This window comes from Pseudomonas sp. GW823-FHT06B06, assembly GCF_058795195.1.
In genome coordinates, this window is sequence record NZ_JBXAHO010000020.1 from 57,672 (window position 1) to 99,068 (window position 41,397).

Sequence of the window (41,397 nt, forward strand, 5' to 3'; positions counted from 1 at the left end):
TCCAGGGAAATGATGCCGAAGAATTGTTCAGCGAACAGCGCCACTTGTGGCAGTGCCTGTTCACTGATGTGCTGCGCCAGTGCCGCTTGCAGTTGGTGCTGGAAGTCGGCTTTGCTGGCTGCGGTGAAGAACGCCATCTGTGGTACTCCGCTTGGGCTTGTTATTGATGGAAGCGTCGCGTGCTATTCCCCTGTCAGGGGCTACCCGTCACCCTGTTCCTGATTCTCGGGCAGAGGAAACAGGGTGACAGGTGGGTGAAGCTAAACGAGACACTCGGGTCACATTCACCTTCCGTGAATGGGCATCTGCAAAAGCGACTGGGTTGCGGGCAACGCAATGCCTTTACGGGTGCTCATCCGTTGCGCAGCTTAACGAGTGCGGCAAGGCCCATGCTTGCGATGCTGCGACATATTCGGTCAACGGTACGCTGCTCTTTGCATGCGCATCGAACAACACTAGCAGTCGCAGAGGAAAATGGCGGGGTTGCGTGGGATTTTGCGGGACGTTCGTGCCAGAAACCTGGAGCGCTGGACCTGGCCGAGTAGAGAATGACGGGTAACCAAAACGAGCAGGCGGGTTACTTGCTCCCGAATACGCCCCGCCCGATTTGCGCAAGTACTATCGGCAAGCGACCCCTGGAAACCACTCCTTGCCATATTCAGCCGAGTTGATATCCGGCTGTTTGTTAACGTTGTAAAAATTCTGCTTGTACACTTTCCCCTTGTACGCCACCGATTCTCCATAGGTCTGATAAATCTTGCTGGCGTCCCATACCGGTACGTCGCCGCAACCACCTTCCTCGACAGGCGCCTTGACGAGCACACTATCTGTCAATGTGAGGGTATGACGACCATCGGAAACATCGACGGAAATGGCTTTTACGGTATCTTTTGTCACTGTCGGCGCGGTAAGTGACAACGACGCCGTATTACCCTTGGGCGGCGTGAATCCGCTTGCATTCCAATCATAAGTCAGTGGTTTTTGCGAGGGGGATTCGGCATAGACATGTGCACTGAAAACCTCACCGGATTTCACCTCCTCCGGCAGGCCAAGACGTCCCGTAGGTGGCTTGTCGGCGCCCTCGTCGAGGATTTTCCTGATGGCGGCGTCCAGGTCAGGCTGCACGCCGATTTCGGTGCTATTGCCATTGATTTGCGGGTAGCCCGTCTTGACCAGAATGTCACGCAGATCTTTGGGTGGAATATTTCCCAAGCCATTGGCACGAGCGACACCCTGCAAGGAAGCAACTACCCCGGCAAGTATCGGATTGGCAGAAGAAGTACCAGCGAAATCATGGGTATAGGCCGTTGTCGGGTTCTTGCGGCTCCAGGTGGTGGTGGTCACATTCCACCCCCAGCTGAATAAATCGACGCGACTGCCATATTCAGAATATCCAGCCCTGAGGCCGGAGTTGGGATCAACCGCACCGGCATAAATTGCGCCAGAGTCGAAAACTTCGCGATTAAAATAGCCTTCGAAGTAAGGATGATCCAAATTGATATTGCCATTGGCCGCCGCCAGCACGACATGCACGCCGTTTTCTTCTGTCAGATAAGAGATCGTATCGCGCACCATCTCGTTGGACTCCAGCGGCATGTAGCATTCCGTCGTGCAGCCTGCTTCTCTGAAAGGCGTGTAGTCGTATTGAACACCCAGCTGCATGACGGCGCCCACTGGCAGCTGATCTATCAGTTTAACCAACCTATCCGAACCCCACTGCAGATAACCCAGACTTGAATGCGACGCGATACCGGTGGTACCAAATTCGTTTTCTCGGGAAGCAATTACTCCTGCGCTCTCCGTGTCGTGGGAGCCGGTTACAGCCCCGTCAGTTAGCTCCAGATAAGGTTTTGGCAGATCGACATGGTCGTACGACCAATGATCGATTTCTGCAGAAATAACCTGCATGTCCTGACCTTTGCCACCGGCAATTTTCCAGGCTTGCACAGCATTCACCCCGCCGATCCTGTACGGGGATACTGGCTCCTTTCCTTGCAGATAATTTTGTCGCCCGGTGTGGTCCGGAATGTTGCCGGGCGCCACTTTCGCGACAGATTTGCCGTTATCGCCACGCATGCCATCTATTTTTGGTTCAAAATCAGCCTTCTCTACCAGAGGGTTTTGTTTCAGTTTCAGAATCAATGCTTGAGCCTGTTTTTTCGTCAGGAAACGAGTATCCACGATGAAATAACGGTTCAATCGATGTCTTTGCAGCGCCTGTAGCTCTTCCTTGGTTCGCACCCTGGAGGCCGGCACCAACGGCCTGATTTGGGGCACTAGCTTCTTCAGCTCATTAAACGAACGACTATCGATAGCATTTGGTTGAGCGCCAGAATCAGGTATTTGCTGTTTAACCCGAATTATCAGCTGCGAATAATCCGGCTCGGCTGCCTGTGCCAATAAAGGCGATAGAGCAGCCCAGAAAAATACAGAACCCAGCCATTTGCCTATCGACTTCATATGACGCTCTCCAGTTATCTGTCTTTGCTTCGATCACAGCTAAAGCTCAAAGACAAATACTGGCTACTGTCAGAAATTACAGTATCGACGACTGGTTAACGCCTTCCTGTCGTATGTCGACAGCCCATGGACGCTAACGAAGCTCATTGAAGGAATCTCGACCGATTCAGTCGATCAAGTACGTCGCGCAGGAGCCCGGCGTACGCAGGTTTTTCAAATTACAATGTCGCGTTTTAACGGCTTTCCAATACATCAAATTGATAATGGAGACCGGTTATTTTCCGACACACCTGCAACGTGGGGCAGCAGAAATCTCTGTGGGCTGGCAGAATTGCGTTTTTGTTATGTTCATCAGGAATCCCCCATGCAAATGACCACCGCCCTCTTGATCGTCAACCCTTGCGATGAAGAAGAAGACGACATGGCGATGCTGTGCTGCCACAGCGACAAGGGCGAAATGTTCCTTATGAGCCGTTACCCGGATGAAGACGAGCTGGAAATCACCCTCGACGGCGAACCTTCGACCCTCGACGGCGTGAAAGTCACCCTCAGCCCTACGCTGCTGAAGATCGAGATCGCCGCTGCGGATGCCGATGCGTTGAATGGGGATGATGTGCTGGAGATCACCTTCAACCCGGACATGGTGGACCTGGCTGAAGTGGAAGAAACTTTGCAGAACATCCTCAAGGGGACCGGGACCTATATCAGCGAACTGAGCTGATTCCTCCCTCCCGACACTGATCGTTCCCACGCGCAGCAAAGGAATGCCTCGAGGGACGCTCCGCGTTCCAATGGGACGCAGAGCGTCCCGGGCTGCGTTCCCACGCAGAGCGTGGGAACGATCTGTACAGTTTTGCCAGTCATTTCCCACTCTTTGCACAAAATGCCGTTAGTCGCCGCCCCCCGCGATGGATTAAAGTAACGCCCCCAGCCCTGGCGTTATATGAACGTCTTCGGTCACCCTTTCCAGGAACAGTCATCGATGGAACATCGTGAAGCGCTGCTCGCGCTGCGAACCTTTCTTTCAACGCAGATTCTCGGCCAGGAAAAACTCATCGAGCGCTTGCTCATCGCCCTGCTTGCCGACGGCCACATGCTGGTAGAGGGTGCTCCCGGCCTGGCCAAGACCAAGGCCATCAAGGAATTGGCAGAAGGCATCGAAGCGCAGTTCCATCGCATCCAGTTCACCCCCGACCTGTTGCCAGCCGACATCACCGGCACCGAGATCTACCGTCCTGAAACCGGCAGCTTCGTGTTCCAGCAAGGCCCGATCTTCCATAACCTGGTGCTGGCGGACGAAATCAACCGCGCCCCGGCCAAGGTTCAATCGGCCTTGCTCGAAGCCATGGCCGAGCGCCAGGTCAGCGTCGGACGCAGTACCTATGAGTTGTCGCCGCTGTTCCTGGTGATGGCCACGCAAAACCCCATCGAGCAGGAAGGCACCTACCCGCTGCCGGAAGCCCAGCTCGATCGTTTCCTGATGCACGTGAAAATCGGCTTTCCCGATGCCGCCGTCGAACGACGAATCCTGCAGCAGGCCCGCGGCGAAGCCCTCAATGGCGAAACCAAGCCTGAACGCCGGGTCAGCCAGCAGGCGATCTTCGCCGCGCGCAAGGAAATTCTCGGCCTGTACATGGCCGATGCCGTGGAGGAGTACCTGGTGCAACTGGTCATGGCCACCCGCACCCCGGGCAAGTTCGACCCGGAAATGGCCGAGTGGATTGCCTACGGCGCCAGTCCTCGCGGCTCGATTGCCCTGGACCGCTGCGCCCGGGCACACGCCTGGCTGGCCGGGCGCGACTTTGTCAGCCCGGAAGACATTCAGGCAGTGTTGTTCGATGTGCTGCGCCATCGCATCATCCTGTCGTTTGAAGCCGAGGCTGCCGGGATCGACCAGGATCGGGTGGTCCAGCGCATTCTCGACGTCGTTGCTGTCGCTTGAGTCCGATGAACGCCCTCCTGCCGCCCCAGCCGGGCATCCGCGTCACGCTCGCCGAGCTGATCGAGATGCGCCACCGCGTGCGCGAAGTGCAGCTGTTCTCCACGCCGAGCCAGCGCAGCCCGCTGATCGGCCTGCACCATTCCAAGCTGCGGGGCCGTGGGGTGGATTTCGATCAGGTGCGGGTTTACCAGGCCGGCGACGACGTGCGCACCATCGACTGGCGTGTGACGGCGCGCACCCAGGAACCCCACACCAAGCTGTTTCATGAAGAACGCGAGCGGCCGATCTTCATCATGGTCGAGCAAAGTCGGCGCTTGTTCTTCGGCTCGGGGCTGATGTTCAAGTCGGTGCTGGCCGCCCAGGCCGCGAGCCTGATTGGCTGGGCCGCGCTGGGGCATAACGACCGGGTCGGCGGCCTGGTGTTCGGCGACAACGAGCATTACGAAATCAAGCCAAGGCGAAGCAAACAGAGCCTGCTGCAGTTGCTCAACCGCCTGGTACGGGTCAATCAGTCGCTGCACACCGAAAGCGAGCCTGATCGCGATGCGTTTGGCATTGCCTTGCGCCGTGCGCGCGAAGTATTGCGTCCTGGCAGCCTGGTGATTGTGATCTGCGATGAGCGTGCCTTGTCCGGCAACGCCGAACAGCAGCTGAGCCTGCTGTCGCGCCATTGCGACCTGTTGCTGCTGCCAGTATCCGATCCGCTGGACCATGCCCTGCCCGCCGCCGGGCTGTTGCGCTTCGCCGAGCGTGGCGCACAACTGGAACTCGACACGCTCAACTTCGACCTGCGCCAAACGTACCGTGCCCAGGCCGAAGACCGCATCGCCCGCTGGGAGTTACTGGCGCAGAAGCTGCGGGTGTTGCTGATGCCGTTGAGCACGCAAAGTGAAATGGTCGAGCAATTGCGTGAGTACCTCAACCCACAGAAGCCGGGAAAAGGTCGATGAACGGTCTCGAGCAACTGCAGCCACTGATTTTCCCGCCCCCCGTGGACTTCTGGCCACCGGCCCCGGGCTGGTGGTTACTGCTGCTGTTGCTGCCGGCCATCGGTTTCGGCCTGTGGAAACTGCGGCACCTGTGGCCAGGCAAGCCGCCGGTCGCGCCCGTCGAACAACCCCTGGACCCGGTGCGCGTGGCCGCACTGGCGGAACTGGCGCGCATGCCCAAGCCTTACGACGGTGCGCCCGCCGGTGCCTGGCTGCAGCAGCTCAATGGCCTGCTCAAGCGCCTGTGCCGCAACCATTATCCCTACAGCCAGAGCCATACCCTCAATGGCCGCAAATGGCTGGCTTTTCTCGATAACCGCTGCCCCGCTGCCGGCCTGACCCGTTGGATGGTGCTGGTCGAAGGCGCCTACAAGCCCGAATGCAAGCTCGACGACAAGGCCATCGCCGGCTTGACCCAGGCAGTCGACACCTGGATTCGCAAACATGTTTGAGTTCGCCTGGCCGTGGATCTTCGCCCTGCTGCCGTTGCCCTGGCTGATGCGGGTGCTGTTGCCGGTAGCCGACAGTGGCGAACCGGCGCTCAAGGTCAGCTTTCTCAGCGACCTCGAAGGCCTCGCTCGCCGCCGGGCCCGCGCCAACCTGCCCGCCTGGCGCCAACAGGCACCGTTCCTGCTGCTCTGGTTGCTATTGCTGAGCGCCGCTGCGCGTCCGCAATGGCTCGGCGAACCACTACCGATTGCTGCCAGTGGGCGCGATCTGCTGGTGGCGGTGGATGTGTCCGGCTCGATGGACTTTCCCGATATGCAGTGGCAGGGCGATGAGGTCAGCCGCCTCACGCTGGTCCAGCATTTACTTGGCGATTTCCTCGAAAGTCGCGACGGCGACCGGGTCGGCCTGATTCTCTTTGGCAGCCGGGCGTACGTGCAGGCACCCCTGACATTTGACCGGCATACCGTGCGCGTCTGGCTCGACGAAGCGCGCATCGGCATCGCTGGCAAGAACACCGCCATCGGCGACGCCATCGGCCTGGCCGTCAAGCGCCTGCGGCAACGTCCGGCGCAAAGTCGCGTGCTGATCCTGGTGACCGATGGCGCCAACAACGCTGGCGAAATCGACCCGCTCACCGCCGCACGCCTGGCGGCCAGGGAAGGCGTGAAAATCTACCCGATCGGTATTGGCGCGGACCCGGAACAAAGTGGCACACCGGGTTTCCTGGGGATCAATCCGAGCCTGGATCTTGACGAACCCACCTTGAAAGCGATCGCCGATGCCACCGGCGGCCAGTACTTCCGCGCTCAAGATGGCAAGCAATTGCAATCGATCAAGGCCACCCTCGACCAACTCGAGCCTGTGACCCAGCAACCGACCCAGGCCCGCCCGGCCCAGGCGTTGTATCACTGGCCACTGGCGCTGGCGTTGTTGCTGAGCATGCTGCTGGTGGCTCGCGTGCTGTGGCCGGACAACCCGCTGCAACGACTGTTTACCAAGGATTTGTTCTTGCAAACGCAATTGCCTGACTGGCGCCAGCGCCTCAATCGGCTGCGCCTGCGGAGGCGCCGATGAGCGCACTCTGGCCGTACTGGTTCCGCCCGTGGTGGCTGCTGTTGCTGCCACTGCTTGGCTGGTTGCTCTGGCAACTGTGGCATCGGCAGAAGCGCGCCGGGCGCTGGCAGATGATCCTGCCACCGGCGTTCCATGCGGCGTTGCTCAGTGGCGGCAGCGGCCGCGAAAGCAAACTGCCGTGGGTTGCATTGGGCGTGGCGTGGTTGATCGCTGTCCTCGCATTGCTCGGGCCGAGCTTTGCCCGCGTCGAGCAGATAAGCCAGAAACCCGCCGATCCGTTGGTAGTGATCCTTGAGCTGACGCCGCAGATGCTCGCCACCGACGTTCAGCCAAACCGCCTGGAACAGGCCCGGCGCAAACTCTTCGACCTGCTGCAGAGCCGCAACGATGCACAGACGGCGATCGTCGTCTTCGCCGGCAGCGCCCACACCCTGGTGCCGCTGTCGGACGACCTGTCCACCAGCCGCAACCTGCTCGATGCACTCAAGCCGTCGTTGATGCCCGAAGCCGGACACCGTGCCGACCTGGCGGTGCTCAAGGCACTGGCACTGTTGGAACAGGCAGCACTGGGCGACGGCCGGATCCTGTTGATCGGCACCAGCCTGAGTGAACAGGAGCGCCTGGGCATCAGTCGCGCCTTGAGCGGCAAATCGACGCAATTGCTGATGCTCGGCATCGGTACCACAGAAGGTGCGCCCATTACCCAGGAAGATGGCAGTTTCCTCAAGGATGAACAGGGGGCGATTCTCGTGTCGCGCCTGGATGAACCCGGCTTGAAAGCCTTCCTCAATGACCTGGACGGACACTACCGCCACGCACGCCTGAGCGACGCTGACCTGCGCGCCCTCGGCCTGCTCGACGGTCCGCGCAACTTGCGCAACGACGGCCAGACACTGCGTCTCGATACCTGGGCCGACCAGGGCTACTGGTTGCTCTTGCCACTGCTGTTGCTGGCGGCCTGCGCCGGTCGTCGCGGCTGGTTGCTCTGCCTGCCGCTGTTGCTGATGCTGCCGCAACCGGGCTATGCGTTCGACTTTCAGGACCTGTGGTTGCGCCCCGACCAGCAGGGCTTGCACTTGCTCAAGCAGAAACGCCCGGCCGAGGCTGCCCGGCACTTCGAAGATCATCAGTGGCAAGGCGTTGCCCTCTACGAAGCCGGCGACTACAGTGGCGCCGCCCAGCGGTTCGCCGAAGGCAACGACGCCCATGCTCACTACAATCGTGGCAACGCCCTGGCCAGGAGTGGCGAGCTGGAAGCGGCACTGGATGCTTACGAGCAAGCCCTTGAACGCCAACCGGACCTGCGTCCGGCGCTGACCAACAAGGCCTTGGTGGAGAGCCTGCTCAAGCAGAAGGCCGCAACGCCACCCCCTGACAAAGCCGCCGATGAGGCGACCAGCGATCTCGAGCAGCAAGCACCACCCAGTGACGCTGCGCAACCGTCGAAAGCCGGTGAGCCCGAAACGGCTGGCGAACCAACGCAGGCAACCACCGAGCCCTCCGCCACCACGCCCCCGCGCCCTGGCACCAATGAGGTTCCGGGAAGCGAACTGGGAGACGAACAGCACACCGTTGCGCCCATGCGCCCGGCCAGCGACAGCATCGACGGCGAGCAGCAGCAGGCACTGGAGCAATGGCTAAGGCAAATTCCGGATGATCCGGGAGAATTGCTCCGGCGCAAATTCTGGTACGAACAGCAACAACATCAGGATCAGGGAAAAACTCGATGACCCGCTTCACCGCCTTCATGCTTGTGCCGCTGCCCGCCTTGCTACTCTGCGTCGTGCAGACCCAGGCCGCCGAGCTGGTTGCCAGTGTCGACCGGGCTCGACTGAATTCCGGCGAGACGGTCGAACTGACCCTGGAATCCAACGACGTGACCCAGTTCGGCAAGCCCGACCTCACATCACTTGAGCCACTGTTCGAAGTGCGTGGCACCCGCCAGGTCAACCAGCTGAATACGCTCAATGGCGACAACCAGGCCACCACCCGCTGGATCATCACCCTGCTGCCCTTGCAAAATGGCACCGTGGTGATCCCTGCGCTCAAGCTGGGCGACGTGCAGAGCCAGCCGATCACCGTGCAAGTGATCGAGAGCGACCCACAGGCGAACCCGGACAAACAGGCGCCGGTGTTCATCGACGCCAGCCTCGATCAAACCAGCGTGTATGTACAGGCCCAGGCCATCCTGACCTTGCGCATCTACCATTCGGTGTCTCTGTACGACGACAGCAGCCTGCCGCCCTTGCAAATTCCTGACGCCCGCATCGAGCAGTTGGGCGAGTCGCGCACCTACGAGAAAGACATCAACGGCATACGCCACGGCGTCATCGAGATGCGCTACGCGATCTACCCGCAACACAGCGGCGAGCTGATCATCCCGGCGCAGATATTCAATGCCGCGCTGGTAGACGCGCAACCCGTCCAGGACGCCAGCGCCCAGGCGCCGAAATCCGGCAAATTGATGCGCGTCAGTTCCGGCCAACTGCTGTTGACGGTCAAGGCGAAACCCGTCACCTACCCCGCCGACCTGCCCTGGCTGCCGGCTCGCAGCCTGACGCTCAGCGAAAGCTGGAACCCGGAACCGGAACACGTTCAGGTCGGTGACTCGCTCACCCGCAGTCTCACGGTGAAGGCCGAAGGCCTGGGCAGCTCGCAACTGCCGCCGCTGCCTGGCACCGAGGCCAGTGGCTTGCGACGCTATCCCGATCAACCGGTGCTGGGCAACCAGAACAGCGAGCGAGGCCTGGTCGGCAGCCGCGAAGACCGCGAAGCGCTGGTGCCTTCGCGCAGCGGCGCCATAGAGTTGCCTTCGGTCGAAGTGGTCTGGTGGAACACCTTCGAAGACCATCTGGAGCACACCAGCCTGCCCGCCCGGACCTTGCAGGTGGCCGCCAATCCAAGTTTGCTGGTCGACACCCCGGCCGGCACCTCGGCACTCGACAGCGGCGCCAGCAACGAAACCCTCTGGCGCTGGAAACTCAGCAGCCTGATCCTGGCCTGCACCACCCTGCTGGGATTCGGCCTCTGGTGGCGGGCGCGCTCGCAACCGGCCATCCAGCGTGCGGCGCAAACCGGCCCGAGCCCACGCACCGTGCTGGACGACCTCAAGCGTGCCTGCCAGGCCAACGACCCCCACGCCACCCGCCAGGCGCTCGACGCCTGGGCTCGCCAGCAGCCGGAAACCCTGGCCGACATGGCCGCCCGCTTCGTCCCTCTGTCCGACGCCCTCGACGGCCTGAACGGCGCGCTCTACAGCGAAACCGGCCAGCACTGGCAAGGGGAAGACCTGTGGCGGGCGATTCGTACGATCCCGATAGCCGAACGGGTTCAGGACCCGGTTGGGGACAGTGGGTTGCCGCCACTTTATCCGAAGTAACACCCCCTCTGTAGGAGCCGGCTTGCTGGCGATAGCGGTGTGTCAGGCACCATCGAAGTCCATTCGACCCACCGCTATCGCCAGCAAGCCGGCTCCTACAGGTCTACGCGCAGTGTCTGACCACACCCACCCCGTTTGCCAGTAAACTCTCCCCCTTTCGCCGTTGTCATTTTCCCCGCGGCCATCACCTTTTTTCCTACGGAGTTCGCCTTGCGTCTGTTCCACACCTCCGACTGGCACCTCGGGCAGAATCTGCACGGCCAGGATCGCGACTTTGAGCACGGCTGTTTTCTCGACTGGCTGCTGCGTCAGCTCAAGCTGGATCAGCCGGATGTGCTGCTGATCGCCGGCGATATCTTCGACACGGTCAACCCGCCGGTCAAAGCCCAGGAACGTCTTTACGACTTCATCGTCAGCGCCCATGAGCAGCAACCGTTGCTGACCATCGTGATGATCGCCGGCAACCACGATTCCGGTTCGCGGATCGAACTGCCCGCGCCCTTGATGCGCCGTTTGCGTACTCACGCCCTGGGGCGTGTGCTGTGGCTGGATGACGGGCAACTGGACGCCGAACGCCTGTTGCTGCCACTGCCCGATGCCCGGGGTGAAATTGCCGCCTGGTGCCTGGCGCTACCGTTCCTGCGCCCAGCCGAAGTGACGGGCGCGCATTTGGGCGATGACTACCTGCGCGGCATCGGCCAGGTTCATGAATGGCTGATCGAAGCGGCCAATGCCAAGCGCCAGCCCGGTCAAGCGCTGATCGCCATCAGCCATGCGCACATGGCCGGCGGTTCGGTGTCGGAGGATTCCGAGCGCAGCCTGATCATCGGCAACGCCGAAGCCCTGCCCGCCAGCCTGTTCGGGCCGACCATCAGCTACGTCGCCCTGGGGCATTTGCACAAGCCACAGAAGGTCAATGGCGAGGCGCGCATTCGCTACAGCGGCTCGCCGATACCCCTGTCATTCTCGGAGATCGGCTACCAGCACCAGATTCTCGACATCACACTCGATGGCGAAACGCTGGTCAGCGTCGAACCGAAACTGATCCCCCGCGCCGTCAACCTGCAGCGTATCGGCCCTGCGCCCCTGGCTGACATCCTGGTGCAACTGGCTGACCTGCCCATCATCGACCTGTTGGCCGACTACCAGCGCCAACCCTGGCTGGAAGTGCGAGTGCGCCTGGACGAGCCGCAACCGGATTTGCGTCATCAAGTGGAAAGCGCCCTGCAGGGCAAAGCCGTGCGCCTGGTACGCATCGCCGCCGAATACGCGGGCAATGGCAGCCGGGAAGGCGCCGATAACGGTGCCGGGTTGATTGAGCTGGACCAGCTCACGCCCCAGGAACTGTTCAGCCGCGCCTGGCAGGACAACTACGGCAGCGAGGTCGATGAGCAAACCCTCAAGGACTTTGCCGAGCTGCTGCAAGACGTGCAGATGGAGGACGAACAGCCATGAAGATCCTTGCCATCCGCCTGAAGAACCTCGCCTCACTGGCCGGTCCGTTTGAAATCGACTTCACCGCCGAGCCCCTTGCCAGTGCCGGACTGTTCGCCATTACCGGCCCGACCGGCGCGGGCAAGAGCACCCTGCTCGACGCGTTGTGCCTGGCGCTTTTCGGTGCCGTGCCGCGCCTGAACAATACCGGGCGCGACGCCAAGGTGCCGGACGTCGATGGTGAAATCGGCACCGGCGACCCACGCACCCTGCTACGTCGCGGCACTGGCGAAGGCTATGCGGAAGTGGATTTCGTCGGCATCGATGGCAGGCGTTATCGCGCGCGCTGGGAAGCCAATCGCGCCCGGGAAAAGGCCGGCGGCAAGCTGCAAGTCAGTCGCCAGAGCCTGCGCGACCTCGATCAGGATCAACTGCTGGCCAGCCAGAAAGGTGAATACAAGACCCAGCTCGAGGCCGCGCTGGGGCTGAATTTCGAGCAGTTCACCCGGGCCGTGCTGTTGGCGCAGAGCGAGTTCAGTGCCTTCCTCAAGGCCGATGACAACGACCGCAGCGAATTGTTGGAAAAACTCACCGACACCGCGCTCTACACTCGCTTGGGCCGTCGAGCGTTCGACAAGACCAAAGAAGCCCGCGAAGCGCACAAACTGCTGCAGGATCAGGCCAGCGGTGTCACGCCGCTGGCGCCTGAGGCGCGCGCCGAGCTCGATGAGCGCTTTCATGCCGCGCAACAGCAACTGAAATTGCAGCAGGCACAGCTCAAGCAGCTCGAGCTGCAAGACACCTGGCTCAAAGAACTGCGCCGTTTGCATGACGCGCAACTGGCCGCCGCCGAACAACTGCACACTGCCCAACACACTTGGGAAAGCCTGGCTGGCGAGCGCTTGAAGCTGACACGCCTCGAACAGCTGGCCCCGCAGCGGCACCAGTTCGCCCGCAAGGCCGAGGTCGATTCGCTACTCACGCCCTTGGCAGAGCAGATTGCCCAGCATACCCGGCAACATGGCGAACTCAGCGAGCGTCAGGCGCTACTGGAACAGCAACTGGGGGCAACGCGGATCGCCCTGGGCGAGGCACAGCAACGACAAACCGAATGTGCGCCGCTGTTGCGCCAGGCTTTCGAGGAACAAAGCACCCTCGCCCGCCTGGCCAAGGACGCGACCCTGAGCGCCGAAGCCAAGCAGGCCGCCGAACAGGCCTGCACCCAAGGGCAGCAAGCGATTCAAACCTTGCACGAGCAACAGGCCCGGGCGACCGAACACTTGCAACGCATGGCGGCCGAGCTGGCCCAAAGCGCTCATCTAGCGCCGTTGAGCGATGCCTGGAATGCCTACCGTGATCGCCTGCAACAGCTGATGTTGATCGGCAATCGATTGAACAAGGGCCAGGCGGAACTGGCGAACCTCGAACAAAATGCCGAACGCACCGCACAAGCCTTCGCAGCGCAGAAACAGCAACTGGAGGTGCTGTTCAAAGAGGCTGGCGCCGAGCCGGATTCCGTCGCCGAGCAGATCGGTATCCTTGGCAGCCTGTTGCAGGACAACCGCAAGCAACTGCGTGCCATCGAAGATCTGACCCGGCTGTGGGACAGCCAACAAGACCTGGACAAGCGCGGCGCCGAGTTGCAACAACGCCAGGTCGCCGCGCAACAGGAACGTGAGCGCCTGACCCAGGACGGGGTAAAGACCAAGGCTGAACTTACCGTCGCCGAGCAAACCCTGACGGTCACCCGCGACCTGCTGGAACGCCAGCGCCTGGCCCGCAGCGCCAGCGTCGAGGAACTGCGCGCGCAATTGCACGATGACCAACCCTGCCCGGTCTGCGGCAGCCATGAGCATCCCTATCATCAACCGGAAGCCCTGTTGCAAAGTTTGGGGCGCTTTGATGAAAGCGAACAGGCCACTGCGCAAAAAGCGGTCGACCTGCTCAAGGAAAAACTTGGCGAACTGCGCGCCGAAGTGGGCGGGTTGATCGCCCAGCAAAAAGAATTGCTGCAACAGCAGGAACAACTGGCGAGCGCGCAGCAAGCCCTGGCGCCCAGCCTTCAAGCGCATCCGTTGGCCACCACACTGCTCAATCAGGATGCCGACAAACGCGGCGCCTGGCTCAGCCAGCAAAACAGTCAGTTGAACCAGAGCATCACCCAGGACGAACAACGGCAAACCGCCCTGCTCACCTTGCAACAGGATGCTGCGCGTCTGACCCAGCAATTGCGCCACGCCGAAACCGCGCATCAGAGCGCGGCCCAGCACCTGGACAATCAACGGCGTGAACTGGGCAATGACCGTCAGCGCCTGGACGAAGAACTCAGCGCATTCGCCAGCCTGCTGCCAGCCGATACCCTGGAAGCACTTCGCACTGAACCCGCCGTGACCTTCATGCAACTTGATCGGCAGATCGCCGAGCGCCTGGCACAACTCGATCAGCAAAAGGAAGAGCTGGCCGAACAGCAACAACGTCAGCAACAGCTTGAGAAGGAACAGGATCGGCAGCAGACCCGCGTGCAGCAATTGCAAATCGCCGAGCAGCAGTTCAATACGCTGGCCGCACAACAACAGGCCAGCCAGCAGGCGCTTGGACAATTGCTCGGCTCGCACGGCAGCGCCGAGCAGTGGCAACAGCAGCTTGAGCAGGACGTTGAACAAGCGCGTAACGCCGAAACCACGACGGCCACGGAACTGCAAAACCTACTCACCCAACAGGTGCGAATCGCGGCCGAACTCAAGGCGCAGCAAGAGCGTTTGCACACACTGGAAAGCGAAAGCCACGAACTGAGCGGCAAAATCGCCGAATGGCGCGCCCGTCATCCAGAACTGGATGACGGTGGCCTTGAAGACCTGCTGCAGGTCGACGATGCCCATGTGAGCGAACTACGCCAACGCTTGCAGCACAACGAAAAAGCCATCGAGCAGGCCAATGTCCTGCTCCAGGAACGCGACAAGCGTTTGCTCGATCACAAGGCGCAGCACATCGGCGACCTGGATGACGAGCAACTCGCCAACGCGCTCACTGAGTTGCAGAACCAGTTCACCGTCAGCGAACAACGTTGCGCCGAACTGCGTGCCGAACAGGCCGAGGATCAACGCCGGCAGAATGCCAATCAGGCCCTGGCGCAACAGATCGCCGACGCGTACACCGAGTACCAGCGCTGGGCTCGCTTGAACGCGCTGATCGGTTCGGCCACCGGCGACACCTTCCGCAAGATCGCCCAGGCCTACAACCTCGACCTGCTGGTGCACCACGCCAACGTGCAATTGCGCCAACTGGTGCGGCGCTACCGCCTCAAGCGCGGCGGCAGCATGCTGGGCTTGCTGGTGATGGACACCGAGATGGGCGACGAACTGCGCTCGGTGCATTCATTGTCTGGCGGCGAAACCTTCCTGGTGTCGCTGGCCCTGGCGTTGGGCCTGGCATCGATGGCCTCGAGCACGCTGAAGATCGAATCGCTGTTCATCGACGAAGGTTTCGGCAGCCTCGATCCGGAGTCCCTGCAATTGGCCATGGACGCCCTCGACGGCTTGCAGGCCCAGGGGCGCAAGGTCGCGGTGATTTCCCATGTGCAGGAAATGCACGAGCGGATTCCGGTGCAGATCCAGGTCCGCCGCCAAGGCAATGGCTTGAGCACCCTGGAGGTGAAATGACCACCCTCTACTCGTTCCGTCGTTGCCCTTACGCCATGCGGGCACGCATGGCGCTACGCTACAGCGAAGTGGCCGTGGACATTGTCGAAGTCAGCCTGAAGGCCAAACCCGCCGAGATGCTCGCATTGTCGAGCAAAGGCACGGTTCCGGTATTGAACATAGACGGCCAGGTCATCGATGAAAGCCTGGAGATTATGCGCTGGGCCCTGTCACAGTATGATCCGCAGGATTGGCTGCTCAAGGATGATCCGCAAGGGCAGCTCGCCATCGAGGCGTTGATCGAGGAGAACGATCAGGTCTTCAAGGTGCATCTGAACCGCTACAAGTACGCTGAACGCTATCCGCAACAGCCGATGGCGTTTTACCGTGCAGAGGGTGAGGTGTTTTTGCGTAGGCTGGAGGAGTTGCTGGACGGTCGCGATTATCTGCTGGCCGACCACCCGACCCTGGCCGACGTGGCGCTGATGCCGTTCATACGGCAATTCGCCCATGTCGATCGCGAGTGGTTCGCGCAAACGCCCTATCGACGGCTGCAGGACTGGTTGCAGCGGTTTCTGGCGTCGGCGTTGTTTACATCGGTGATGGCGAAATAACCCGATCCTTGTAGGAGCGAGCATGCTCGCGATAAACCCGAGGGCGCCGCGGGGTATCAGGCACCCCACGTAATCGTTGACGACCATCGCGAGCGTGCTCGCCCCTACAGGAATCGGGGTTTCAGGCCAATACCTCGCACATGCCAATCACCGAGCAATCCACCTGGAACGGCCCGAAAAACCCGCTATCGGGCTCGTGTGGCGGGTTGCCCGCGAGCATCCCCATGGCCTTGGCTATCTCGATGTTGCGCGCGATGTTGTGGTTGGCCTCGATGGCCCGTGCCACCCCGCCTATTGACCCGTGCCCGATCCCCAGCAGGGAAAAGCCATTGGTTATGAATGCCAGGAAGGCGATAAGCAAAAGTTTGCAACGGTTCATGCTCCGGCCACTCCCGCCAGTTCGGCCGGATCGACCATCGCCTGTTGTGCGCGATGTTCAAACTGGATGCCAGGGTGCGCGACGTGAATCGGCGGCTCGACGGTTTGCCGCGACTGCGGCGAAAGACTGACAACCAGCACCATGACCAAATAGAGACCGATTGCTACGTAGGCGCCGTGTTTGGCAGAGGTGATGATGGTGCTGGCCATGATGAACTCCGTGGACATGTTTCAGAGTCCATAGAATCAATCAAAAAAGCAGCGGTAACCAACGAGTCTGATGCATAGCAAATATCAACTTCGTTGATCATTGAGCCAGTCTATCTCAGTCTTCAATAAAACTGATCATGCGCTCGCGCGCAGCGTCGGGTTCGCCGGGAATGGGGTCGGCAGCAGACAGGATCGGGGTCGAATAGAGGAACAACAGCACCACGGCAAGACGCATCGTCATTTTGGCAATCCTTTTCTTGAGAAGGAGGAGTCAAAAAATCAGCGTCAAATTTAGAGATATGGCCACCTGATATCAAGCATTACATCGATGGCTAAATGATATTGTCGCAAACGCGTTATGCAGGAGCGACATCACTTCAACGCCTTTCGCTGCCTGGGCTTCGATCGGCAAGTGACTTCGCTCCTGCATAAAAGGCTGCTGGTCGGGTCTTTCAGTGCTGGGTTTTGTGATCCAGGGCGGCGTAGAAGTTGGCGCTCTGTTGCAGGTATTTCTGGGTGTAACTCTGGGCGTGGGCTTTCTTGTCGCTGATTTCAACGTTGGCGCTGGCTGGCAGGGCCACGGTGGCGGAAATGGCGGAAGCGGCGATTACGGAGAAGAGATTGAAGTTCATGCGGATATTCCTCGAAGTCAGTTGGCTTGCTTGCCCGGTGGGGCCGTGAAGCAAACTTAACCCTCGAGGGTTATCAGCCTGAAATGCTTTGTGACACTTACAGATATCACCCTCATTGATAGAAGGATGCAGGCCCCATCAACCGGAGCCTGCGGCCTATTGACGCACCATGAATTTCAGGTCACTCGGTGCATCCATCGGCAGTTTTTGCACGGTTTTACCCAGCAAGCCGGTGATGGCATCGCGCTCGACGACGACAATCTGGTTACTTTTCTGATTGGCGATCAGCACGAATTTGCCGCTCGGATCGAGGCTGAACTCCCGTGGATGATCGCCCTCTACCGGGCGCCTTTGCAGTTCCTTGAGATGCCCCGTCGCCGGGTCGATGGCGAACACCAGCAGCTGGTTGGCCGTACCACGGTTGCTGACATACAGGAACTTGCCGTCCCTGGATGCGTGCAAGGCAGCGGCGGCCTTGTCCGAAACGGGCTGACCGGCAGCCAGATCGACCAACTGGGTTTGCTCAAGCTTGCCGTCGCGGTAATCGAACACCGCCACTTGCGCGCTCATTTCCATGGTCAGCCAGGCGTGCTTGCCATCGGCACTGAACAGCAGATGGCGCGGCCCGCTACCGGGCGGCAGCTGCACGAACGACGGTGTTGCCGGGGTCAACGGCAAGTCAGGATTGGCCTTTGGGTCGAAGCGGTAGGCAAAGACCTTGTCCGCCCCCAGGTCGTTGGAAAACACGTATTGGCCGTCTGGCGACGGTATCGTCGCGTGCACGTGCGCCGACATCTGCCGCTCGGGGTTGACCCGGCTGGCCGGATGGCTACTCATCTGCACCACCGGCTTCAACGAGCCGTCCGCCGCCACCGGCAACACCGCCAAGGTGCCGCCCGGATCTTCAGCCACCGAGTAGTTGCTGACAAACAAGTGGCTCGCTTCAAGGCTCAGGCTCGAATGCGTTGGCTCGTTGCCCAGGCTCTGTACCTGATTGATCAGGGTCAGTACCAGGGTCTTGGGGTCGATGGCATAACTGCTGACCCGCCCGACCGGATCGGTCTGGCCCGGGCCATTTTCGTTGACCACGAACACCCGCTGCTGATCCCTGGACAGGGTCAGCCAGGACGGGTTTTCGCTCTGGATCACTTGCAGCGGCCTGGCGTCGATCTGCCCGGTCGCACTGTCGAAGTTAAGCCGGTAGATACCCTGGCTTTGCCCGGCGGTGTAGGAACCCACGAGCAATTGATAGTTATCGGCGGATGCCACCTGGACGCCCATGGCGCCGATGCTGCCGGCGATCAGCAGTGGCCAGACGTTACGCATCCTGTTGATCATCATCGTCGTCGTCGTTGTCGCCGCTGATGACGTCGCCGAGGCATACCAGACGGTGTTCACCGACGTTATCGTGGATCAGCCAATTCTGCTCTGTGGTGTCAAAGGTCGCGGCCTGGATCTGTGCCGGGGTGAATTCCCAGTGCCTGGCCGCTCGACCGTCCATGCATTCGATGTGCAGGTTGTCGTCGACATCGAGGGCGAATTCGAAGGCGTGCAGCCCGTCGATTTCCACCATCCCGCAATGTTCGAGGGCGTTGAGCAAGGTATCTGTTACGGCAGTCATGGCAGTCAATCTTTGAATGGGAAGAACGCAATGATAGCTCATGCACCTGATGATCGACTGATCGTTCCCACGGTCCCCGTGGTAACGCCTGAACGGACGCTCCGCGTTCGGCTCTGGAAGGGACGCAGAGCGTCCCGGGCTGCATTCCCACGCAGAGCGTGGGAACGATCATGTCAAAGGGCATCGCGAGTCGGCTTGCCATCCACCAGGCGCTGGATACCCAGCGGGTTTGCGTTCTTCAGCACATCCGGCAGCAGGCTGTCGGGGTAGTTCTGGAAACACACCGGGCGCAGGAAACGGTCGATGGCCAAGGTCCCTACCGACGTGCCGCGCGCATCCGAGGTCGCGGGATACGGCCCGCCGTGCACCATCGAATCGCAGACCTCCACGCCGGTCGGATAACCATTGAGCAGGATTCGCCCGACCTTCTGCTCCAGCAACCCCGTCAGTTCGCTGAACTGTTCGAAATCGGCCTGCTCACCGATGATCGTCGCGGTCAATTGACCATGCAGACCGTTCAACGCGGCGCTCAGTTGCGCCTGATCCGCCACTTCGACGACCACTGTGGTCGGGCCGAAGACTTCCGCTTGCAGCACTTCATCAGCCTCGATCAGCAAGCTGACATCGGCCTTGAACAATTGCGGTTGCGCCTGACGCCCTTGTTGCGGTTTACCCGCCAGGTGTTCGATACGGGGATGGTCAAGGAGCTTTTGCAAGCCCTGCGCATAGCTGCCCAGCGTCCCGGCGTTGAGCATGGTCTGCGCCGGTTGATCGGCCATCATGTCCGCCAGTGACTCGAGGAAAGCAGTGAACTGCGGCGAACGGATACCCATTACCAGGCCAGGATTGGTGCAAAACTGACCGCAGCCTTGCACCACCGAAGCCGACAGGCCGCGAGCGATGGTCTCCATGCGCACTTGCAGTGCCTGGGGCAGCACGATCACCGGATTGATGCTCGACATCTCGGCGAACACCGGGATCGGTTGTGGGCGTGCCGCTGCCATGTCGCACAGCGCGCGTCCACCCGCGAGCGAACCGGTAAAGCCCACCGCCTGGATGGCCGGGTGCTTGACCAGCGCTTCACCGACTCCGCCGCCGTAGATCATGTTGAACACGCCGGCCGGCATCGCGGTTTTTTCTGCTGCACGGATGATCGCATCGGCCACCTGCTCGGCCGTGGCCATGTGACCGCTGTGGGCCTTGAATACCACCGGGCAACCGGCAGCCAGGGCCGATGCCGTGTCGCCACCGGCGGTGGAAAACGCCAAGGGGAAGTTGCTGGCCCCGAACACTGCAACGGGGCCGAGACCGATACGGTATTGGCGCAGGTCTGTACGTGGCAAGGGCTGGCGCTCAGGCAGCGCCTGATCGATACGCGCCCCGTAGAAATCGCCGCGCCGTAGCACATTGGCGAACAAGCGCATCTGCCCGCTGGTGCGGCCACGCTCACCGATGATCCGTGCGGCCGGCAATGCCGTTTCGCGGCACACCAGGCTGACAAACTCATCGCCCAGCGCATCCAGTTCGTTGGCGATGGCATCGAGAAATTCTGCGCGACGCTCCGCGCTCAGACTGCGATAAGCCGAATACGCCTGCGCGGCGGCCTTGGCGGCGGCATCGACTTCTTGCGGCGTGGCCTGGGTAAAATCGTGGGGCAACGTCTCGCCTGTCTCGGCGTCGACACTGTGCAATTTGACGCTGCCCAGCGCACTGCGCTGGCCGCCGATGTAGTTGTGGCCAAGAATTCGAAGCATGGGGAAATTCCTTAAAGAGTGCCGACAGTGCCGGGTTCGAACGCCGCATCGACCGCAACGATGCCATTGATCAAGGGCGCGCCGAATTCGCCCTGGCTGATCTCGAACACATCGCCCGGTTGGGGGCGAATGCCGTCAGCGAAGGACAGGGTCGCGGTGCCGAAGAAGTGAATGTGCACGTCCCCAGGACGCAGGAACTGGCTGTACTTGAAATGGTGGTACTCAAGGTTCGCCAGGCTGTGGCACATGTTGGCCTCGCCACTGAGGAACTCGTTCTGCCACAGCACCTGGCCGTCGCGCAGGATGCGACTGGTGCCGGCCAGGTGTTGCGGCAGCTCGCCGACCCGCAGCTCCGGGCCGTAGCTGCAACTGCGCAGTTTCGAATGGGCCAGGTACAGGTAGTTCTTGCGCTCCATCACGTGATCGGAAAACTCGTTGCCGACTGCAAAGCCGAGGCGATACGGCTTGCCGTCGTGACCGATGACATAAAGGCCGCTGAGTTCAGGCTCTTCACCGGCGTCTTCGGCAAACGGTGGCAAGGGGAATGGCTGGCCGGGGCGCACAACGATGCTGCCATCGCCCTTGTAGAACCATTCCGGCTGCACGCCCGCCTGACCGGCCGCAGGCTTGCCGCCTTCCACGCCCCATTTGAAGATGCGCATCGTATCGGTCATCGCGGCTTCGTCACCGACCTGCTGGTGCATCTTGTCCCGGGCCGACGCGCTGCCCAGGTGAGTCAGGCCAGTGCCACTGACCAGCAGGTGCGCCGGATCCGGGTGATCCAGCGGTGGCAGGATGCGCAATTGCGCCAGCAGTTCGGCATAGTCGTGGCTGACACCCAAGCCCAGGCTCTGCACCTGTTGCTCAAGATTGACACCCGCTTCGATCGCTGCCAGCGCCAGGTCGCGAACCGTGCGTGCCTCACGAACTTCCAGGACCTGCGCCCCCTCGACCACGCCGACACGGCGCTCGCCGTTACTCAATTCGAACTGAACCAAACGCATGATTTTTCTCCTGTGACAAATCTCAAATCCAACGAAGGTCCCCGTGGGAGCGAGCCTGCTCGCGAAGAGGTCATCACATCCAACCTATCTGTTGGCTGACGCTGCGCCTTCGCGAGCAGGCTCGCTCCCACAGGAGATCGTTGTGAATCCTCAAGTACGGGTAGCCCCACGCGCACTGGCGGCAAACTCATCCGCCGGCAACACATGCTTGCGCTCCAACTGGCGGTACACCACGCCGGTCAACACCAGGCCGAACACCATCACGCAGGACAGGAAATACAGCCCCGATGCCAGGTTGCCGGTGTATTCCTTGAGCGCGCCGATCACGAACGGGCCGATGTAGCCGCCGAGATTGCCTACCGAGTTGATCAGGGCAATCCCCGCCGCCGCACTCGCGCCGGCAAAGAAGCGCCCGGGCAAGGTCCAGAAAATCGCCGTGCAGGAAAACAGTGCGAACGCCACCAGGCACAGCGCCATCAATTGCAGTACCGGAAACGTCAGCCAGGCGCTGAGGAACAAGCCGATGGCGCCCAACACATACAGCACCGCCAAGTGACCATAACGATCATTCAATCGATCGGAGCTGCGCGGGATGATCAGCAGACCAACGATCCCGAAGACATAGGGCACCGATGACACGAACCCAGTCACCAGGTCGCTGCCGCCGAACTGCTTGATCAGGGTCGGCAGCCACAGGCCCAGGCCATAGATGCTGAGGGTCACTGGCAGGTAGAACAGCGCCAGCAGCAACACGCGTTTGTCCTTGAGCGCGTGCAGCGGGTTGCCGTGGCGGGTCTGGCCGTATGCCTGCAGGTCTTTTTGCAGTTCGCCGCTCAGCCAGTCCTTCTCGGCCTGGTCCATCCACTTCACCTGTTGCGGGCCATCCGGCAACCAGCGCAGTACCGGCCAGGTCAGCAGGATCGCCGGGCTGCCGATGACGATGAACAGCCACTGCCAGCCGTGCAGGCCAAGAACGCCATCCAGGCCCAACAGCCCGCCGGACACGGGCCCGGTGATCATCATCGCGATGGGTTGGGACAGGATGAACAACCCCAGGATCTTGCCGCGATGGCGCACCGGGAACCACTGGGTGATGTAGTACAGAACGCCAGGAAAGAACCCGGCTTCCGCTGCACCGAGCAAAAAGCGCATCAGGTAGAAGCTGTTCGGCCCCTGGACGAACGCCATGCCGATGGTAATGGCGCCCCAGGTGACCATGATCCGGGCGAACCAGCGTCGTGCGCCAAAACGGTCAAGCATCAGGTTGCTGGGGATTTCCAGGAGGAAATAGCCAATGAAGAACAGCCCTGCGCCCAACCCGTACGCCGCATCACCGAGACCGATGTCGGCGCCCATGTGCAGTTTGGCGAAGCCCACTGCGGAGCGATCCACGTAGGCGATCAGGTACAGCAGGATCAGGAAGGGAATCAGTTTCAGTGTGATGCGGCGGATCAGCCGCAATTCCTGGCTCATGGGATCGGTCTCCGATTGTTGTTTTTATAGAACCTCGGGGGACGCCTCTCACGGCTAACCGTCAGGGCCATCCCTCCGCTGAAACCGACTATATAGTAATACTATTTAACCAACAACACTTCCAAACAGGCGAATTTGCGCTTATGTTACGCCTCAGCTCGAACAATATAGTCATACAATAAGAGAATCGATCATGTCTGATAAGAAACCCACCCTGCGCTCCGCCCACTGGTTTGGCACCGCCGACAAGAACGGCTTCATGTACCGCAGCTGGATGAAGAATCAGGGCATCGCCGATCACCAGTTTCATGGCAAGCCAATCATCGGCATCTGCAACACCTGGTCGGAACTGACCCCGTGCAACGCGCACTTCCGCCAGATCGCGGAACACGTAAAGCGCGGAGTGATCGAGGCTGGAGGCTTCCCGGTGGAATTTCCGGTGTTCTCCAACGGTGAATCCAACTTGCGCCCGACCGCCATGCTGACCCGCAACCTGGCGAGCATGGACGTGGAGGAAGCCATTCGCGGCAACCCGATCGACGGCGTGGTACTGCTGACCGGCTGCGACAAGACCACCCCGGCATTGCTGATGGGCGCGGCCAGTTGCGACGTGCCAGCGATCGTCGTCACCGGCGGGCCGATGCTCAACGGCAAGCACAAAGGCAAGGACATCGGCTCGGGTACCGTGGTCTGGCAACTGAGCGAACAGGTCAAGGCCGGCACCATCACCCTCGACGACTTCCTCGCGGCCGAGGGCGGCATGTCTCGCTCGGCCGGCACCTGCAACACCATGGGCACCGCCTCGACCATGGCCTGCATGGCCGAGGCACTGGGCACCTCCCTGCCCCACAACGCGGCGATTCCCGCCGTGGATGCTCGTCGTTATGTGTTGGCGCACATGTCCGGCATGCGTGCCGTGGAGATGGTGCGCGAGGATTTGAAGCTGTCGAAGATCCTCACCAAGGAAGCCTTCGAAAATGCCATCCGGGTCAACGCCGCCATCGGCGGTTCGACCAACGCCGTGATTCACCTCAAGGCCATCGCCGGCCGCATCGGCGTGGAGCTTGACCTGGACGACTGGACCCGCATCGGTCGCGGCATGCCGACCATCGTCGACCTGCAACCGTCCGGGCGCTTCCTGATGGAGGAGTTCTACTATGCCGGTGGCTTGCCAGCGGTATTACGCCGCCTTGGCGAAGCCAACCTGATCCCGAATCCCGATGCCTTGACCGTCAACGGCAAATCCATCGGCGAAAACACCAAGGACGCGCCGATCTATGGCGAGGACGAAGTCATCCGCACCCTCGACAACCCGATCCGCGCCGACGGCGGGATCTGCGTATTGCGCGGCAACCTCGCGCCACTGGGCGCAGTGCTCAAGCCCTCCGCCGCCACACCCGAATTGATGCAGCATCGCGGGCGAGCCGTGGTGTTCGAGAACTTCGACATGTACAAGGCACGAATCAACGATCCGGAACTGGACGTGGATGCCAACTCGATCCTGGTCATGAAGAATTGCGGGCCGAAGGGTTATCCGGGCATGGCCGAAGTCGGCAACATGGGCTTGCCGGCCAAGCTGCTGGCCCAGGGCGTGACCGACATGGTGCGCATTTCCGACGCGCGCATGAGCGGTACCGCGTATGGCACCGTTGTCTTGCATGTCGCCCCGGAAGCAGCGGCTGGCGGTCCGTTGGCAGCCGTGAAGGAAGGCGACTGGATCGAACTCGACTGCGCCAGCGGTCGTCTGCACCTGGACATCCCGGATGCCGAACTGGCGGCGCGCATGGTCGACCTGCAGCCGCCACAGCAATTGTTGGTGGGCGGCTATCGCCAGCTGTACATCGACCATGTGTTGCAGGCGGATCAGGGTTGTGACTTTGACTTCCTGGTCGGTTGCCGAGGCGCCGAGGTACCCCGCCACTCCCACTGACTCCGTTGCCCTCCCCCTGATCGTTCCCACGCTCTGCGTGGGAACGATCACTTCAAGACTTTGCCGCGCCTGTTATCATGCGCGGCATCGCCATCGCACAGGACCGCGCCGTTCCCCATGGATTACCGCAAACCCTCCGACCGCAAAAGCATGCACTCGCGCATCGTCCAGGAACTGGGCATGCAGATCGTCTCGGGACGTTTCCTGCCGGACGACAAACTGCCCGCCGAAGCCCTGCTCTGTGAGGAGTATGCCGTCAGCCGGCCGGTGTTGCGCGAAGCCACCCGTGTTTTGGTCGCCAAGGGCCTGGTCTATTCCCGTCCGCGGGTCGGCACGGTGGTCAAGCCGCGCAAGGAATGGCACATGCTCGACCCGGACGTCCTGCATTGGCTGATGCAAAGCAGCCCGCAGAACCAGTTCTTCGACCTGCTGACCAGTGTGCGCAGCATCATCGAACCGGCCGCCGCCGCCCTCGCCGCGCAGTTCGCCACCGACGCGGACATTGCCGCCATCGGTGAAGCCTACCAGCGCATGGAGGCGGCACCGACGCCGGAAGCCTTGCTGCAACCGGACCTGGATTTCCACAGCCGTATAGCCGACGCCACCCACAACGACTTGCTGGCCAACCTGTGCAACATGCTGTCGGTAGCGATTGCCGAAGCGTTGAAGCATTCCAATCAGCGGCCAAACCTGCATGAGCTGGCGTTGCCGCGGCACAAGGCGATTCTCACGGCCATCGAAAACCGCGATGCGCTGGGTGCGCGGCATGCGACGCTGGTGCAACTGGACGATGCGCGTAGTGCGCTGAATGTAGTGCTTGGCACCGATCCCTCGTAAAGCAAAATCAAAAGATCGCAGCCTGCGGCAGCTCCTACAGGGGAATGATGTACATCTGTAGGAGCTGCCGCAGGCTGCGATCTTTTGATCTTCACGCACAAAAAAAAGCCGCAACCCTGAGGTTGCGGCTTTTTTGTTTCAACCAGGGATCAGTGAGCAAACAGCGAATTACCCTTCTGCCCCGCCAGCTTTTCCGGTTTGATCAGGAACCGCGCCAGTGCCGGCAGCAGCCACAACGCACCGAACATGTTCCACAGCAGCATGAAGGTCAGCATCAGGCCCATGTCAGCCTGGAACTTGATGGCCGAGAAGATCCAGGTGCATACACCGATGGCCAGGCACAAGCCGGTGAACAGCACGGCCTTGCCGGTGGATTTCAGCGTCTGGTAATACGCCTCTTGCAACGGCAGGCCGGCACGCAGGAAGCTTTCCAGACGGCTGTAGATGTAGATGCCGTAGTCCACGCCAATCCCCACCCCGAGCGCCACCACCGGCAGGGTCGCGACTTTCACGCCGATGCCCATGAAGGCCATCAGGGCGTTGCCCAGCACCGACGTCAGCACCAGCGGCAACACGATGCACAAGGTCGCCGCCCAGGAACGGAAGGTGATCATGCACATGACCGCGACGCAGATGTACACCAGGATCAGGATGGTCAGTTCGGACTTCTTGATCACCTCATTGGTGGCCGCCTCGATCCCCGCGTTACCGGCCGCCAGGATGAATTCCAGGTTCTCGGTGTTGTGTTCCTTGGCGAATTCCTGCACCGCATGCACCGCACGGTCCAGGGTTTCGGCCTTGTGATCGTTGAGGAACACCAGCACCGGTGCCAATGAACAGCTGTTGTTGTACAGGCCATCGGCGCGGGCGATGGAATTGTTCAACACGTCCGGGTTACGCGACAGGGTTTCCCATTTCAGGTTGCCCTCGTTCATGCCCTTGATCATCTGCTTGGACACGGTGACCAGCGAGATCGCCGACTGCACGCCCTCGGTGTTCTGCATCTTCCACATCAGCTCATCAATCGGCGCCATGGCTTCGTAGCGCGAGCAGCCTTCGGCCTTGGTCTTGACCATCACCACCAACACGTCGGAACTGGTGGAGTAGTTGCTGATGATGAAGTTGTTGTCCTTGTTATAGCGCGAGTCCGGACGCAATTCCGGCGCGCCCTGGTCGAGGTCACCGATCTTCAGGTTCTGGCTGTACCAGAGGCCACCGCCAAAGGCGACCAGCGCCAGGAAAATCGAAACCGGTGCAACCTTCGCGCTGGCAAAATTCGACAACAGGCGCCAGAACGGGTGCTCGCGGATCGCATCCTTCTTGCTGCGAGCCACGGCACGCTTGCTGATACCCACGTAGGAAATCGCCACTGGCAACAGGATCAGGTTGGTGAACACAATCACTGCCACACCGATGGAAGCACCGATGGCCAGCTCGCGGATCACACCGATATCGATGATCAGCAGCGTGATGAAGCCCACCGCATCGGCGAGGATCGCGATCATCCCCGGCAGGAACAGCTGGCGGAAGGTGCGCCGCGCCGCCGTCAGGGCGTTTTCCGCCTCGCTGGATTGCAGGGCGATGCCGTTGATCTTCTGCACGCCGTGGGAAATACCGATGGCGAAGATCAGGAACGGGACCAGCATCGAGTAGGGATCGAGCCCGAAGCCGAAGAAGTGCATCAACCCCAACTGCCAGACCACCGCCACCAGGGTGGTACTCAATACCGCCACTGTGCTGCGCATGCAGTTGGTGAACCAGTACAGCAGGATCAGGGTGATGACGAAGGCAACACCGAAGAACATCACCACCATCACCAGGCCGTCGATCAGGTCGCCAACTTTCTTGGCGAAACCGACGATATGGATCTTCACGTTGGGGTTCTGTTTCTCGAACTTGTCGCGGATCTTATCTTCCAGCTCGTGGGAGAACTTGCGATAGTCCAGTGCCAGCAGCTTGCCCTGGTCCTGCGGGTCCGGGTAGGACTCCAGCAGCGGGATGTCGACGATGCTCGACTTGAAGTCGTTGGCCACCAGGCGCCCGACCTGCCCGGACTTGAGCACGTTGTTACGCAACAGGTCGAGGCTTTGCTGGGAGCCGTTGTAGCTCTGCGGGATCACTTCACCCCCAGCAAAGCCCTCCTCCGTCACTTCGGTCCAGCGCACGCTCGGGCTCCACAGCGACTTGAGGCCGGAGCGGTCGACGCCAGAGATGTAGAACACCTCGTCGTTGATCTGGCGTAACGTCTCCATGTACTCCTTGGAGAAGATGTCGCCGTCGGTGGCTTCCACGGAAATGCGGACGGTGTTGCCCAGGTTCGCCAGGTCGTTACGGTGCTCCATCATCTTCTGGATGAACGGATGCTCGAGCGGGATCATTTTTTCGAAGCTGGTGGACGGGCGGATCAGCGTCGCCTGCCAGAACAGGAAAACACTGACCAGCAGGCAGATGAAAATCACTGCCGGGCGGTTGTTGAAGATCAGGCGCTCAAGAAACGTCGCCTTGTCCTGATGATGGGTGCTTAAGGATGTCATGACTACGCCTTCTTATTATTAACCCGGCTCATTTGCCCAGCTCAGCGCCATTTGGCGAAGTGGCGCGAACGCCGCCCTGTCCAGCCAGAATCAGATTGCCGTTCCCTGCGGCGACGACAGATGAGAGCGAGATACGATCCCGACGGTTGAAGACGCTGAAGGTTTCACCGTTGTCGCTGCTGCTGATCACCGAACCGCCGTTGCCGACGATCACAATGGAACCATCGTCAAGCAATGTACCGCCGGACAGGCCGAATTCCAGATCACCGCGTTCAGCCTTGAGCTTGACCTGCTCCCAAGTGCTGCCGAAATCCGTGGAGCGGTAAAGATTGCCGCGCAGGCCATACGCCAACAGCGTATCGGGTTGCGCGGTGCCGATCACACCGAATAGCGAACCCTCGTACGGACCTTCGAGTTTTTCCCAGGTCTGGCCCCAATCGGCCGAGCGGAACATGCTGCCCTGCTCGCCAACGATAAACAGGCCGGCATCCTTGACCGCCGTGATGGCGTTGAGGTGGAACTGGTCTTCGTTGTCCAGGCGGTCGCTGACGTCTTCCCAGTTCTTGCCGCCGTCGGTGGTGGCCATCAACGCACCATACGCGCCTACGGCAAAACCGCTGTTGGCGTCCTGGAACCAGACGTCGAGCAGCGGCGATTCGCGTTTCAGATCTTCGAATTGCTTGGTCCAGGTGACACCACCGTCTTCGCTGGCGAGGATCTGCGCGTCATGCCCCACGGCCCAGCCGTGCTTGTCATCGACAAAGAACACTGAAGTCAGTAACTGGCGGGTCGGCACCTTGGCCTGGGTCCAGGTGGAACCCTGGTCGTCGGAATACAGAATGTGCCCGCGATCCCCGACCGCCACCAGGCGCTTGCCGGCGTGCACGACATCGAGCACCAGGCTTTTGCTGGCCTTGGCCGATTCAACGGAATAAACGACGTTGGACGCTGGCGCGTCAGCGGCCAGCACCGATGTTGACCACACGGCACAGCCCAACAGCGAGAGCGCTGTAGCCAGCAACGCGAATTTGCGCAATGCCGGCGGGCGGCAGATACCCACACCCATGACAGGCTCACTCATAGACCTTCCCCCTTTATTATTGTTAGGTCGTTCAACCTTTCAGGGCGCCGAAAGGGGTACTCACGGGACGTCCTGTTTCAAAAGCATAGTCTTGAAACCCGCAATCCAGAGCCCCTTCGGAAGCTGGCTTATCCTATCGGTGTTTTTCGACGGCTGACAATCGACGGCACGTTATGTTTTGTTAACCGCGGGTCGATGCGTCCCGGGTGAATGGTCGGGTATTACCGCGGGTGATCGTGTTATCCATGGACGGTCTATGCCGGTGTTTGGCTGATCCATGCAGTCCAGCGAATTGTATCGATGAGCGTTTTTTGTCAGAAGCCGACTTGTCGTTCCCCTATGGTGGCTCGCATTGACTCCCCATGGACAGCAAGAAATGATTCCTTCCCCAATTGGCGCCTCATCCAGCCGCCCTCTCGCAAACAACGACCGTCCGATAGTCCCTACACCCATTGCGAAAGCGGTGAATTTCGTTTGCCAGGGACAGGAGAAGTTTGTGGCACTCGCGCAATCACCGGAGGAAAAACCAGGGCGTGATTCGTCTGCGGCGGGACCGAAGCCAATCGGGGGTGGCCGTAAGAACAGAGTTGTCGCGATGCGAGAGCAAAACCAGCAGCGCTTCGCAGGGCTAATGCAAGATCTGGAGAAGTTGCTGGGGCAACAGAAACAGATGCAAAAGCGCGTTGATATCACATACAACGTCATGCAGAGCAAAATGAACGATCCATCGTGCTCCGAACAGGAACGGGCACAGTTCAGACAACGTTACGCCGTCGTATTGGACGCTCAAAGCACAAGCTATGTCACGCTGCTGGACGTGACCACGGAATTGATTGGCTTGAGGGTTGCTCCTGACATTGCCCAATTAGGGTGCAAGCTGCAGGAAAATCTGATCAACAATGCTTATGCGCAAATCACCATTAAAGGCCTGGATCTCGAAGCAGCTAAATGCAAGTACACCCATTCCAATAGTGATGAGGTGCAGCTCGCTACAGCCCTGCTAACCGAAGGTACTGTCGTAGTGGATGGTTTTTTGGAATACATGGGTGAACTCTGCGAAATCTACGAAACGCTGATCAAGCTTCATACGGAGGTGGGGAGCCGTCTTCGCCAACTTCAAGGGATGTCGCACCAGGGGGCCGAGGCCTGGGAGCGATTGACCAGCAACAGGCCCGATAATGAAATTAGCGTGCTGGGTACCAAGGTCTGCCAACTGACCACCTTGACCTCTCTCGGCGCCAAGGAGCCTGGCAGCGACACGTCAGCAGCACTGCTTGACGTTATGGCACCCCTGCAGTTGTTGTTCTCGTCCTATATTGAGCTTCAAATCTCAAAGCACTATAAAAGCGACGATCGTATTGCCGTACTGGATAACCTGGTCAAACACTACGACACCGCCATGGTAGGGCTCACCAGTATTGGCATCCTGAGATCCGATGAATTGCAGCCGGACCGGTTCGCCCATCTGTGTGAAATCGTTGGACAATTGCGCGACGATGCCGAGCACCGTCTGGCTGATGAACTGAAGAGCGCTGAAACGCCGTCCCCGACATCGAAAGCCGAACTTCCCGCTACATCACCCTCCCGCAAGCGGGTCATCCACACTGTCAAAGGCACATTGATCGGAGAGGTTCGGGCTCGAGTTGCCAATCAGGGCACAGACATTGTCGACGTCAGAAGCCCTTTCGAAGACCAGCCACTGGCCTCGTTCCGCGAAGATAAATCGAATGCCTGGGTGGAAATCGTCGAAGCGAGTAAAACCGCACCGAAAGCGCGCGTGACTCCCTACCCGCAACTCAAGGGCGATGCTCGAAAGGCGTTGGCGAAAATCGATGAGCTGGTGCACAAATTCGATGGCTACGCACGAGGGGCGGGCCATCCAAAGGGAATCGAAGAGAGCTTGCAGAACACGGCACAGAATCTGATCGACTATGCGGACCGCCTGGAACGCCACGAAAACGCACCGTCAAACTCGCAGAAGGATGCCGACCTCGTCAAAGACCTGCGGCTCACGGCTGGAACAATCAAGGAAAAAGCAACGCAACTGCGTATCCAAATATCCCTGGCCCAAGCCCCTACCAGCGAAGCCGTGGAGTATCTGTTTCGTCACAAGGAGGTTCACCCGCAAAAAATCGGCGAACGCATACAACTGAAAACCGGACGCCAGGACTTTTTGCAGGAATACGTTCTGATGAACAATAACAATCGGCCATTGTGGTATGCGCACTTTCATTACAAAACATCAAGTGATGCCAACGCCGATTACACCGCCGCCAGCCTGAAAACCAAAGATCAGCGCTTTGAAACCAATGCCACGGCACTGGCCAAGGCACAAAACGCTCACCAGAAAATCGACATTTATCGCGGCCACATCGACAAGGAACTGGCCACGAAAATTTTCTCGCTGCCGTAACCCGTTCGCCGCGCAGTGACTGGCACTGCGCGGCATCAGGATCAAGCCAGGCTGACTCATGCAGTCCAGCGAACTGTATCGATGAGCGTTTTTTGTCAGAAGCCGACTTGTCGTTCCCCTATGGTGGCGCGCATTGACTCCCCATGGACAGCAAGAAATGATTCCTTCCCAATTGGCGCCTCATCCAGCCGCCCTCTCGCAAACAACGACCGTCCGATAGTCCCCACACCCATTGCGAAAGCGGTGAATTTCGTTTGCCAGGGACAGGAGAAGTTTGTGGCACTCGCGCAGTTACCGGAGGAAAAACCGGGGCGTGATTCGTCTGCGGCGGGACCGAAGCCAACCGGGGGGGCGCCCGTAAGAACAGAGTCGTCGCGATGCGAGAGCAAAAGCAGCAGCGCCGAACTGTAGTCATGATCGTTTTTTGACAGATATCGAATTGCCCCCGCCCTATTTTGATTCAAATTTACTAACCATGAAGGCGTGAAATGATTTCCTCGGTAAACGGCTCCTCATCCAGTCAGTCTCTCGAACGCTGCTCCCAACCAACGGGCTCCACACCTGTTTCAAAAGGGTTGGATAAAGCATGCCAAGGAAAAGCTGAATTAGTGCTGACCAAGAACAATCGGCTAAATCAATTCACTGTTCCCAATGGGTATATCTTGACCTCCGGACGCCTAATCACCGTGGCGCGCCCTTATTCGAATGACAGCGCGGCGAAGCCACTCGAACAGACTCTGGCCAATGCGAAAACCATCCTGAACACCGCGCTCACCATGCGCAACCTGATCAAGGAAGGGCATGAACTCGCTGAACTAAAACCTGCAGGCAACTCACCGCAGATAGAACTGGCCACACGCATTCAGTCCAGCTTGGGCGACGCTACAAAGGGTCGTCTATCAGTACTCACCTCACCGATTGCCTTGACCGTCGACAACAGCAAAGTCACTTCACTCAGCCCTTCCAAGAGCGACATGGCCGTTTGGATAAAAAGCCATGACACGCCGGGCAGCTACATAGTGTTGAACGGCAACAACGACGAAACCTACGTCTCATACATCGCCGACAAACTCGCGGACAGCAAGCACATCAACTTTATTACCAGCGGCTTCGGTGGCCACGGCACGACGGATCGCCATGCCATCGCGACCAACAAAACCGAAGGTGACCGCTTTAAAGAGTTGCTGATGGAAAAAGGCATCGCCCCACAACGGATCACAGTTGACCCCTTCTCGACCAACAGCGGTCAAAACGCAATTAACGTCGCGGACATCATCAACCGTGACATTCAGGGTGGAAAACCACTCGGCACGGTTATTGTCAGCGGTACGCCCGCCGCGGTGTTTCGACAAACCTACACCTATGCCCAACAACTCAAGATAAACAGCGAGACGCCATTTCAGATTGAATCATTCCCGTTCTGTGATGAAGCCAAATACACCACGCTCGCCGATAATCTCGCCATTATTCGCGAGTTTTCCACCACGCTGAATTACTTGTTTAATACTGCTTATCTACCAAGTAATGCAGGCCTCTACCCGGATACGTTTTTTTCCTCGGTTCTGGATTGCCTGGCGACGTTCGCTGATAAGTTGACTGCGGACCATCCGAAAGATGCGGATAAATATGGAACGGTTGTCAGAGCTATTCGAACGATCGATCAACAGATGATTGAGCGATTCAAGTCGACGCAGTTGACCTCGGAAGACAAAATGGCCGTCCGCACAGTCGACGACTTCTTCAGATCTCTCTTCAACCCGCTGGAACTTACATTCAATCGCGGCACCGTATAAGCCACAAAAAAATGCCCGTAGCGCAAGATACGGGCATTTCAGTATTTCAACAGCCGTTGCGAAAAAACTCGCTCACACGGTCATCAAGCCAAGCTTTTACTCACCACCTCAAACACGTCACTGGACAACTGCCCCGAAGCACGAATGCGCTCCAGTTCGCCTTTCATCAACGCCTGACGGGCGCTGTCGTACTTGCGCCAGCGAGTCAGCGGTGCCAGTTGGCGCGAAGCGATCTGCGGGTTGAAGCCGTTCAACTCGATCACCAGATCCGCCAGGAAGCGATACCCGGAGCCATCCGCCGCATGGAAGTTGATCAGGTTCTGCCCGGCGAACGCGCCGATCAGGGCCCGCACCTTGTTCGGGTTCTTGATGTTGAACGCCGGGTGCTGCATCAATGCCTTGACGCGATCCAGGCCACCCGGCAGCACACTGCCGGCCTGTACGCTGAACCACTGGTCCATGACCAACGGATTGTCCTTGAAGTGATCGGCGAAGCTGGCCAGTGCCTTGGCTTTCTGCTGTTCGAACGGCGAGTTGACCAGCACGGCGAGCGCAGTCAGGCGTTCGGTCATGTTGTCGCAGGCGTCGAACTGCTCCAGCGTCGCCGCCAGCACTTCGGGCTTGCCGCTGAGCATCAGGTACGACAGCGCAATGTTCTGCAGTGCGCGACGGGCAAAATGCTCGGCTTCGGCCACGTACGGGGTCTTTTTCGACAGGTCGCGGTTGGCCTGGTAACGCAGCCACAAGCCTTCGAACAACGCATCGGCCAGTTGCTTGCGGGCAAACTCGCGGGCGGTGTGAATCGCCTCGACATCGGCCACTTCGCTGATTTCGGTCAGGTACGCTTCGCTTGGCAGCGACAGCATTTCGGCGACCATCGCCTGGTCCAGCGTCTCGTCGGACAGCACGGTACGCAAGGCCGAAACCAGCCGCTGATCCACTACCAGCGCTTCGCCCTTCTGCTGCTGGGCGATCAGTTCCTGCAATACCTGCACCGACAGTTGCTGACCGGCATCCCAGCGGTTAAAGCCGTCGCTGTCGTGCTGCATCAGGAACATCAGTTGGTCACGGTTGTACGGGAAGCTCAGTTTCACCGGCGCCGAGAAACCGCGCAGCAGCGAAGGCAACGGCTGTTCGGCGATGTCGACGAAGGTGAACGTCTGCTCGGCTTCGGTGACCGAGAGGACCCGGGAAGTCCCCTGCGCCGACGCTTCGCCGGCAAGACGCAGGGCAATTTCACCGCCCTGGCTGTCGAGCAGGCCGAGTTCGACGGGAATCACGAACGGCAGTTTTTCAACTTTGTCCGGGGTCGGCGGGCAGCTCTGGCGGAAGGTCAGGCTGTAAGTTTTCGCCGCAGCATCATAAGACTCGCTCACCGCCAAACGAGGTGTGCCAGCCTGGCTGTACCAGCGCTTGAACTGAGTCAGGTCGACGCCATTGGCATCTTCCATGGCCTTGATGAAGTCATCGCAGGTCACGGCCTGGCCGTCATGGCGCTCGAAATACAGGTCGCTGCCTTTACGGAAGCCTTCGGCGCCGAGCAGGGTGTGGATCATGCCGACCACTTCCGAGCCCTTTTCGTACACGGTCAGGGTGTAGAAGTTGGAGATCTCGATGAAGCTGTCCGGCCGTACCGCGTGAGCCATGGGACCGGCGTCTTCGGCAAACTGGTGGGTACGCAGGTAGGCCACGTCCTGGATGCGCTTGACCGTCGCCGAGTTCATGTCGGCGGAGAAGGCGGAATCGCGGAACACCGTGAAGCCTTCCTTGAGCGACAACTGGAACCAGTCGCGGCAGGTCACGCGGTTGCCCGACCAGTTGTGGAAGTATTCATGGGCAACGATGGCCTCGACCCGCTGGTGCGCGGCGTCGGTGGCGGTCTCGGCCTTCGCCAGCACGGCGCTGGAGTTGAAGATGTTGAGGCCCTTGTTCTCCATGGCGCCCATGTTGAAGTCGTTCACGGCGACGATCATGAAGATGTCCAGGTCGTACTCGCGACCATAGACCTCTTCGTCCCAGCGCATGGATTTCTTCAGGCTGTTCATGGCGTGCTGGCACTTGTCGATGTTTTCCGGCTCGACATAAATGCGTAGCGCTACATTACGCTGGGTCATGGTGGTGAAAGTGTCTTCGACGCACCACAAATCACCGGCCACCAGCGCGAACAGGTACGCCGGCTTCTTGAACGGGTCTTCCCAGGTCGCCCAGTGCCTGCCGTCTTCGCCAGGGCCTGAGGCAATCGGGTTACCGTTGGACAGCAGTACCGGATAGCTGTGCTGCTCGGCGACCACCGTGGTGGTGAACGTGCTCATCACGTCCGGGCGGTCGAGGTAATAAGTGATCTTGCGGAAGCCTTCGGCCTCGCACTGGGTGCAGAACATCGTGCCGGACTTGTACAGGCCTTCCAGCGCGGTGTTGGTTTCCGGATGAATCCTGACGCTGGTATCGACCGTGAACGTGGTGCTGGTCGGCTGCAGAGTCAAATGATTCTCGGTGAGTTGGTAATCGGCAAGGCCCAGCTCGCGGTCGGCCAGGGTCACCGACAGCAACTCCAGCTGCTGGCCATCCAGCACCAGCGGCGGCAGGCCCGGACCACGCTCGGGGTTGCGGCGCATCACCAGTTGCGCATGGACCAGGCTGTGGTCCTCGAACAACTCGAAGGTCAGGTGAGTTTCGTCGATCAGGTACTCAGGCGCCTGATAGTCCTTGAGGTAGATCATCTTCGGTTGTTCGGTGCGCATGCTGGAGTCCTTAACTATGCACGGCGAGCTGATAAGCCGTGTATTTACGAATGTTGATCACGCCGGTATCGAAGATCAGGTATTGGCCCTTGACCCCCATCAACGTGCCTTCGGCAATCGGGTTCTTGTCCAGGTTGAAGCTGACGATTTTCGCCGGATACTGATCGACCGGGAAGCGGATTTCGAGCGGTTCGACGTCGGCAATAGTCTGGATCGCCTGCAGGCCGAATCGTTCCTGCAAGCCTTGCAGGCCCTCGGCGCAGCTGTCGAACAACTGGTCACGGATCTGCGGCAGGTCCACCGATACCGCGTCCCCCTTGAGCAAGGCACGCCAATTGGTCTTGTCGGCGACCTGGCTGCGAAACAGATCTTCGACGAAGCCTGATTGCTGGCGGGTCGCGACGCGCATGATGGGCAACGCCTGGCTGGCGCCCTGGTCGATCCATCGGGTCGGCAGCTGGGTGGCGCGGGTGATGCCGACTTTTACCCCGGAAGAATTCGACAGGTAGACAATGTGATCGGTCATGCAGAACGTCTGGCCCCACTCCGGCTCCCGGCAGGTACCGGCGTCGAAATGGCAGCGTTCCGGGCTCATGATGCACACATCACACTGGGCCAGCTTGGTCATGCACGGGTAGCAGTAGCCCTGGCTGAAACTGGTCTTGGTCTTGCGCCCGCAATGGGTGCAGTAGATCGCCCCCAGGTATTCCAGGCGCACCGTGGTGCCGATCAACGGATTGACCGGCACCTCGAGATCGCCCAGGCGAAAGGCATATTGCACATTCGGCCCGTCCAGGCGCGCCGACATTTTACTGATTGCACCGCGGCCAATCTCGATCAATGGATGGCATCCGACTTGAACAGGATATTGGGTACTTGAATCGATTTGGAGCTGCATTCCTGCGGCCCCATGTAGCCAGTACGTTCTTCTTCAGGCAGGTTCTTGATTTCCCAGGCGATCATCGCCTGCAACGACAGTTCGCGTTGTTCGGCGGTGAGCTTGCCACCGTCGGACCATTTACCGATCTCCACTGCCAGTTTCAGGCTCTGGTAGATATCCGGGGTGATGTTCTTGATCATTTCGTTAAAAGAGGACATTGGGTCTCCGCGCTCTTTGAATCACATAACAGTTTTAGACGGCCAGTTTACGGCGGTTGTACAAACCACCCAACAAACCGGTCAAGCATCCGACGAGCAGCCCGCCAACGTGGGCCGCGTTGGCTATTTCGCCGAAACCGATCATCGAGACCAGTCCGGACATGCACAACAATAGCCATATCAGCATCATCGCCAATACCCCTCGGGGCAGGCGATAGGCGCTGTTGGGCGACAAAACCTGAAAAATCCAGCAGTGCCCGAGCAGGCCGTACAGCACCCCGGACAATCCGCCAAACAGGGTTGGCCCGCTGAACACGAACTGGGCATAGTTGGACACGAGGCTGAACAACAAGGTCAGGCCGATGAGGTTGACACTGCCCTGGCGCGATTCGATACGTCGCCCCAACTCCCAATACCACATGCCGTTCATGGCCAGGTGCAGGAAGCCGAAGTGAATCAGCATCGGTGTCACCAGGCGCCACCACTGCCCCGCTGCCAGGCTGTCGGCCAATGGCACGAAATGGATGTACTCGCCGACCACGCGAAAATCGAGAAACGTCAGCCATCGCAACGTACTCAGGTTATCGCCCAGCAGTGTCAGCGCGCCGACGACCAGGCTCAGCAACAGCACCGCCGCGGTCGCTTTGCCATGGCGTACCTGCTCGGCGAAGTTCGGCCGGCGAATCGACTGCGCGATCGGGATATCGAGCTTGTGCTCCGGATCGCCCTCCGGATAGCGCTCGTACAACACACGCACGTCGTCGCTGATGTTGGCCGGCACCCAAAGCACCTGTTCACCAGCTTCCTCGCTGACCCGATGCGGCACCTGCATGCGCTGCAACAACTTGACGAACCCGCTCAGGTCCACCGCCAGCGGCAGGCGCAAGACTGCGACCCGGCTCATTGCAACACCTCCGGTCGCTCGACATCGACCCAGACAAACTTGTGCGGGTCGAGCCGGGTTTCCTGGTCCAGTCGATAGGCCACCAGTTTTCCGTAGAGCACCGCACTGTAGTCCAGGCACGCCAGGTTCGGACGAATCGGCGCCGGTTTGCCGCTGCGCCAGTAGTGACCGACAAACAGCAACGGCTGGTCGGCGCCGTAGCGCAGCAGGTTGTTTTTTTCGGTTGACGACAGTGGCGTTCGGGCCACCGGGTCGGGCAAGGCGTCGGGCTGGAACACGATGTCTCCGTAGGTTTGCGGATCGTCTTCCCAGAATTTGGTACGGAAGAACGAGCGTGTCAGGCCATCGCCGCTGGTCATGGTCAGGCCATGGGGCAGGCGCATGTCGGTGCCGCGCAACAGGCGGTCGAACACGGTACAGGCAAAACTGTCGGGCACGGCCGAGGCCTGGAGGAAGTGCTCGTCGATGCAGCCATCGGGGAACAATGCCCGCAGCGGCTCGATCAATCCGGCGTCCCAGCAGGCATGCACCACCCGGAAGCGTCCGGCATCGATAAATAGCGGCAGTTCATAGAACCACTGCTGGAAGTCATGCCAGTCACCCGGATGATGTTCGAACTGGGTTAACGTTTCATGCAGCAATCGAGCGTGGCGCGGCGTGTGTTCGCGCACGAACTGCTTGCCACTGCCAGGCAATGCCGGGGTTACCCAGCCCAGGGCGTTGAATTCATGATTACCCATGATGCACAGCGCCTGCCCTGCCTCGACCATGTCGTGGACGATGTGCAGCGCCTCGCGAATCCGTGGGCCGCGGTCAATGATATCGCCGACGAACACCGCCATGCGCGAGGCATGACGCCAAACGCCGGCTTGCTTGTGATAACCGAGCCGGTCGAGCAAGTGCTCAAGGGTCAGAGCGCAACCGTGCACGTCACCGATCAGGTCGTAGCTACGCGCGGGATCGAGCATCAGTCGCCTCCACCACCCAACCTGCTGCCCCAGCCGAGTTTGGTCCGGCACACTTCATAGTAGTTGTGGTCGAGGGGGTGGATCAGCCGCAACTTCTGGGCTTTCTTGCTGATGGTGATGGTGTCGCCGGGCGCACAGGTAAAGTGGTTCTGCCCGTCACACGAGACTTGCGGGTATATCTGCATATCCTTGGACACGACGATTTTCAGCTCACTGTTGCCATCGACCACAATCGGCCTGCCTGACAAGGTATGGGGGTACATCGGCACAATCACAATGGCGTCGAGCTTGGGATGCATGATCGGGCCACCGGCAGAAAGCGCATAGGCCGTGGAGCCCGTGGGCGTGGCGACGATCAGGCCGTCGGCCTTCTGACTGCAGACGAACTGGCCGTCGATGTACAGCTCGAACTCGATCATGCGCGTCGATTTGCCGGGGTGCAGCACCACATCGTTCAGTGCATCGCCCTGGCCAATGGCTTCGGCGTGGCGACGAACTTCAGCTTGCAACAGGAAGCGGTTCTCCACCAGATAGTGGCCATCGAGCACTTCGGCGACCTTGATTTCCAGCTCATCGGGGCGGATGTCGGTGAGAAACCCCAGGCTGCCCCGGTTGATGCCGAGCACCGGGATATTGTGCCTGGCCAGCGCCCGTGCCGCGCCAAGCAGACTGCCATCACCGCCCACCACAATGACCATGTCACAGACTTCACCGAGCATCTTGCGCGACGAGGTCTGCAAACCGTGGCCCGGCAGGACTTCGGCAATGGTGTCCTCAAGGATCACGTGCAGGTGACGATCGAGCAGAAAACGTTTCAGTCGGCGGACGGTATCCAGCACCTGGGAACTGCCGAGGCGTCCGATGATGCCGATATTACGAAATTGCTCCATGGGGCTCCTATGGGGACGCGGGGGCCTGCGACGGCGAAAAACACGATTATGGGTGAAAGCGCGAGATAGACAAAATCCTTTCAGCCTCAAGGTGCACCCACGATTCGGGCTATGCTCGCAAGATGATCCTATTTCCAGATTTGCTGCAGTTACCCCACCAGTTGCGCCACCCCGAAGTGCGCGACCTGGCGTGGGTCATCCTCGCCCCGCCGATGCTCGGCGCCACGCCCTGGCCGCAGAGACATCCATTGGCTGGCAGTGACTGGGTACAGGCCCCGGAACACCTGGAAACCTGGCTTAGAAAACTCGACCGGGACAGTTACGGTTTGCTGCACTGGCTGGCCCAGGCCCGCACCCGACGCCTGGGCCTTTATTATGAACGGCTTTGGCAGTTTGCCGTGCAGCATGCGCCCGGCATCGAGTTGATTGCCGCCAACATGCCGATCCGCCGCGAAGGTCACACCCTGGGCGAGCTGGACCTGCTGCTGCGCGATCGCGACGGCGTGCATCACCTGGAACTGGCGATCAAGCTCTACCTCGGCCCGCAGAACGGCGACGGGCACGACACCGCGCAGTGGCTCGGTCCGGGCTGCCACGATCGGCTGGACCGCAAACTGGCCCACCTGAGCCAGCACCAATTGCCGATTTCCGCGCGTGCCGAGAGTCGCGAGGTGCTGGCGGCGCTGGATATCCGGGAGTTCAGCGCGCATTTGTGGTTGGGCGGTTATTTGCTCTACCCATGGCCGGGACAGGCGGCCTCGCCCAGTGGCGCGCACCCACAGCACTTGCGCGGTCGCTGGCTGCATCAAAAGGATTGGACGAGGTTTTTCGCACAGAGCCCGCCCGGCCGCTGGCAACCCCTGCCCCGCCATGCCTGGCTGGCACCGGCGCACTATCCCGCGGAGCAGACCTGGGACGATGAACAGTTGCAAGCTTGGCTCAGCGATCTGGAGCCTTTGGCGCCGGCGCAATTGCTGGTACGCCTGACGGAAAATGCCCACGGCGATTGGGAGGAAGCGGAACGGTTGTTCCTGGTGTCGGATCTTTGGCCGAATGTGCCGGGGCAGTATTGAGTTTTTCGCTGGCTGAACTCCCCCCCCTTCGCGAGCAGGCTCGCTCCCACAGGGGAATGCATTTTAACTGTGGGAGCGAGCCT

General features: G+C 60.0%; 34 protein-coding genes (1 of these 34 cut by a window edge). 15 read left to right on the forward strand and 19 right to left on the reverse strand.

Annotated features, from left to right (window positions below):
* Both AC1Q8Q_RS19090 and AC1Q8Q_RS19095 read right to left on the reverse strand, forming a co-directional pair.
* On the reverse strand, nucleotides 1–137 hold the beginning of the coding sequence (locus tag AC1Q8Q_RS19090; protein ID WP_492615364.1) for an NAD-glutamate dehydrogenase. Its footprint begins 4,753 nt before the window's first position; the window shows 137 of its 4,890 coding nt (coding positions 1–137); its start codon is at nucleotides 135–137; its stop codon lies off the left edge, out of view.
* A gap of 481 nt (nucleotides 138–618) precedes the next feature.
* On the reverse strand, nucleotides 619–2,460 hold the full coding sequence (locus tag AC1Q8Q_RS19095; RefSeq protein WP_492615365.1) for a S8 family peptidase: 1,842 nt from the start codon (nucleotides 2,458–2,460) through the stop codon (nucleotides 619–621).
* A gap of 364 nt (nucleotides 2,461–2,824) precedes the next feature.
* On the opposite strand from AC1Q8Q_RS19095, the gene AC1Q8Q_RS19100 reads away from it, so the two are divergent.
* The 10 genes from AC1Q8Q_RS19100 (at nucleotide 2,825) to AC1Q8Q_RS19145 (ending at nucleotide 15,980) form a co-directional block, all read left to right on the forward strand.
* Nucleotides 2,825–3,181, forward strand: a complete 357-nt coding sequence (locus AC1Q8Q_RS19100; RefSeq protein ID WP_432669527.1) for a hypothetical protein — start codon at nucleotides 2,825–2,827, stop codon at nucleotides 3,179–3,181.
* A 261-nt stretch (nucleotides 3,182–3,442) separates the two neighbouring features.
* On the forward strand, nucleotides 3,443–4,402 hold the full coding sequence (locus AC1Q8Q_RS19105; RefSeq protein WP_020800601.1) for an AAA family ATPase: 960 nt from the start codon (nucleotides 3,443–3,445) through the stop codon (nucleotides 4,400–4,402).
* Between the two features lie 5 nt (nucleotides 4,403–4,407).
* Nucleotides 4,408–5,352, forward strand: coding sequence for a DUF58 domain-containing protein (locus AC1Q8Q_RS19110; RefSeq protein ID WP_020800600.1), 945 nt, complete (start codon nucleotides 4,408–4,410; stop codon nucleotides 5,350–5,352).
* On the forward strand, nucleotides 5,349–5,843 hold the full coding sequence (locus AC1Q8Q_RS19115) for a DUF4381 domain-containing protein (protein WP_020800599.1): 495 nt from the start codon (nucleotides 5,349–5,351) through the stop codon (nucleotides 5,841–5,843). Before AC1Q8Q_RS19110 ends, AC1Q8Q_RS19115 begins: the two co-directional genes overlap by 4 nt.
* Nucleotides 5,836–6,915 (forward strand): vWA domain-containing protein, encoded by a 1,080-nt coding sequence (locus AC1Q8Q_RS19120; protein WP_168758032.1) that lies wholly within the window; start codon nucleotides 5,836–5,838, stop codon nucleotides 6,913–6,915. The genes AC1Q8Q_RS19115 and AC1Q8Q_RS19120 overlap by 8 nt, the downstream gene beginning before the upstream one ends.
* On the forward strand, nucleotides 6,912–8,645 hold the full coding sequence (locus tag AC1Q8Q_RS19125) for a vWA domain-containing protein (RefSeq protein ID WP_151142371.1): 1,734 nt from the start codon (nucleotides 6,912–6,914) through the stop codon (nucleotides 8,643–8,645). Before AC1Q8Q_RS19120 ends, AC1Q8Q_RS19125 begins: the two co-directional genes overlap by 4 nt.
* Nucleotides 8,642–10,294 carry a BatD family protein gene (locus AC1Q8Q_RS19130; RefSeq protein ID WP_020800596.1) on the forward strand — a complete coding sequence of 551 codons (1,653 nt, stop codon included), beginning with the start codon at nucleotides 8,642–8,644 and terminating at the stop codon, nucleotides 10,292–10,294. The genes AC1Q8Q_RS19125 and AC1Q8Q_RS19130 overlap by 4 nt, the downstream gene beginning before the upstream one ends.
* A 210-nt stretch (nucleotides 10,295–10,504) precedes the next feature.
* Entirely contained in the window at nucleotides 10,505–11,749 is a 1,245-nt protein-coding gene (locus tag AC1Q8Q_RS19135; RefSeq protein WP_151142377.1) for an exonuclease SbcCD subunit D C-terminal domain-containing protein, read from the forward strand.
* Entirely contained in the window at nucleotides 11,746–15,387 is a 3,642-nt protein-coding gene (locus AC1Q8Q_RS19140; protein WP_492615366.1) for an AAA family ATPase, read from the forward strand. Before AC1Q8Q_RS19135 ends, AC1Q8Q_RS19140 begins: the two co-directional genes overlap by 4 nt.
* Nucleotides 15,384–15,980, forward strand: a complete 597-nt coding sequence (locus AC1Q8Q_RS19145) for a glutathione S-transferase (RefSeq protein WP_168758028.1) — start codon at nucleotides 15,384–15,386, stop codon at nucleotides 15,978–15,980. The genes AC1Q8Q_RS19140 and AC1Q8Q_RS19145 overlap by 4 nt, the downstream gene beginning before the upstream one ends.
* Before the next feature lie 121 nt (nucleotides 15,981–16,101).
* Here AC1Q8Q_RS19145 and AC1Q8Q_RS19150 read toward each other — a convergent pair whose 3' ends face one another.
* The 9 genes from AC1Q8Q_RS19150 to AC1Q8Q_RS19190 form a co-directional block, all read right to left on the reverse strand.
* Nucleotides 16,102–16,359, reverse strand: coding sequence for a hypothetical protein (locus AC1Q8Q_RS19150; RefSeq protein WP_020799319.1), 258 nt, complete (start codon nucleotides 16,357–16,359; stop codon nucleotides 16,102–16,104).
* Complete coding sequence (locus tag AC1Q8Q_RS19155; protein WP_033045345.1) at nucleotides 16,356–16,568, reverse strand: hypothetical protein; 213 nt, start codon at nucleotides 16,566–16,568, stop codon at nucleotides 16,356–16,358. The genes AC1Q8Q_RS19150 and AC1Q8Q_RS19155 overlap by 4 nt, the downstream gene beginning before the upstream one ends.
* Before the next feature lie 115 nt (nucleotides 16,569–16,683).
* Entirely contained in the window at nucleotides 16,684–16,809 is a 126-nt protein-coding gene (locus tag AC1Q8Q_RS19160) for a hypothetical protein (protein WP_020799317.1), read from the reverse strand.
* Nucleotides 16,810–17,020: 211 nt separating this feature from the next.
* The gene (locus tag AC1Q8Q_RS19165; protein WP_020799315.1) at nucleotides 17,021–17,200 is read right to left on the reverse strand and encodes a hypothetical protein; all 180 of its coding nucleotides are present in this window, start codon (nucleotides 17,198–17,200) and stop codon (nucleotides 17,021–17,023) included.
* Between the two features lie 156 nt (nucleotides 17,201–17,356).
* Nucleotides 17,357–18,526: a lactonase family protein gene (locus tag AC1Q8Q_RS19170; protein WP_492615367.1), complete on the reverse strand. Its 1,170-nt coding sequence runs from the start codon at nucleotides 18,524–18,526 to the stop codon at nucleotides 17,357–17,359.
* On the reverse strand, nucleotides 18,519–18,821 hold the full coding sequence (locus AC1Q8Q_RS19175; protein ID WP_240963550.1) for a DUF5629 family protein: 303 nt from the start codon (nucleotides 18,819–18,821) through the stop codon (nucleotides 18,519–18,521). Before AC1Q8Q_RS19175 ends, AC1Q8Q_RS19170 begins: the two co-directional genes overlap by 8 nt.
* A 173-nt stretch (nucleotides 18,822–18,994) precedes the next feature.
* A complete protein-coding gene (locus AC1Q8Q_RS19180; RefSeq protein WP_492615368.1) occupies nucleotides 18,995–20,575 on the reverse strand; it encodes an aldehyde dehydrogenase (NADP(+)) in 1,581 nt (526 codons plus the stop codon).
* An 11-nt stretch (nucleotides 20,576–20,586) separates the two neighbouring features.
* Nucleotides 20,587–21,579, reverse strand: a complete 993-nt coding sequence (araD1, locus tag AC1Q8Q_RS19185) for an AraD1 family protein (protein WP_033044800.1) — start codon at nucleotides 21,577–21,579, stop codon at nucleotides 20,587–20,589.
* A gap of 150 nt (nucleotides 21,580–21,729) precedes the next feature.
* Nucleotides 21,730–23,052, reverse strand: a complete 1,323-nt coding sequence (locus AC1Q8Q_RS19190) for an MFS transporter (protein ID WP_454865798.1) — start codon at nucleotides 23,050–23,052, stop codon at nucleotides 21,730–21,732.
* A 193-nt stretch (nucleotides 23,053–23,245) separates the two neighbouring features.
* Here AC1Q8Q_RS19190 and AC1Q8Q_RS19195 point away from each other — a divergent pair, with 193 nt between their 5' ends.
* Nucleotides 23,246–24,982: an IlvD/Edd family dehydratase gene (locus AC1Q8Q_RS19195; RefSeq protein ID WP_168758023.1), complete on the forward strand. Its 1,737-nt coding sequence runs from the start codon at nucleotides 23,246–23,248 to the stop codon at nucleotides 24,980–24,982.
* Nucleotides 24,983–25,099: 117 nt separating this feature from the next.
* Nucleotides 25,100–25,819 carry a FadR/GntR family transcriptional regulator gene (locus AC1Q8Q_RS19200; protein ID WP_110752136.1) on the forward strand — a complete coding sequence of 240 codons (720 nt, stop codon included), beginning with the start codon at nucleotides 25,100–25,102 and terminating at the stop codon, nucleotides 25,817–25,819.
* A 149-nt stretch (nucleotides 25,820–25,968) separates the two neighbouring features.
* Here AC1Q8Q_RS19200 and AC1Q8Q_RS19205 read toward each other — a convergent pair whose 3' ends face one another.
* Nucleotides 25,969–28,353 carry an efflux RND transporter permease subunit gene (locus AC1Q8Q_RS19205; RefSeq protein ID WP_020799306.1) on the reverse strand — a complete coding sequence of 795 codons (2,385 nt, stop codon included), beginning with the start codon at nucleotides 28,351–28,353 and terminating at the stop codon, nucleotides 25,969–25,971.
* A 28-nt stretch (nucleotides 28,354–28,381) separates the two neighbouring features.
* Entirely contained in the window at nucleotides 28,382–29,434 is a 1,053-nt protein-coding gene (locus AC1Q8Q_RS19210; RefSeq protein ID WP_454865797.1) for a WD40/YVTN/BNR-like repeat-containing protein, read from the reverse strand.
* A 496-nt stretch (nucleotides 29,435–29,930) separates the two neighbouring features.
* On the opposite strand from AC1Q8Q_RS19210, the gene AC1Q8Q_RS19215 reads away from it, so the two are divergent.
* Together AC1Q8Q_RS19215 and AC1Q8Q_RS19220 are read left to right on the forward strand one after the other, a co-directional pair.
* Nucleotides 29,931–31,847: a hypothetical protein gene (locus AC1Q8Q_RS19215; RefSeq protein WP_492615369.1), complete on the forward strand. Its 1,917-nt coding sequence runs from the start codon at nucleotides 29,931–29,933 to the stop codon at nucleotides 31,845–31,847.
* A gap of 488 nt (nucleotides 31,848–32,335) precedes the next feature.
* Complete coding sequence (locus tag AC1Q8Q_RS19220; protein ID WP_225441919.1) at nucleotides 32,336–33,640, forward strand: ElyC/SanA/YdcF family protein; 1,305 nt, start codon at nucleotides 32,336–32,338, stop codon at nucleotides 33,638–33,640.
* An 83-nt stretch (nucleotides 33,641–33,723) separates the two neighbouring features.
* Here the strand turns inward: AC1Q8Q_RS19220 and pepN are convergent, their stop codons facing one another.
* The 6 genes from pepN to AC1Q8Q_RS19250 are packed head-to-tail and all read right to left on the reverse strand — an operon-like array spanning nucleotide 33,724 to nucleotide 40,241.
* Nucleotides 33,724–36,381: an aminopeptidase N gene (gene pepN / locus AC1Q8Q_RS19225; protein ID WP_492615370.1), complete on the reverse strand. Its 2,658-nt coding sequence runs from the start codon at nucleotides 36,379–36,381 to the stop codon at nucleotides 33,724–33,726.
* 10 nt (nucleotides 36,382–36,391) lie between these two features.
* On the reverse strand, nucleotides 36,392–37,222 hold the full coding sequence (locus tag AC1Q8Q_RS19230) for a DUF2797 domain-containing protein (RefSeq protein ID WP_492615371.1): 831 nt from the start codon (nucleotides 37,220–37,222) through the stop codon (nucleotides 36,392–36,394).
* Nucleotides 37,219–37,479: a YeaC family protein gene (locus tag AC1Q8Q_RS19235; protein ID WP_020799300.1), complete on the reverse strand. Its 261-nt coding sequence runs from the start codon at nucleotides 37,477–37,479 to the stop codon at nucleotides 37,219–37,221. Before AC1Q8Q_RS19235 ends, AC1Q8Q_RS19230 begins: the two co-directional genes overlap by 4 nt.
* Before the next feature lie 34 nt (nucleotides 37,480–37,513).
* Entirely contained in the window at nucleotides 37,514–38,383 is an 870-nt protein-coding gene (locus AC1Q8Q_RS19240; RefSeq protein WP_168758020.1) for a rhomboid family intramembrane serine protease, read from the reverse strand.
* The gene (locus AC1Q8Q_RS19245; protein WP_020799298.1) at nucleotides 38,380–39,351 is read right to left on the reverse strand and encodes a metallophosphoesterase; all 972 of its coding nucleotides are present in this window, start codon (nucleotides 39,349–39,351) and stop codon (nucleotides 38,380–38,382) included. Before AC1Q8Q_RS19245 ends, AC1Q8Q_RS19240 begins: the two co-directional genes overlap by 4 nt.
* Nucleotides 39,351–40,241, reverse strand: coding sequence for an NAD(+) kinase (locus AC1Q8Q_RS19250; protein WP_020799297.1), 891 nt, complete (start codon nucleotides 40,239–40,241; stop codon nucleotides 39,351–39,353). The genes AC1Q8Q_RS19245 and AC1Q8Q_RS19250 overlap by 1 nt, the downstream gene beginning before the upstream one ends.
* A gap of 122 nt (nucleotides 40,242–40,363) precedes the next feature.
* Here AC1Q8Q_RS19250 and AC1Q8Q_RS19255 point away from each other — a divergent pair, with 122 nt between their 5' ends.
* Nucleotides 40,364–41,314, forward strand: coding sequence for a DUF1853 family protein (locus AC1Q8Q_RS19255; RefSeq protein WP_151142387.1), 951 nt, complete (start codon nucleotides 40,364–40,366; stop codon nucleotides 41,312–41,314).
* Nucleotides 41,315–41,397: the final 83 nt, after the last annotated feature.

Excerpts from the sequence above, each read along its gene's own strand:
- AC1Q8Q_RS19095 (WP_492615365.1), bottom strand. The coding sequence starts at position 2,460 with ATGAAGTCGATAGGCAAATGGCTGGGTTCTGTATTTTTCTGGGCTGCT.
- AC1Q8Q_RS19100 (WP_432669527.1), top strand. The coding sequence starts at position 2,825 with ATGCAAATGACCACCGCCCTCTTGATCGTCAACCCTTGCGATGAAGAA.
- AC1Q8Q_RS19105 (WP_020800601.1), top strand. The coding sequence starts at position 3,443 with ATGGAACATCGTGAAGCGCTGCTCGCGCTGCGAACCTTTCTTTCAACG.
- AC1Q8Q_RS19110 (WP_020800600.1), top strand. The coding sequence starts at position 4,408 with ATGAACGCCCTCCTGCCGCCCCAGCCGGGCATCCGCGTCACGCTCGCC.
- AC1Q8Q_RS19115 (WP_020800599.1), top strand. The coding sequence starts at position 5,349 with ATGAACGGTCTCGAGCAACTGCAGCCACTGATTTTCCCGCCCCCCGTG.
- AC1Q8Q_RS19120 (WP_168758032.1), top strand. The coding sequence starts at position 5,836 with ATGTTTGAGTTCGCCTGGCCGTGGATCTTCGCCCTGCTGCCGTTGCCC.
- AC1Q8Q_RS19125 (WP_151142371.1), top strand. The coding sequence starts at position 6,912 with ATGAGCGCACTCTGGCCGTACTGGTTCCGCCCGTGGTGGCTGCTGTTG.
- AC1Q8Q_RS19130 (WP_020800596.1), top strand. The coding sequence starts at position 8,642 with ATGACCCGCTTCACCGCCTTCATGCTTGTGCCGCTGCCCGCCTTGCTA.
- AC1Q8Q_RS19140 (WP_492615366.1), top strand. The coding sequence starts at position 11,746 with ATGAAGATCCTTGCCATCCGCCTGAAGAACCTCGCCTCACTGGCCGGT.
- AC1Q8Q_RS19145 (WP_168758028.1), top strand. The coding sequence starts at position 15,384 with ATGACCACCCTCTACTCGTTCCGTCGTTGCCCTTACGCCATGCGGGCA.
- AC1Q8Q_RS19150 (WP_020799319.1), bottom strand. The coding sequence starts at position 16,359 with ATGAACCGTTGCAAACTTTTGCTTATCGCCTTCCTGGCATTCATAACC.
- AC1Q8Q_RS19155 (WP_033045345.1), bottom strand. The coding sequence starts at position 16,568 with ATGGCCAGCACCATCATCACCTCTGCCAAACACGGCGCCTACGTAGCA.
- AC1Q8Q_RS19160 (WP_020799317.1), bottom strand. The coding sequence starts at position 16,809 with ATGACGATGCGTCTTGCCGTGGTGCTGTTGTTCCTCTATTCGACCCCG.
- AC1Q8Q_RS19165 (WP_020799315.1), bottom strand. The coding sequence starts at position 17,200 with ATGAACTTCAATCTCTTCTCCGTAATCGCCGCTTCCGCCATTTCCGCC.
- AC1Q8Q_RS19170 (WP_492615367.1), bottom strand. The coding sequence starts at position 18,526 with ATGCGTAACGTCTGGCCACTGCTGATCGCCGGCAGCATCGGCGCCATG.
- AC1Q8Q_RS19175 (WP_240963550.1), bottom strand. The coding sequence starts at position 18,821 with ATGACTGCCGTAACAGATACCTTGCTCAACGCCCTCGAACATTGCGGG.
- AC1Q8Q_RS19180 (WP_492615368.1), bottom strand. The coding sequence starts at position 20,575 with ATGCTTCGAATTCTTGGCCACAACTACATCGGCGGCCAGCGCAGTGCG.
- araD1 (WP_033044800.1), bottom strand. The coding sequence starts at position 21,579 with ATGCGTTTGGTTCAGTTCGAATTGAGTAACGGCGAGCGCCGTGTCGGC.
- AC1Q8Q_RS19190 (WP_454865798.1), bottom strand. The coding sequence starts at position 23,052 with ATGAGCCAGGAATTGCGGCTGATCCGCCGCATCACACTGAAACTGATT.
- AC1Q8Q_RS19195 (WP_168758023.1), top strand. The coding sequence starts at position 23,246 with ATGTCTGATAAGAAACCCACCCTGCGCTCCGCCCACTGGTTTGGCACC.
- AC1Q8Q_RS19200 (WP_110752136.1), top strand. The coding sequence starts at position 25,100 with ATGGATTACCGCAAACCCTCCGACCGCAAAAGCATGCACTCGCGCATC.
- AC1Q8Q_RS19205 (WP_020799306.1), bottom strand. The coding sequence starts at position 28,353 with ATGACATCCTTAAGCACCCATCATCAGGACAAGGCGACGTTTCTTGAG.
- AC1Q8Q_RS19210 (WP_454865797.1), bottom strand. The coding sequence starts at position 29,434 with ATGAGTGAGCCTGTCATGGGTGTGGGTATCTGCCGCCCGCCGGCATTG.
- AC1Q8Q_RS19220 (WP_225441919.1), top strand. The coding sequence starts at position 32,336 with ATGATTTCCTCGGTAAACGGCTCCTCATCCAGTCAGTCTCTCGAACGC.
- pepN (WP_492615370.1), bottom strand. The coding sequence starts at position 36,381 with ATGCGCACCGAACAACCGAAGATGATCTACCTCAAGGACTATCAGGCG.
- AC1Q8Q_RS19235 (WP_020799300.1), bottom strand. The coding sequence starts at position 37,479 with ATGTCCTCTTTTAACGAAATGATCAAGAACATCACCCCGGATATCTAC.
- AC1Q8Q_RS19240 (WP_168758020.1), bottom strand. The coding sequence starts at position 38,383 with ATGAGCCGGGTCGCAGTCTTGCGCCTGCCGCTGGCGGTGGACCTGAGC.
- AC1Q8Q_RS19245 (WP_020799298.1), bottom strand. The coding sequence starts at position 39,351 with ATGCTCGATCCCGCGCGTAGCTACGACCTGATCGGTGACGTGCACGGT.
- AC1Q8Q_RS19250 (WP_020799297.1), bottom strand. The coding sequence starts at position 40,241 with ATGGAGCAATTTCGTAATATCGGCATCATCGGACGCCTCGGCAGTTCC.
- AC1Q8Q_RS19255 (WP_151142387.1), top strand. The coding sequence starts at position 40,364 with ATGATCCTATTTCCAGATTTGCTGCAGTTACCCCACCAGTTGCGCCAC.